Origin of the sequence: Pararhodobacter sp., assembly GCF_036802785.1 — a bacterium.
Lineage (GTDB): Bacteria > Pseudomonadota > Alphaproteobacteria > Rhodobacterales > Rhodobacteraceae > Pararhodobacter.
The window spans coordinates 1-40,678 of record NZ_DAIRVN010000040.1 but is presented as its reverse complement, the minus strand read 5'-3'; the positions used below and the strand labels follow the sequence as shown (position 1 = coordinate 40,678).

Genomic DNA, 40,678 nt, shown 5'->3' with positions numbered 1-40,678 from the left:
CCCGCACGCGCCCGTCAGGGCGCCAGAGGCAGGCTTCCAGAGGGCGGGCGCTTCCGTCAGTCCGCTTCAGCCAGCCCGCCCATTTTGCAGACCAATGCCCATTCCGAATCCGTCACCGGCTGCACCGACAACCGCATCGAGGTCACCAGCGACATCTCCGCCAGCTCCGGCGTCGCCTTGACCTCTTTCAGCGTCACCGGCCGTGGCAGCGGCCTGACCGCACGGATATCGACGCATTCCCAGCGCGGGTCATCGGTGGTGCTGTCCGGATGGGCCAGGGCGCAGACTTCGGCAATGCCCACGATCTCCAGCCCGATATTGGAATGGTAGAAAAACACCTCATCGCCAAGCTGCATCGCCCGCATGTTGTTGCGTGCCTGATAATTGCGCACGCCGTCCCATTGCTCGCCCTTCCTGCCCTTCGCCACCAGATCATCCCAGCCAAAGACATCGGGCTCTGATTTCATCAGCCAGCGGGCCATCAGCCGATCACCTTCTTCCATTCCTCGATGCGCACATCCGCGAACAGCCCGGCCTTGCCATAGGGGTCATTCGCCGCCCAGCTTTCGGCCATCGCGCGGTTGGGCATGTCGATGATCACCAGCGACCCCGTCATCCCGCCCTGCGCATTCAGAAACGGCCCGCCGTGCACCACGGCGCCGGTTTCCTCGATATAGGCCAGATGGGCCGCGCGGGTGGCCGCGCGCAGGTCTTCGTGGCCGGTCTTGTCGGTGCAGATGAGAGCATAGAGGGGCATGGATCTTTTCTCCGGTTGGTCAGGCCTTGGCGCCGCGTTTCCCTGATCCGATCAGCGCCGGAGCCTTGTTGTCAAGGGGCCAGCGCGGGCGGGCGGACAGCGTGAGGTCGTCGCGCGCGCCCTCCCGGAACCGCTCCATCCCGGCGAAGGCGATCATCGCGGCGTTGTCGGTGCACAATGCCAGCGGCGGCGCCAGAAACGCCACCCCGGCCTGCGCCGCGACATTTTCAAGTGCCGCGCGCAGGCTCTGGTTTGCGGCCACGCCGCCTGCCACTGCAAAGCCGCTGATCCCCGGGCAGGCCAGCAGCGCGCGGCGCGATTTCTCGGCAAGCACATCGCGCACCGCCACCTGAAACCCGGCGCAAAGATCGGCGCGGTCTGCACGTGTCAGCCCGCCCTTTTCAGCCACCACCCCATCGCGCGCCCGCATCAGCGCGGTTTTCAGCCCTGAAAACGACAGATCGCAACCGGGCCTGTCCAGCAAAGGGCGCGGAAAGGCAAAGCGCGCCGCATCGCCCCTGCGCGCCTCCGCCTCGACGGAGGGGCCGCCGGGCTGGGGCAGGCCCAGCAGTTTCGCGGTCTTGTCAAAGGCCTCGCCCGGCGCGTCGTCGATGGTGCCGCCCAGCCGGGAGAAGCTGTCCGCGCCCTCGACGCGGAGAAACTGGCAATGCCCGCCGGAAACCAGCAGCATCAGGTAGGGAAAGCACAGGGCATCGGTCAGGCGCGGGGTCAGGGCGTGGCCCGCCAGATGGTTGACCCCCACCAGTGGCAGGCCGGTCGCCGCCGCAAGCCCCTTGGCCGCCATCACCCCCGCCAGCACCCCGCCGATCAGCCCCGGCCCGGCGGTAACCGCGATACCGTCAACGTCGGCCAGCTGCAGCCCCGCCTGCATCAGCGCCGCCTCGATCATCAGATCCAGCTTTTCCACATGGGCGCGGGCGGCGATTTCGGGCACCACGCCGCCGAAAGCCGCATGCAGTTCGGTCTGGCTGGCCACGACATTGGACAGGATCTCGGCCGCTTTCCCGGGCTGGTGGCGCACGATCGCCGCGCCGGTATCGTCGCAGCTGGACTCGATACCCAGAAATGTCAGCTGCCCGTCCATGCCGCCCCGTATACCTTTACCTGGGCCTGCCCGCTGTTGCCCTTGCGCTCCGGTGTTGCCCTTGCACTCTGGCCGGAGGTATCATCCGGGCGCGTCGCAGACAATGGCGCCCTTCCCGCTTTGCCCTGCTCAAAGGCCCGCCGTGACGCCTCCGCTTCTTCTTCTCACCCGCCCGCGTGCCCAGTCCGGGCGTTTTGCGGAGCGCTGCCGCAGCGAATGCCCGCCGCACCGGGTGCTGATCGCGCCGCTGACCGAAATCGTACCGCTGACCTTTGATGCCTCGGTTTTTGAGGGGGCCGGGGCTGTGATCCTGACCTCGCCCAATGCCGTGGCGGCGGTCCGGGGGCTGGGGCTGCCCGCATGGTGCGTGGGGCCGGGCACGGCGGCGGCGGCGCGCGCGGCGGGGCTGGTGGTGCGCGAATCGGGCGGGGATGCCGCGCATCTGCTCGCCGATCTGCGCCGCGCCGGGCCGCAGGAGCGACTGGTCCATGCCTGTGGTCGTCATCTGGCGCGTGATCTGGTAGCCGCGCTGGCGCCCGAAGGGTTCGATATCCGCGCAGTGATGGTTTATGAGGCACGCGCGCTGCCATGGCCCGACGGAGTTCTGCCCGCACTGGAGAGCGCGGCGCATGTGCTCGCACCGCTGTTTTCGCCGCGCGCCGCTGAGGAATTTGCCCTGCGGCTGGGCGGTTTCGTGCCACAGGGCCTCAGAATTGTGGCGATCAGCGCGAATTGCGCCGACCGTCTGCCTGCTGCGCTGCGGGCGCGGTGCACCCTTGCCGCAAGCCCCGATGCAGCGGCGATGCGCCGGGAGATCAAAGAAGGATTGTCGCATTCCCCGCCCGAGCCTTGAGGCTGCGCGCCTGAGGCACTAAGTTACAGAGATTGAACAGGCATTATTGGCAGCGGAGATCCTCATGGCGAGAACCGGAGCAGGAACCAGGCGCCCGGGCGCCAAGACCGCCGGATCGGGCGCGAAGGCTGCCACAGAGGGGACGAAGCCAGCAGAGGGCCTTCAACCGCAAGAAGGCTTGCAACCGCCAGAGGGCACGGGCCAGCCTTCCCGGGCGCCAGCCCCGCAAGACAGCGCGCCCGCCCCGGAGGACGACACGCCCGCGCGCAATGTAGCCCCGGCGGCACCGGAAGGCGTGACGCCCTCAGCCGGGGAAGCCCCGGAAAAGGCGATGGACGGGGAAAAGCTGGACACCGCGACCGAGGCGCCTGCCACAGCACCCACAACCCCGGACACCGCACCACCGGACACCGCCGCGGCAGAGCCGCCGGTCGCCTCAATGACAATGCCGACCGAGCCCGCCTCCCTCGCGAGCGCACCGGCAGACAAACCCGCAACAGCCGCGCGGCGCGGCGGGTTCGTGCCGCTGGTTCTGGGCGGGGTGGTCGCAGCGGCGATCGGAGCGGGGGCCGCGCTCGCCCTGTTCCCGCAGGGCTGGCAGCCTGCCGACACCGGCGCATTGGAGGCCCGGCTAATTGCCCTTGAGGCGCGTGAGGCGCCCGATGCCGCACTGGCCCCGCTGGAGGAGCGCATCGCGGCGGTTGAGTCTTCCGTTCCGGACCTGCAACCGCTTGCAGACCGGCTTGCCGCGCTGGAAGCGAGCGATGACACCGACACCGGCGCGCTTCTGGCCCCGCTGGAGGAACGCCTTGCCCGGCTCGAAAGCGATCTGACCACCCGGATCGAGGCCGGGATTGCGGATGCGCTGGAAGGCGCACGCGACCGCCAGGAAGCGCAGGAACAGGCCATCGTCTCGGCCGAGCAGGATCTGGCCGCCGAGCGCGAAGCGCTGGAAGCCCGCACCGCGCTCGCCCAGCTGACCGCCGCCGCCGAAACCGGCCAGCCCGCCGCCGACGCCCTGCCCCCGCTGGCCGCCGTCACCGACCTGCCCCCGGCACTGAACGCCTTTCATCAGGGCCTGCCACTGCTGCGTGACCTTCAGGCCAGCTTCCCCGCCGCCGCGCGTGACGCGCTGGCCGCCGCGCCGCTGGACGAGGGCCGCTCAGCCGGGGACCGGGTGCTGAACTTCCTGCGCAGCCAGACCGGCGCGCGCTCGCTTGCCCCGCGCGAGGGCGGCGATACCGACGCCATCCTGTCGCGGGCCGAGGCGCATATCCGCGCCGCCGACCTGCCCGCCACCCTGACCGAACTGGACGCCCTGCCCGAAGGCCCCGCCGCCGCCATGGCCGAATGGCGCGCGCAGGCCGAGGCCCGGGTGGCTGCCCTTGCCGCGCTGGACGAAGTGCAGTCGCGCCTGAACAACCAATAGAAGGGAACACCATGTTCTGGATCATCCTGAAGATCGCGGTGTTCTTGCTGGTGGTGGCAGGGCTGACCATCACCGCCGACGCGCTTCTGGGCAGCGAAGCGGGCATCCGCATCGCCTTTGCCAATACCGAATTCACGCTAGGCCCGGTGCAGGCCGCGCTGGGGGCGCTGGCCTTGCTGGCCGCGCTGTGGCTGCTGCTGAAGCTGGCGGGCCTTTTCGTGGCCACGCTGCGCTTCATCAACGGCGATGAAACCGCGATCAGCCGGTATTTCGAAAGCTCGCGCAAGCGCCGCGGGCTGGAAGCGCTGACCGAGGGGTTTCTGGCGCTGGCCGCCGATGAGGGCGACAGGGCCGTGACCAAGGCGCGCAAGGCCGAAAAGCTGCTGGAAAACAAGACACTGACCAGCCTTCTGATGGCGCAGGCCGCCCGCAACAAGGGTAACAACGCGCTGGCAGAAGAATATTACAAGCGACTGCTGGAAGATGACCGCGCGCGTTTTGTGGGCGTGCAGGGGCTGCTGCGCCAGAAGCTTGAGGCGAACGATACCGACAAGGCGCGCAAGCTGGCGGAAAAGGCACTGGCGCTGCAACCCGCGCATGGCCCCACGCAGGACATATTGCTGCAGTTGCAGAACAAATCGGGCGACTGGCAGGGAGCGCGCCGCACGCTGAGCGAAGCCAAGCGCACCGGGCGCCTGCCCCGCGAGGTCTACTTCCGCCGCGATGCGGTTCTGGCGCTGCAACAGGCGGATGCCTATGCGCTTCAGGGCGATCTGGCGCTGGCGCAGGATCTGGCGATCGAGGCGAACGCCGCCGCCCCCGCCCTGATTCCGGCGGCAGTGATGGCGGCGCGGGCGCAGATCGCGCGCGGCAAGGGCTCGACTGCGGCGAAGGTGCTGAAGAAGGCGTGGAAGATGCAGCCGCACCCGGAACTGGCGCAAGCCTTTGCCGAGATTGAACCGGCTGAGCCTGCCGCGCAGCGTGTCCGCCGGTTTGAAAAGCTGCTCACCCAGAACGACGGTGACGAGGCGCGGATGATTCGCGCCGAGCTGCTGATCGCGGCAGAGGATTTCCCGGGCGCGCGCCGTGCCATCGGCGATCTGCATGAAACCGCGCCCAGCCAGCGGGTGATGACCATCATGGCGGCCATTGAGCGGGGCGAGGGCTCTGACGATGCGGTGGTGCGCGGCTGGCTGGCGCGGGCGCTGATCGCGCCGCGCGGGCCGCAGTGGATCTGCGACAAATGCCACCATATCCATGCGCGCTGGCAGGCCGTGTGCGAGAATTGTGGGAGTTTTGACACCTTGAGCTGGCGCAGCCCGCCGGACAGCTCCGGCGCCAGCGCGACCGGCACCGAGATGCTGCCGCTGATCGTCGGGGCGCTGGCAGCCCCCCGCCCTGCCCCGGCGCCGGTCTCAGACGCGCCACCTGAACCCGAGGTTGCCGCTGCGGCCCCGGAAACACCCACTGAAACGCCCGCCGCAGCCCCCGCGCAGCCCAAAGAGCGCCCCATCACCGAGGCCGAGGTCATCGATCTGGACGAGACGCGCCGTCAGGGCATGTGAGCGACAGACCGGCGCGCGGAAAAAGATGAAATTGGGTCTGGATACGGCCCTGCGCCGGTGCTAGACACCGCGCCACATCGCCGCGCCCGGCGCGGTGGTGGGGCAAGCGCCCGGACTGGAAGAAGTGCCGCTGTAGCTCAGCTGGTAGAGCACGTCATTCGTAATGATGGGGTCGGGGGTTCGAGTCCCTTCAGCGGCACCATATCCTTCGCCCAAGCGGCTGAGAGATATGATACTCTTCTTCCGGCGATCTTCTTTATTCACCTGATGGCCCGCCCTGACACACCGGGCAGGCCGCCTGCCCTTCCGCAGGGCGGATGACATCTGGCGCCAATGCCCGTGCTGTGAAGGCGGGTTTCGTGGCGCCCGATTCGTGGCTGCATCCATCGCCGCCCGGCAAAAGGCAGAGCGCGCCGCAGGCAGTCCCGGCGCGCGCGTGGCCGGTGGCCTCAGCCTCTTCCGGCGCGGAAACGGGATGCCGCAGCGGTGGCGGGCTGACAGGCCGTGCCGCCCGCGTCAGGCGGCGAAGCGGCCCCCTTCGGTCAGGCGGGCGTGGCCCAGCGCGGAGAGGCTTTCCAGCAGCGGTTGCACCGTGCCTGCGCGCCCGCGCTGGAACTGGCGGGCCACCTGTTCGGGCGTTGCCTCGCCCAGATCGTGCAGCGCGGCCTGAACCGCTGCGATCTGCTCGGGCAGGGATCTGGGCCAGGGGGTCTTGGTGGTGGAATCCCTCGGGCCAAGGTCCATCTTGCCCTGTTCGCCTTTCGCCACCGCCGCGCGGCCCTGCGCATTCTGGTAGTCGGGGCGCAGCCAGCGGATATGGCCGCGCGCTTCTTCCGCCGCGCGGGCAAGGTTGAGGTCCACCAGCCGGTGCAGGATGTCATCGTCGGTCAATGTGACGGGCCAGCCGTAAGCCTCGGCCACCGCCGCGTCGATCTGGTCATGCAGGTCGCGCAGGATGCCCACCAGCCCCTGATCATAGATCTCACGGTCCTTCCCCTCGATCCGCTCCTTCGCGCGGAGTTTTTCCAGCACGTTATACATCGCGGTCAGGGTCAGCTTGGGATGGGCCTTTTGCTGGGCCTTGCGATGCGCATCGAGCTGTTCCCCAAGGGAGCGCAGGCGGGTTTTCTGGGCTTCGGTGGGGTCAGGGAAGGGGAAGGGGTCGAAGCACTTGGATTTGTTGTAACGCGGGTCATTTCCAAAACCGAGCCGCCCGCCTGCAGTCAGTGCCCATGTCACATGAAAGCGCGACGACAGCACGGAAAGTGCGGCGGCATCGTCCAGTGCGATGGCGATCAGCATGTTATCGGGCAAGGTCGCACCGTCGAGAAACTGACAGGTGCGGTGTTTGGTGGTTTCAACTGTGGCGATGTAGCGCCGCAGACCCTTTAGCGCAGGGCGAAGTTGCGGCCTCGGTTTTCCGTGCAACCACCAGAATTTCGCATACTGGGCGCTATCGGGCGAAGATGAGGCCTTTGCCTCTCGTTCGGGCCTGATACGGTCTGTCAGCCTTTGATATACTTCCGGGAAGCGGCTTCGCACCTCGGCTTCGGCGAGCCCAAAAAGATCAATGACCATGACGTCGCGCGAGGTGGAAGTCAGATCGCGCCCGTTGCGATAGTCGCGGATATGGTTTTCAAGCCCCGGAACCGTGCCAAGCCCCAGCGCGCGGGCCTCATTTGGCGTGACGATAAACCCCGCGCCGTGAAGCTTCACGCCGGGGGATGAAATGCCATCATTTGCCTTCAAGGGCACCGCCCCCGCCACATCTGCCCCGATGCGCAAATTGGCGAAAATCTTGCCCTTTTGGATATCGAAGCGCACCACACGGCCTTCGGCCTCGGTCTGGCCTTTCACTTCCTCGGTCACGCTCAGCAGCCGCCCCATGGCCTTGCCGCGTTCGGCCACGGTCATGGCAATGCGCACCGCCGCCCCCTCGCCCGCATCCACCCAAGGGTGGTCAGGAATGGCAAAGGTCAGCGACAGCCCGGTCTTCGGGTCAGCCAGATGCGGTTCCAGCACCTTGCGGTTGAAGGTCTGGCGCAGGGAATTGGTAGTGATCAGGCCAAAGCGCCGCGTGCCCTTTGCCCGCGCCTTGGCGGTCGCAGGTTTCCAGCCCCGCGCCGCCAGCGCTGCCTTGTCCCACCAGAACATGACGAAATCCGCGCTTTGCGGCATTTTCGGATAGGCGTGCCAAAGCGCCTCGGCATAGCCATCGCCCAAGGCGTCGCGCATCCGGCTGGCCCCGATGAACGGCGGGTTGCCGACGATGAATTCTGCCTCGGGCCATGTGGCGGGTCTGGGTTTCAGGTAATCCAGCACCACGGTTCTGGCCTGTGCATCGGGCACCTGCTCACCCGTCACGGGGTGGGTGGTGAAACTGACGCCATCCCAGCGGGTGACGGGCGCGCCCGCGTCATCCAGCCGGGGTTGCGTGCCCGCATAGGTCAGCACCGCATCGCGGTTCTCGATATTGCGGAAATCGCGCAGCACGGGTTCGGCGGGGCTGGCCTTGCCATGGGTGCGGAAGTGCCATTGCAGAAAGCCGATCCACAGCACCAGTTCAGCCACCGCCGCCGCCCATGGGTTCACCTCAAGCCCCAGAAACTGGTGCGGGTCCACCGTGTGCCCGGCCAGCGACAGCGCCGCCTGTTCCTCGCCCAGTTCGGCCAGAAGGGCGGTCACCTCGCCTTCCAGCCGTTTCATCAGTTCCAGCGCGACGTAAAGAAAGTTGCCCGAGCCGCAGGCCGGGTCCAGCACGCGGATTTCACAAAGCCCCGCGTGAAAGGCGCGCACCGTGGCGCGGGCCTGTTCCATCTGCCCCTGATTGGCCAGCGTCAGCGCCGCCGCCTGCACATTGCGCCAGTCAGCGCGCAGGGGCTCCATGATGGTGGGTACCACCAGCCGTTCGACATAGGCGCGCGGCGTGTAATGCGCGCCCAGCTTGTGGCGCTGGCGCTTGTCCAGCGCGCGCTCCAGCAGGGTGCCGAAAATGGCCGGTTCCACCTCGCGCCAGTCCTTTGAGGCGGCGTCGATCAGCAGCGACAGCTGCACTTCGGACAGGGGCAGCGCAGAGGCGTCCTTGAACAAGCCGCCGTTGAATTTCATCAGATCGGTCATCAGGACGGGTGAAAAGCCGCCGGTATTCATGGTTTCCCACAGCCTGCTCAGCGCCGGGGCTGCATGTTCGGGATGCCCGCGCAGCCGCTTGAGAAGGTCGGAAAAGCTGGCGCGCGGGATAAGGTCCACATCTTCGGCGAACATGGTGAACAGGCAGCGCATCAGGAAATTCGCCACCGCCTGCGGCTCATGGCCCTGCCCCTCGAATGACTTGCCCAGCGCCGCCAGCCGGTCAGCCACCTCGCGGGTGACGCGGGCCGCGATCTTTGACGGGTCAAGCGCGTGCGGCTCGGTCCAGATCTGGCGCAGCCGGTCGCGCGTGGCCTCATTGCGCAGGTCATCCATGGTGATGCGGTAGCGGTTGCCGTCAGGGAACTGCGTGTAGCCCTGCCCCTGACCCGAGAAATCCGCGTAAACCTCGATTACATGGCCCACATCGACCACCAGCAGGAAGGGTGGCCAGCCGTCTTTGCGCGATACAGCGCGGGCGTATCCGTCCGCCTGATTCCGGGCGCGCATCATGGTGTCATCCCAGCCCCGCGAGCCGCGCGTGCCGTGCCCCTTGCGCGTGGCTTTGGGCAGATCGGCCAGCAGAGCGGGTTGCGCGGCGTCCTGGGGGGTGGTGCCGCTGATGCCTTGTTTCGCCTCCATGACGAAATGCCCCGCGCGATACAGATCAACAAAACCGCGCGTCTGGCTGCCGGTGTGAATGAAGGTCACCGGGTGTTCAAAGTGGTAGGCATCGGCTGTGGCGGTTTCCGAGGCGGGGGCGGGCCGGGCCACGCCCAGCAGGTCGCAGAGTTCATTGGCAAAGGTCTGGAAATTGGCCCGTTCGCTGCCCCCGGATTGCTTCCAGCGGGTGAGGAAATCTTCAACTTGCAAAACGCCACCATTTCTTGATGCGCGGGAAAACCGGCGCAACCTGTCCGCCTACAGGGATAGCGGCCAAAGGCGCGAGGGTTCAAGGATTTACTTTGCGGGCCTCTGGCACCCGGCCGTCACGGGCATGCACCGGCATCGCCGGACCGCCCCGCCGTGTTTTCCCTGAAAGCGCCTTTGCCCTGTCGGACGCGCGCGAAAGGCCTCCCCCGGTCAGAGATATTTGGTGGGGATCGCCGTGGTGAATTTCAGCTCTTCCATCGAGATCATCGAGTTGATCTGGCTGAAATCCAGCTTTTCGATCATCCGCTTGTAAACCCCGTCATAGGCCGTGATGTCAGGCACCACGACCTTGAGGATGTAATCCACCGTTCCGGTCAGGCGGTAGGCCTCCACCACCTCGGGGATTTCCTCGACCAGTTCACGAAACTGCGTCGTCCAGCCGATTTCATGGCGCGGCGCGGTGATGCCGATGAACACGGTCATCGGCACATTGGCCTGCACCTGATTGACCAGCGCCACCCGGCCCTTGATGATGCCCGCATCCTCCATCCGCTTGATGCGCCGCCAGCAGGGCGTGGCCGACAGCCCCACCGCGTCGGAGATCGCGGCGATGGGGGTATCGCTGTCATGTTGCAGAATATCGAGAATCTGCTGGTCGATCGCGTCGAATGACAGGCTTTCCGCAGGCTTTCCCTTTGGTTTGCGCGGCGGTTTCTGGCTCATCCGGGCACGAACTCCAGGATCATGCCGCAGGCTTCCTGCGGAGCGACCGCCAGCCCCAGCGTGGTGGCGACCGGAACGATCCCGGCGGCATCGAGGCAGGCGCGGGCGGCGTTCATGTCGCGGACGCGGATGCGCAGAGCGGTAAAGGCGCCTTTGGGCGTCTGATCAAGGTCGAAGCCCGGATAAAGCCCTTCCAGCGCCGCGCGGGTCAGAAGTGACAGCGGCGCGGAATCCGGCCCGGTATCGACCGTGGCACCACCCGCGCTCATCATCACCTTTCCATCGGCCCAGAGGCGGGCGAAGCGCGTGGCATCGGCCTGCGGATCATCTGACAGGGCGAGCACCGCATCAAGGCCGCAGGCGGTGTTGGGATGGGTCAGCAGCTCCGCCAGCCAGACGGTTTCGCGCGTGCGGTGCTGGCACATGAAGACGGTGCCGAAGGGCAGTTCCTCCGGCGCAAAGGAGACGGTGGTAAAGGCCGCAACCCCGGTGCTACCGTCTGGCAGCGGCACCGGGCGCTCAAAGGCACCAAGGCCCGTTGTCTTGATGCCCAGACCGGCCAGCGCATCCGCGCCCGCTGTCGCATCCTCGATCCGGCAGGCGATGGCATGCAGCCCCTCGCCCATCGCCTCAATCGACTGGCGGCGCGCAAGGTTGCCCTCGGTCGGGGTCAGAATGCCCAGAAGCTCAAAATAATCATTCGGGAACATGATGGTATGATTGGCGCTGCCCTTCGCGGCGGAATGAACACCGCGCGGCGAAAGGGTGAAACCAAGCGCCTGATAGCGCCGGGCGGCCTCGTCCAGATCGTTCACAAGAAGGAAGACATGGTCAATGCCGGTCACGGGATGGGTCATGGTGGCTTTCCTTATGATTTTCAGAGATCAGCGCCGCACAGGCGCAAGAACAATTTCATGGACAGCAACACCGGGGTTCATCCGGGCAACGAACAGCGCCGCCTGCGCCATGTCTTCGGGCTGGATCATGGCAGCGGCGGTTTCGGGGTCATAGCCGGGGCGGCGCTCCATCAGCGGTGTCGCCACCTCGGCCGGGCACAGCGCGCAGGAGCGGATGCCGTTCGCCCCCTCTTCGCTGTTCAGGCTGGCGGAGATGTCTGAAAGCGCGTGTTTTGAAGCGCCGTAGGGCACGCCCGATGCCGCGCTGTGAAAGCGGCCCGCCCAGCTTGAGGTGTGGATCATCACGCCGCCGCGCTGCGCGCGCATCACCGGCAGGCAGGACGCAATGACATTCAGCGCGCCGGTGATGTTGACGCGCAGCACCTCATCCCAGCTTTCCCAGTCCAGATCGCGCCAGCGGCGGTTCGGAATGTTGAGGCCTGCATTGTTGCACAGCACATCAATGCCTCCGGCAGCCGCCGCGATCCGCTGCGCCATGGCGGCCATGCCCGCACGGTCCGTCACATCCCCCGGTTCGATCAGAACAGGGGTGTCCGCGGGCAGCGTTGCGACTAGATCATGCAAAGTCGCCTCGCGTCGCGCTGTCAGGGCAAGGCTGTAGCCCGCCTGCGCAAAGCACCGCGCCATCGCCGCCCCGATTCCGGAACCCGCGCCCGTTATCCACACAGTCTGAGGCATATTGTCCTCCTGAGCCTGGCTGTATGACGAAAAAATATGCTAACCCAGAACGATTTGCTAGAACATAAATCTGCATTAATGAAAAAATGTAGATAGTATATTGACAGACCAATACCATCACAGGATGGTTTGTGCGTGAACCATAACCTTGATAAGGCTGCAATCCACACCCATCCGACAAGGAGGAGCGACATGCATTTGCAACTGAAAAACCTAGGCCGCGCAACCGCTTGCGCCACTGCACTTGCGCTGGTCGCCGGTGCGGCGGCGGCACAGGAACCGCAGCGCGGCGGCACAGCCATCATTCACATGAACTCGGAACAGCGCGTGCTGAACCCGGGCCTGCGGGCATCGACCGGCGTTTACAACATCTCCGGCAAGATTCTGGAGCCGCTGATCGACCTGTCCTATGACGGCTATGTGCCGGTCCTGGCGACTGACTGGTCCTCGTCCGAGGATGGCCTGACCATCACCGTCAACCTGCGCGAAGGCGTCAACTGGCATGACGGTGAGCCCTTCACCTGCGATGACGTCTCGTTCAGCGCGATGGAGATGTGGAAAGAGCTGCTCAACTATTCCTCGACGTTGCAGCGCAGCCTTGAATCGGTCGATTGCCCCGATCCGCATACCGCCGTCTTCAACTATTCCTCGCCGATGCCGCTGGATCTGTTCGTGGCGGCCATGCCTGACCTTGGCCACCCGCTGCCCCGCCACCTTTTTGAGGGCACCGACATTCTGCGCAACGAGCTGAACGCCGCACCCGTCGGCACCGGCCCGTTCCGCTTCGTGGAGTATCAGCGCGGCCAGTATGTCATGGCTGAGCGCAACCCGGATTACTGGCGCGGTGAGGAATTTCCTTATCTGGACCGGATTGTCTGGCGCTTCATGACCGACCGTTCCGCCGCCGCCGCCGCGCTTGAAGCCGGTGAAGTGCATGAAAGCGGCTTCAACGGCGTCTCGATGGCCGATATCGAGCGGCTGTCAGCAGATGAGCGCTTTGACGTCGGCACCGAGGGTTACGAAAATAACGTCGCCCATTCGACGATCGAGTTTAATCACCGCAACCCGATCCTTGCGGATGTGCGGGTCCGTCAGGCCATCCACCACGGCCTTGATATCGACTATGCGATTGAAACCATCATGCGCGGCTTCGCGCGCCCGGGCCGCGGCCCCATCCCTTCGGCGGGTGGTGCGAATTACACAGACGATGTGCGCGTCTATGAATACGATACCGCACGGGCCATGGAGCTGCTGGACGAAGCGGGCTATCCCGCCGGTGCAGGCGGCGTACGTTTCCGCCTGCGCCACCGTCCGGCACCCTGGGGTGAATATACCCAGCTGTGGTCGGAGTATTTCGCGCAGGCCATGCGTGAGATCGGCATCGAGGTGGAGCTGCTGACCAATGACGCGCCGGGCTTCCTGAACGGCGTTTACCGCGATCATGACTTTGACACCGCCAATGGCTGGCACCAGTTCCGGGCTGACCCGGCGGTTTCCACCATGGTCTGGCTGCGTTCGGGCCAGCCGGTGGGCACGCCCTGGTCCAACCAGTTCGGCTGGCAGTCGGATGAGATGGACGCGATGATCGACGAGGCAGGCAGCGAGCTTGACCCCGCCGCGCGCGCCGAGATGTATCACGAAATCCAGCGCCGTGCGGTGGAAGAGCTGCCGATGATCTTTGCGATCGAGCATCCGTTCATCTCGGTCACGTCGACACGGCTGATGAACCACCACAACAACCCGCGCTGGAACAGCTCCAGCTGGTACGACCTGTGGCTGGCTGACTGACCCTGCCGGGGTCCGGGCCTTGCGCCCGGGCCCCGAGCCCCCCTGCCCTTTCCGCCTGCCGGTGCAGGCATGACACGCCGCACCCGACTCTGACGCATATACCGTCCTGCACAATGGCAGGCCGGACCAGACCCAGGACAAGCACACGATGTCGCTTCCCATCCCCCCGATACTGGTCTACGCGCTGCGCCGCCTGCTTCAGGCGGTGCCCGTCGTCATCCTGATCATGATCTGCACCTTCGTGCTGCTGAAACTGGCGCCCGGCGACACGGTCGATGCGCTGGTGGGCGACATGGGCGGGGCAGATGCCGCGTTCATCGCGCGCCTGCGCCAGGAATACGGGCTGGATCAGCCGGTCTGGGTGCAGTTGTGGCTGTATATGTCGAAGCTGGCGACCTTTGATTTCGGCTGGTCCTTTGTGCATGAACAGCCCGTCTCGCGCATTCTGCTGGACCGCCTGGGCACAACGCTGATGCTGATGGCAACCTCGCTGTCGCTGGCGTTCTTCATCGGCTGCACGCTGGGCGCCTTCGCCGCCCGCCGCGCCTATTCGCTGACCGACAACGCCATCTCGACACTGGGGCTGGTCTTTTACGCGACGCCCAGCTTTTTCCTGTCGCTGATGATGATCCTGCTGTTCTCGGTCAAGCTGGGCTGGCTGCCGGTGGGTGGCATCCAGACGATTGCCGCCTTTTACACCGGCTGGGACCATGTCTGGGATGTGGCCCGCCATCTGATCATGCCGACCGCCGCGCTGTCGCTGATCTATCTCAGCTTCTATCTGCGGCTGATGCGCGCCTCGGTGCTTGAGGTGGCTGACCTTGACTATGTGCGCACCGCGCGGGCCAAGGGCGCGGGCGAGGCGCGGCTGATGATCCATCACATCATGCGCAACGCGCTTTTGCCGGTGGTGACGCTGGTGGGGCTTCAGTTTTCGGCCGTGCTGGGCGGCGCCGTGGTGGTTGAGACAATCTTCAGCCTGCCGGGCCTTGGGCAGCTTGCCTATCAGGCGGTTATCCAGCGCGACCTCAACACCCTGATGGGGATCATCTTTCTGAGCTCGCTGATCGTGGTGCTGGTCAACTTCCTGACCGACCTTCTTTACGCGCGACTTGACAGCAGGATCGAACTGAAATGACCACGCTCGACACCAACCTTCGCCCGCCCGAGCCTGCGCGCGCCCTTGTCTTCTGGCGCCGGTTCCGCCGCAACCGTGCTGCCCTTCTGGGACTGGCGCTGTTCACGGTGGTTGTGCTGATGGCGCTGACCGCCGGGCTGATCGAACCGAGTGACCCGTTGCGCCGCGCCGGCCCGCCGCTGACCGCGCCCTTCACCAACTGGTCGGTCCCGCTGGGCACGGATCAGCTGGGCCGCGATATTCTGGCGGGCATCTTCCACGGGGCGCGCATCTCGCTGCTGATCGGGGTGGTAGCAACGCTTGTCTCTATCGCCATCGGTGTGCTGATCGGTGCCATTTCGGGCTATTTCGGCGGCTGGGTCGATGACCTTTTGATGCGCGTCACCGAGGCGTTTCAGACGATCCCCAACTTCGTGCTGCTGCTGACGCTGGTGGCGATCCTCGGCTCCTCCATCGAATGGATCGCGCTGGCCATCGGCATCGTCAGCTGGACCGCGCCTGCACGCATGGTCCGGGCAGAGTTCATGTCGCTGCGTGGGCGCGAATTTGTCGATGCAGCGCGCAATCTGGGGGTATCGAACACCTCGATCATCTTCCGCGAGATTCTGCCGAACGCTCTGCCGCCGATCATCGTCTATGCCTCGGTGATCATGGCGCTGGCGATCCTCTTGGAAAGCGCGCTGGCCTTTCTGGGGCTGGGCGACCCGAACTATGCAAGCTGGGGCAACATGATCGGACAGGGCCGCGCGGTGCTGCGCACGGCATGGTATTGCGCGGCCATTCCCGGCATCGCCATCGTCCTGACCGTGCTTTCCTTTTCGCTGGTCGGAGAAGGCCTGAACGACGCGCTGAACCCGAGGCAGAAGAAATGAACCATCCCGTTTCTGACCAACCCGTTCTTGAGATGACCGACCTGCGCATCGCCCTTCCCAAAGGCGCGGACCGGCCTTTCGCGCTGGACGGCCTCAGCCTGAAGGTGATGCCCGGCGAGATTGTCTGTCTGGTGGGTGAAAGCGGCTCGGGCAAGTCGCTGTCGGCCGGGGCGATCATGCGGCTGCTGCCGGAGCCGCATGTCCATGTCGCCGGGGGCAGCCTGCAGTTTGAGGGTGAGGATATCCTCGCCAAGTCCGAGGCTGAGATGCGGCGCATCCGCGGCAACCGGATCGCCATGATCTTTCAGGAGCCGATGACCGCGCTCAACCCGCAGAAAACCGTGGGCTGGCAGATTGACGAGGTGCTGCGCCTGCACACCAAGGACGGCCACAAGGCGCGCAAGGCCCGGGCGATTGAGATGCTGGAGCGGGTGCATATCCCTGACCCTGCCTCGGCCTATAACGCCTATCCGCATCAGGTGTCGGGCGGGCAGCGGCAGCGGGTGATGATCGCCATGGCGCTGGCGCTCTCGCCCCGCCTGATCATTGCGGACGAGCCGACAACGGCGCTGGACGTGACAACCCAGCTTCAGATCCTCAAGCTGATCCGCGAATTGCAGCGCGATGAGGGGGCGGGTGTGCTGTTCATCACCCATGACTTTGGCGTGGTGGCCGAGATTGCCGACCGGGTTGTCGTGCTGCGCTATGGCGAGATGGTCGAGCAGGGGACGGTGGATGAAATTCTGAACCGCCCCCAGCACCCCTATACCAAGGCACTGATCGCCTCGGTCCCGGCGCTGACGCCGCCCGCACCGCAGGATTTCACCGATGCGCCCGTGGTGTTGCGCGCCACCGGGCTGAGCAAGACCTTCGCTGCGCGCGGCGGCCTTCTGACCGGCAAGCGCAAGGCGGTGACGGCGGTGAAAGACCTCAGCTTTGCGCTGCGACGCGGTGAGACGCTGGGGGTGGTGGGCGAGTCCGGCTCAGGCAAGACCACCGTTTCGCGGATCGTCACCCGCCTGCTGGAGGCCGATACCGGCGCGGTTGAGCTGGACGGCAAAGACCTGCTGGCCTGCACCCCGCGCGAACTGCGCCGCATGCGCCAGCATATCCAGATGGTGTTTCAGGACCCGATGGCATCGCTCAATCCGCGCAAGCGGGTGGTGGATATCATCGCGCAGGGCCCGATCGTGCATGGCGCCAACCCTGAACAGGCCCGCGAGAAAGCGCGCGCGCTGCTGGAGCTGGTGGAGCTGTCACCCGCCGCCGCCAACCGCTTCCCGCACGAGTTTTCCGGCGGGCAGCGCCAGCGGATCGGCATTGCCCGCGCCCTGGCGCTGGAGCCCAAGGTGATCGTGGCCGATGAGCCGGTTTCAGCGCTGGATGTGTCCGTGCAGGCGCAGGTGCTGCGGCTGCTGGCCGATCTGCGCGAACGCCTTGAGCTTTCGCTGCTGTTCGTCACCCATGACCTGCGCGTTGCCGCCCAGCTTTGTGACCGGATCATCGTCATGCAGCACGGCGAGATTGTCGAAAGCGGCGTCACCGCCGAAATCTTCGCCGATCCGAAACATGCCTATACACGCAATCTTCTGTCATCGATCCCGGGGCGCGACTGGACACCGCCCAGCTTTCGGACAGATGCGGCCTGAGGACGAAAATGCCCCTGACTTTCAATGACATCCGCAGCGCGATCATCGGCGAAGGCACCGCCATCCCCGGCCCTTTCGGGCCGCGCGCGCTGATTTACGCTGATTATGTGGCCTCGGGCCGCTCGCTTTCCCATATCGAGGATGCGATCCGCGCCCATGTGCTGCCCTATTACGGCAACACTCATACCGAAACCTCGTTCACCGGCCGCCGCACCACGCAGTTGCGCGAAATGGCGCGCGAGGCGGTGCGCACGGCGGTTCACGCTGACCCTGACCATGCGGTGATCTTTGTGGGCTCGGGCGCCACCGGCGCGTCAGACAAGCTGACCCGCGCGCTGGCGATGCGCGGGCTTGATGCGCGCTCGGTCATTTTTGTCGGCCCCTATGAGCATCACTCAAACGATCTGCCATGGCGCGAAAGCGGCGCGCAGATTGAGCGTATTCCGCTGAATGACCGGGGCCAGATCTGTCTGGAAACCCTGCGCGCGCGCCTTCTGGCCCATACCGGTGCGCCATTCAAACTGGGGGCGTTTTCGGCGGCGTCGAATGTCACCGGCGTGCTGTCGGATATGCGCGCCATTGCCCGCCTGCTGCATGCGCATGACGCCTGGTGCGTGGCCGATTACGCCGCCGCCGCGCCTTATGTGTCGGTGCAACTGGCTGAAAGCGCGCCCGGCGCGGGTGACAGGATTGATGCAGCGCTCCTGTCGCCGCACAAGTTTCCGGGCGGGCCCGGCGCCTCAGGCGTGCTGGTCTGCGACCGCCGGTTTCTGGATCTGCCCCGCCCCACGGTGACGGGTGGCGGCACGGTTTCCTATGTCACGGCCAGCGACCACCACTATGTCACCGACCCCGAACGCCGCGAAGAGGCCGGAACACCCGGCATCGTCGACAATATCCGCGCGGGCATGGTGCTGGCGCTGAAAAGCGCGATGGGCGAGGAGGCGGTGGAAGCCGCTGAAAAACGCCTCACCGCCCGGATGGAAACGGCGCTGCGCTCGGTGCCGGGGCTGGAGCTGCTGGGGCCTGTCGATGCACCGCGGATCGGCATTTTCTCGTTCAACATCACGGTGCGGGGCAAGCTGTTGCACCACAATTATGTCGTGGCGCTGCTCAATGACCTGTTCGGCATTCAGGCGCGCGGTGGCTGTTCCTGCGCCGGTCCCTATGGCCATGCGCTGCTCAACCTCGATGACGCGCGCACCCGCCGGCATGAGGCGGCGGTGGCGCTGGGTCATTCGGCCTTCCGCCCCGGCTGGGCGCGGCTGGGGGTGAACTGGTTCTTCAGTGACGAGGATGTTGACCGTATCGCTGCGGCGCTCAGTTTCATTGCACAGCATGGCCTGTCACTGCTGCCGCTTTACCGGCTTGATATCGGCTCGGGCGTGTGGCGGGCGCAGCGGTTTGTCGATGACCGCCCGCCTGAAAGCCTGATGGCGCTGCTGGAAAACCCCGCCGCCAGCGCCTTGGTGGCGCCTGATTTCGCCGCCTGCCTGAGCGCCGCGCACGCACTGGCCCAGCAGGCCCGCCTGCTGCCCGCCACCCCGCCGCCGCCGCTTTTGCCCGATGAAGAGGCGTTGCGCTGGTTCTGGCTGCCGCATGAGGCATCAGAAGCATTGATATCGGAGGATGCTGCATGAGCGTTACCTTCCCCCCCTCTCTCTGGGCGGCAACCGCGCCGGAACGCGCCCTTGCCCCCGCGCTGACGGGCAATGCCGAGACCGATGTGGCGATCATCGGCGGCGGTTTCACCGGGCTGTCGGCGGCCATCGAGGTGGCACGCCGGGGGCATGCGGTGACGGTGCTTGAGGGGCAGGCGGTTGGCTGGGGCGCATCGGGGCGCAACAATGGGCAGGTCATTCCGATCCTGACGGCGGCGGAACCCGATGCATGGGTGGCCCGCTTCGGCGCTACGGGTGAGCGTTTCGCCCGGCTGATCGGTAATTCCGCCTCGATCCTGTTTGACCTTGAACGCGAATTCGACATGAAGGCCGAGGCCGAGCAGAGCGGCTGGTTCCAGCCCGCCCACAGCCCCGGCCGCGTGAAGCTGTCGCAGATTCGGGTGGAGGCCTGGAAACGCTTCGGCTTCCCGGCCGAGTTCAAGGATGCCGCCCAGACGCGCGACATTCTGGGCACCGATTTCTGGTATGGCGGCATGTATAACCCCACCGGCGGCCACATAAACCCGCTGGCCCTTGCGCGCGGCATGGCGAAAGCCGCCGAGGGGCTGGGCGCGGTGATCCATGAACAAAGCCGCGTCACCCGCTATGCCCGCGAGGGTGCGCATTGGGTGATTGAAACCGATGGCGGCACGCTGAAGGCCCGCGCGCTGATCCTTGCCACCAATGCCTATACCGGCGAGCTCAGCCCCGGGCTGGCCCCGCGCATCGCCCGCTCGGTCATTCCGGTTTACGCCTGGCAGATGTCCACCCAGCCCATCGGCGACAACCTGCGCGCGACAATCCTGCCGGGGCGGCAGGCGGTGTCTGACACGCGCGGCGATCTGCGCTTCTTCCGTTATGACGCGCGTAACCGTCTGATCACCGGCGGCGCGGTGATGGGCAGCCATGACGTGGAGGCCCGCGTGCGCGCCAAGGCCGCCCAAAGCCTTGCCGAGGCCTATCCGGAACTTGGCACGCCCGAGATGACGCATGTGTGGTCCGGCTTCATCGGCATGAACTGGGACCGCTTCCCGCGCGTGCACCGTCTTGGCCCCGATGGCTGGGCCTGGGTGGCCTGCAACGGGCGCGGCGTGGCACTGGGTACGGCACTGGGCCGCGAACTGGCGCGCGCGGTGACCGGCGTGCCGGAAGAGGAACTGGCGCTGCCGGTGACCGAGCCAAAACCCTTCCCGATGCACGGCATCGCCCGCCGCATCGCCCCATCCTATCTTGCATGGCTCCGCCGCAAGGATCTCGTCGAACCAAAGCTGTGAGGAATGAACCCATGAGCCGCATCAACGACCTTCCCATCCTCGACCGTCGCCGCATCGAGGCAATGATCCTCAAGCATGTGTATGACGTGATTTCCGCCCGCTCCGGTCAGGACGAGGCCGAAGCAGTGATCGGCGAGGCCTGCTCGCGCTCAGCCATCGAGCAGGGCAAGGATCTGGCCGCGCAGCTGGACCATGCGCCTGATCTGACCGATTTCAAGGCGATCATGCCGAACTGGACGAAGGAAGACGCGCTTCAGATCGAACCGCTGGAAATGACCGCCGAGAAGATGGATTTCAACGTGGTCCGCTGCCGCTATTCCGAGATGTACCGCGAGATGGGGCTGGGCGATATCGGCCACCTTCTCAGCTGCAACCGCGATGGCGATTTCTGCATCGGCTACAACCCGGATATCGAGCTGACCCGCACACAGACCATCATGAAGGGCGCCAGCCATTGTGACTTCCGCTACCGCATGAAGGCCACGCCCGAAACATCGAAACAGGAGGGCTGAATCATGGCCGTCGAAAACTGGGTCTCGCGCGAGATCGCGCTGCTGACCGAATTCCGCCGCGACCTGCATATGAACCCTGAGCTGCTCTATGATGTCGAGCGCACGGCGGCCAATGTCGCCGAGGCCCTGCGCGCCGCCGGGGTGGATGAGGTTGTCGAGGGGATTGGCCGCACCGGCGTTGTCGGCGTGATCCGCGGGCAAAGCAACACCTCCGGCCGCACCATCGGGCTGCGCGCCGATATGGATGCGCTGCCGATTGATGAGGCGACGGGCAAGCCCTGGGCCTCCCTCGTGCCGGGCAAGATGCATGCCTGCGGCCATGACGGGCATACCACGATGCTGCTGGGCGCCGCGCGCCATCTGGCGGAATCGCGCGCTTTCGACGGCACGGTGCTGGTGATCTTCCAGCCCGCCGAAGAAGGCGGCGCCGGTGCCCGGGCCATGATCGAAGATGGCCTCTTCCGGCGCTGGCCCTGCGATGAAGTTTACGGCATGCACAACCGCCCCAACCTGCCCGTGGGCCAGTTCACCATCGCCCCCGGCCCCATCATGGCCTCGGTCGATGAGGTGCGCATCACGGTTGAGGGGCGCGGCGGCCATGCGGCGAAACCCCATACGGCGATTGACCCGCTGCCGGTGACGGCGGCGCTGATTCAGGCGCTGCAGACCGTGACCTCGCGCAGCATCGACCCGATGGATTCCGCGGTGGTGTCACTGACGACCGTGCATGCGGGCAACGCTTTCAACGTCATCCCGCAATCGGTGGCGCTGACCGGCACGGTGCGCGCCCTGCGCGAAGAGGTCCGCAACCATATCGAGGCGCAACTGGCGCAGATGGTCCACCATATCGCCGCCGGTTTCGGGGCGGAGGGGCGGCTGGAATACATCCGCCACTACCCCGTCACCGTGAACCATGACCATGAGACCACGCTTGCCGCTGCCGCCGCACAAGAAGTGGCCGGGGTGGAAAACGTGCATCTGGATATGGCACCAATGCTGGGCGGCGAGGATTTCTCGTTCATGCTCAACGAGGTGCCGGGCGCGATGATCAATGTGGGCAACGGGCCTTCAGCCGATCTGCACAACCCGGGCTATGATTTCAACGACGAGGTGATCGCCTGGGGCTGTTCGTTCTGGACAACGCTTGTCCGCCAGCGCCTGCCGCTCTGACGCATCCCCTTCCGCCGCGCGGCCTGTGCGTGGCGGAAGACAAGGTTTATGGCCGCGCCCTTCACCGGGGTCCGGGTTGCAGCGCAAGCGCCGCTTCATCCGCCTGATGCAATGCCGCGGTGCGGACCGTCTCGGCCAGGTGGCGCAACTGACCGGAAAGCGGGTTCGTGCGACGCCAGACCATACCGATGGTCCGGCTGGGGCGCGGCGTGGCAAGGCGGGCGATGGAAACCCGGGCTGAGCGGGTTTCAACGGGCACCGCCATCTGCGGTATCAAGGTCACCCCGATCCCGGCACCGACCATCTGCACCAGCGTCGCCAGCGTGCTTCCCTCCATCAGGTCGCGCGGCGGCGCCGAGGTCAGTTTGCAGAACGACAGGGCCTGATCGCGGAAACAATGCCCCTCCTCCAGCAGCAGCAGCCGCATTTCGCGCAGCTTCTCGGAACTGGGAACGGGTTTGCCCGCGTCATCAAAGGGGCGCACCAGCACAAATTCCTCGTCGAACAGCGGCTGTTCGGCCAGCGCAGGCTCCGAGACCGGCAGCGCGACAATCGCTGTGTCAAGCCGCCCCTCAAGCAGATCCTCGATCAGCTTTTTTGTCACCGCCTCGCGCGGGCGCAGATCAATACCGGGGAAGCGGGCGGTCAGTTCCTTGATCACCCGTGGCAACAGATAGGGCGCGATCGTCGGGATCACCCCGATCCGCAGGCGCCCCGATATCGGCCCGTCCGAAGCGCGGCCCAGATCCGCCAGCTCATCGACGGATTGCAGAATGGCACGGGCGCGCGCGGCGAAATCTTCCCCCAGCCCGGTAAGCCGGATCTGGCGCGCGCCCCGTTCCACAAGGGGCGCGCCGATGATTCCCTCCAGCTCCTTGATCTGCAAGGACAGTGCCGGTTGCGAGATGGCACAGGCATCGGCGGCGCGGCCGAAATGGCGGTGCTGGGCCAGCGACTCAAAGTAACGAAGGTGGCGGATGGATATGCTGTTCATAAGCTGAGCATATCGCTGGGATTGGAAAAAGCAAATTCCAATTATATTAGAACCATGCTAAATGCCGTTCAGGAGAGAAGGATATGCTGCCGTGATGCCGCTTCGTGCTGTCGGCTGCCCTTTTTTGACGCGCGAATGAACATAGCCAGATCCGGAGAATGACATGGATGGAAATGATAACAACATGGCCGGCAAATGCCCGGTCATGCATGGTGCCAACACAGCGACCGGCGCCACGGTGATGGACTGGTGGCCAAACGCGCTGAACCTGGACATTCTGCATCAGCATGACAGCAAGACGAACCCGCTGAAGGGCCTCAACTACCGCGAAGAGGTCAGGAAACTTGATTTTGACGCGCTGAAAAAAGACCTGACCGCCCTTCTGACCGACAGCCAGGACTGGTGGCCCGCGGACTGGGGCCACTACGGCGGCCTGATGATCCGCATGTCGTGGCACTCGGCAGGCAGCTACCGTCTGGCCGATGGCCGGGGCGGCGCGGCGACCGGCAACCTGCGTTTCGCGCCGCTCAACAGCTGGCCGGACAACGCCAATCTGGACAAGGCCAAGCGCCTGCTCTGGCCAATCAAGAAGAAATACGGCAACAAACTGAGCTGGGCCGACCTGATCGCGCTGGCGGGCACCATCGCCTATGAATCGATGGGACTGAAAACCTATGGCTTCGCCTTTGGCCGCGAGGATATCTGGCACCCTGAGAAGGATGTGTATTGGGGCGCCGAGAAAGAATGGCTGGCGCCGTCGGATTCGCGCTATGAAAACGTCGAAGACCCTTCGACCATGGAAAACCCGCTGGCCGCTGTGCAGATGGGCCTCATCTATGTCAATCCCGAAGGCGTCAACGGCAAGCCTGACCCGCTGAAGACCGCCGCGCAGGTCCGCGAAACCTTCGCCCGGATGGCCATGAACGACGAGGAAACGGCGGCCCTGACAGCGGGCGGCCACACCGTCGGCAAGACCCATGGCAATGGCCGCGCCGAGAACCTGGGCGCCGCACCCGAAGGGGCCGATGTCGAGGAACAGGGGCTTGGCTGGAACAACCGCACCGGCCGCGGCATTGGGCGCAACACCGTCACCTCGGGCATCGAGGGGGCCTGGACGACCCATCCGACCAAGTGGGACGGCGGCTATTTCGACCTGCTCTTCGGCTATGAGTGGGAGCTGAAGAAGTCGCCCGCCGGTGCGTCGCAGTGGATGCCCGTCAACATCCGCGAAGAGGACATGCCGGTGGATGTGGAGGATCCTTCGATCCGCGTCATGCCGATCATGACCGATGCCGACATGGCCATGAAGATGGACCCGGTCTATCGCGAGATCTGCGAACGCTTCCGCGCCGACCACGCCTATTTCTCGGACACTTTCGCGCGCGCCTGGTTCAAGCTGACTCACCGCGACATGGGCCCGAAAGAGCGCTACATCGGTCCCTGGGCGCCCCGCGAAGACCTGATCTGGCAAGATCCCGTCCCTGCGGGCAACAAGGGCTATGATGTGTCGGCGCTCAAGACCAGAATCGCGGCTTCGGGGCTGACGGTGTCCGAGATGGTCGCCACCGCCTGGGACAGTGCCCGAACCTTCCGTGGTTCGGACCTTCGGGGCGGCGCCAATGGCGCGCGCATCCGGCTGGCCCCGCAAAAGGACTGGGAAGGCAACGAGCCCGCACGCCTGCAAAAAGTGCTTGCGGTGCTTGAACCGATCGCCGCCGAGAGCGGCGCCAGCATCGCGGATGTGATCGTTCTGGCCGGGAATCTGGGTGTCGAACAGGCGGCCAAGGCCGCTGGCTTCGATATTGTGGTGCCCTTCACGCCGGGCCGGGGCGATGCCACCGATGCGATGACTGATGCCGAATCCTTTGACGTGCTGGAACCGCTGGCCGATGGCTTCCGGAACTGGCTGAAAAAGGACTATGTCGTCCGGCCGGAAGAGCTGCTGCTGGATCGCGCGCAGTTGATGGGCCTGACCGCGCATGAGATGACCTGCCTTCTGGGTGGCATGCGCGCGATTGGCGCAAATTACGGCGGCGCCCCGCATGGGGTTTTCACCGACCGCGAAGGCGCACTGACGACCGACTTCTTCGTCAACCTGACCGACATGGCGTTCAAATGGGTGCCCAAGGGCCGCAATCTCTATGAGATCGTCGAACGCAAGACTGGCCATGCCCGGTGGACGGCTACCCGGGTTGATCTGGTGTTTGGCTCGAACGCCGTGCTGCGCGCCTATGCCGAGGTCTATGCCCAGGACGACAACGCAGGGAAGTTCGTGCAGGACTTCGTCGCCGCCTGGACCAAGGTGATGAACGCCGACCGCTTCTGAGGCGGGTGCGATTCTGAAAAACCGGGCCGCCCGTGCATATCGCACGGGCGGCTTTTCCTTGCGCGCCGCGCAACACCAGAGGGCAAAGAAACGGGCGATACCTCTCATCCCGGTTGTGGCGTCCTCGTCTGCATCTTCGGCGACACGGAGTTCATTGCTGAAGGGCACACGCGGCGCGGCGATCACGCGCTATTCCGGGGCAAGGGCACGCAAGGCGTCAGACCTCAGACCAGCCACCGCGTGCTCCCCCTGCGGCAATCCTGCGCGCGGGTTTCGCCGCCATCTGAGAATAAACGCCTGCTCGCGGTGATACAAAAGCGTTGCTGCGCTCAAGCCGGAATTCGCTCAATGCCCGGTGCAATTCTTCCGCTTTTTGCGTCAGGGATATGGTGGCAGCGGTCGTTTCCTCGGCCACCGCGGCATTTTGTTGTGTCACCGAATCCAGTTCGCTCACCCCGGTGTTGATCTGATCCAGCCCCGAGGCCTGTTCGCTCGCTGCGGTCGCGATCTCGCCGATCAGGCCTGCCACCTCGGTCGCGCGTGCCAGAAGTTCTTGAAAGCTGATGCCGGATTTGTGAACCAGCGCAGAGCCGCTTTCCACCTGTGTCGCGCTTTCCTGAATGAGCGTGTTGATCTCGCGCGCCGAGTCCGAAGCGCGAAGCGCCAGCCCCCTCACCTCGGAGGCGACGACGGCAAAGCCGCGGCCCGCCTCACCCGCGCGCGCAGCCTCGACCCCGGCGTTCAGCGCCAGAAGGTTGGTCTGAAAAGCGATATCGTCAATTACACTGATGATGCGTGTGATCTGTTCCGAGCTGGCCTCGATGCGGCGCATGGCCTCGACAGCGTTCTTGACCACCTCAACGCCAGTTCTGGCCCCCTCGCGCGCCTCGCGGCTGGCGGCTTCGGCAGCCTGCGAACGTGCGGCAGTGGAGCGCACCGATTCTGTAAGTTCATTGAGCGCCGCTGCCGATTGCTCCAGCGTGGCTGCCTGGCTTTCGGCCCGCCCGGAAATCCCGGATGCGGCGGCGTTGATCTCGTCCGAGTCCGAGCGCACGGCATTGGCGACACCGGCGATGCGGGCCATGACGCCGGACAGACGCTCCAACGCCCGGTTATAGCTCAGGCGCAGCGCCTCGGATTCTTGCGGGAAGGGATCGCGCTCAGGGCTGTCGATAGGCTCGGACAGATTGCCATCGGCCAGCCGCTCCAGTCCGGCGCCGATCTCATGTACCACGCGCGCCTGTCGCGCGGCCCCGGCGCTGGCCTGTGCCTCGCGCTCAGCGCGGATCGCGGCGGTTTCGGCCTCCAGCCGCCGTGCCTCGGCGGTGTTGTCCCGAAAGACGGCGACCGCCGCCGACATCGCACCGATTTCGTCACCGCGCCCGGCATAGGGAATTTCCGCGTCCAGATCACCCTTGGAAAGCACCTCCATAACCTGAGTCATCCGCAGGATGGGGTGCGAGACCATCCGCGCCCCAAGCCAGACAACCAGCAGCGTGACCGCCATCAATACAGCAGCAGCAACGGCTGCATTGTTACGTGTAGCGGTGACATTGGCGAACACCGTCGCGCGGGGCACCGTCATCACCAGCCTCCAGGTTTCCTCGATCCCCGGAAAGCGCACGATGTCGGTCAGCACCATGTTCTCGACACCACCCAGCTCAGCATAATAGACCTGCCCGGTCGCAGCCCCCGCCAAAAACGCTTGTTCGGCGGATACCACCGCCTGCCCCAGCCGCGCCGGATCATGATGCGCGACCCAGAGGTTTCCGCCACCCACCAGATAAACCCGGCCCTGGCCAAAGGGTCTCAACTCGGCGATGCGCGCAGCGATCCGGTCCAGCCCCATGTCACCCGTCAGTACGCCGACCGCCTGCCCGCCACTGCGCACGACGCCGCTGATGGTGGTCAGCAGCACGTCAACGCCCAGAACGGGATAGAGATAGGGCGGCGTGATCAGCGTGCGGTTTTCGCGGATCGGCCGGTCATACCATTCCCCGGTCCCGGCCTCCGGGCTCATGTTCAGCAGTTCCATGGCGATATCGCCGTCATTCCCATAGAAGAAATAGGGTACGAACCGGCCGGTTTCATCGCCGTAAGGATGGCCCAGATACAACTCGTCATCGCCGCCCAGCGCATCGGGTTCAAAGGCAAGCGTCATTCCCACCAGATCAGGGCGGGTGCGCAGCATCTGCATCACCATCTCACCCAGCGCGTCACGACTGGGCACGCGGTTGCTGATCGCGCCCTCGATCGCGGCGACACCGGTGTTGACCATCATGGTGATCGCGTTAAGTTCTTGCGACACTGTGGCGGCGTATTCACCCAGAAGCGCCCGCCCGCGCGCCTCCGCCTCCTGCGCCGAGGCGCGGTACATGAGCGTGGTTGTCAGAATGATTACCGCAAAGACCGCGCCGGCGACCAGCAGGGCCGCTGCCATGGCCATCTTGGTGCGCAAGGAAAAGGAACTGATCCGCATTCTCGCCTCTCGCCGCTTCCGTGGCAAACGCCACTGCATGGCTTGAGCTAGCAGGCGAGGCTTTCGATTCGGTTACCATCGACTTGCAAATGGCGGACAATCATGTCGCGGGCGGAAATGTTGAAGAATATGCTGTGGATCGGTTCGCCTGGAAAACCCGGGGCGCTGGGTGCCCGCTGGCCAGGACCAGAGAATGCGCTGAAAGATCAGCGCCCGTGAATAACGGATACCCTGAAATGCCGTTTCGGCGGTGGCCAGCGGAAATCTGGGTTGAAGATCGGCCCTCTTCCGGATGAGGGCAGCAACCTGCGGATCGCTCAGGCCGCTTTCGCAGGCGACTCGGGCATATGTTGCGTTGGAGCCTCTCTGCCGCCGTCACGGCTGTCGCACTGAGAATGTGCGTGCCTGAAGCGGGGAGTGCTGTATCCTCCTGCTCAAGAAGGGGCCAGCATTTGAAACGCCGGCGTGCTGATGCCCGGCAATGAGCTTGCCATCCTGCGCCATTGCGAGCGGAACCAATACATAAACAGCCGCGCAAACCAACAGGAAGCATCTCCCGTCTCCGTGGAGAATTTCTGAATTTGGATTGCGTCTTGACCTGCAGCGCTCGCCTGCTGCCTGAGGGCCCGCGCAAAAGCGCGGGCCAAGTCATTTAACGAACAGCCGCCGCACTCGACCGGGCCTTGCCCGGCTCGCGCCGTGTCTGACGACATTTCCGTTTCTTTGGACCGCCCAACATCCCTGCGGATGCCGGTCAATCGGCAAGCGCCGCCAGAGGGCGGTGTGATCGGGGGCCCCGTGTCCTCGGCTGCGCCTGCGTACCGCGCCAAGGCCCCCGATCACCATTGACAGTCATACCCAGGGCCGTGGGTCGGGCTTCGCCCTCCGCCCACTCTGTTCCGCCGGAAACTGTGTTTCCGGTCAAACCAGATCGCCGGAGGCGCTGCCCGAGAGGCGGTGAAGGCGCAATCGCGAGCCGTCAGATTGAAACCCAGAAAGCCCACAACCTGTATGCGGCTGAACCGAAGGCCAGACATGCCAGAACACGCCACGAGGCAATTTCGTGACGCAAAAGGCAGTTTTGCCTGGAGTTTACATTCACAGTTCTGAAATGGTGCACCCGGAGCGATTCGAACGCCCGACCCCCAGATTCGTAGTCTGGTGCTCTATCCAGCTGAGCTACGGGTGCACTGTGGGGGGTCATCTATCGCCAGCGCCGGGGCAATGCAAGAGGGTATCGGCGAAATTCTTCGCCCGGTACTGGCCGCGCTGTAATCAGCTGCCCTGCGGCAGCGAAAGGCGGAACTCGGTGCCCTCGTCGTCGCTGCGTATCAGCTCCAGCGTGCCGCCATGGCCGCGCACCAGCTCCGATGCAATCACCAGCCCAAGCCCCACACCGCCCTTGCGCGCCCCGCCCTGAAACGCGGCAAACAGGTTTTCGCGGGCGCGCGGCGGCAGGCCCGGCCCGGTGTCGATCACCCGGATGATGCAGGAGGCACCCTGTTCATGCGCGCTCAGCTCAACACTGCCCGACGCGCCCGTCGCTTCGATCGCCTGACGGGCGTTGCGGGCAAGGTTCGACAGCACACGGAAAAGCTGCTCGGAATCCGCGCGCAGGGTCAGGGCGGCGGGCACGTCGATCAGAAATTCGACCGGGCTGTCCTCTTTGGCGGACAACCGCTCGGAATCGACAACCTCCTGAATCAACGGGCGCAGCGCGACCTTCGTCAGCTTTGGCGGCGGCTCTTCGGCCTTGCCGAAGGCCAGTGTGCTTTCGCACAGGTTCACCGCCCGCGACAGCGCACCCACCAGCTTGGGGGCAGCGCGTGTCACCGCAGGGTCGCTGGATGATTCGATCCTGTCAGCCACCAGCGTGGCCGTGGACAGGATATTGCGCAGATCATGGCTGATGCGTGCCACCGCGCCGCCAAGCTGCGCCAGCCGCTCTTTCTGGCGCAGCGCGTGGGTCAGATCGGTCTGCATCTGGGCCAGCACCTCCTCGGCCTCACGCAGCTCGGTGACATTCGCGGTGGGAGCAATGATGCGCCGCGCATCCTCGGGCGCTTTGCCGTATTCGGCCATGGATACCACCACCCGGCGCATCGGCGTGACAATCAGGCGCTGCACTGCCAGAAACAGCAGCGCCGCCATGGCCAGCGACAGCGCCAGAGACATGAGAAGGATGCGCAGCGCGTATTCAATCAGCTCCTGTCGCATCGGCACCGAATCCATCGTGACTTCGATCAGCAGACCGGCCTCACGCACAGGATCACCGAAAACCCGGATCACGCGGGCCTCGCCATCGAACAGCGCCTGCATCCCGTCGCGCATCAGTTCAAAAGGCGAGGGGTTGCGCATGTCATAGGTGGCACTGATCGGCCCCGGAACCGGCGACGACAGCACCAGTTCGCGCAGTGCATCGCGGCGCAGCACCACGTTATAGACACCGGCATTGACCAGAAGCTCTTCAGCCAGCTTGTCGCTGATCGCCCCGTCCGAGGCCAGCAGCGCCAATGAGGCAATCTGCGCACGCTCCAGCCGGGTCAGCAGATATTCCTCACGGAAACGCGCAACGGACGGGACGAAGATAAGCACTTCGGCCAGCATGACGAAAATGATCGTCAGAAGCAGGAAACGACCGCTCAGCGTGCGAAAGAACATGGCCCACCCGAAAAGGGGACGGTCAAGGCACCAGCCTCTGAACCAACCCGACCACCCGTCTGACAACGGGATTATCAAAGAGCTTCGGCGAAAAATAGGCACCTGCGGCACGTTTCGACAACTCATTCAACGTTGGATAGGGCAATATGGTTCCCGCCAGCGCGCCAAGCTTCGTCCGATTGGCGACCATAAACGCCCAGATCGCGATCAGCTCACCGGCGCCGGGGCCCGCCAGTGTCACCCCCACCGGGCGGCCCTTGAGCACCATCAGTTTGATGAACCCTCCGGTGCGGCCCTCGGCCTGCGCGCGGTCGGTTGCGTCATAGCCAAGGCGGATGACCTGCAACCGCTCCCCATGCGCGGCGCGGGCCTCGGCCTCGGTCAGGCCCACCTGCGCCAGTTCGGGCTCGGTATAGGTGACGTGGGGGATGTGACCGGCGCGCGCGCGGGCGGGCAGGGCAAACAGCATCGAGCGGATCACCACCCCGGCGTGGTAGCCCGCCAGATGTGTGAACTGCCCCTGCCCCGCCACATCGCCGATGGCATAGACGCGCCGGTTGCTGCTGCGCAGCCGGTCATCCACCGTGATCCCGGCCTTGGTATGCGCAATGCCCGCCGCCTTCAGGTTCAGCCGTTCCAGATTGGGTTTGCGCCCCACCGCGACCAGCAGATGCGAGCCATTGATCTGTGCGCCATCCGCCAGCGTGAGGGAGAGCGCCCCGGCCTGCCCGCCGACCCTCACCACTTCGGCCCCCTCAAGCACCCTCACCCCCTCGGCGCGCAGCTGCGCCAGCACCAGCGCCGCGGCCTCAGGGTCTTCGCGGCCCAGCGCGGTTGCGCCCTCGACCACACTCACCGCGCAGCCCAGCCGCCGGTGGGCCTGCGCCATCTCCATACCGATCGGGCCGCCGCCGATGATCAGCAGATGCTCAGGCCTTGTGCGCAGATCAAAGAGGGTTTCGTTCGTAAGACAGGGCACGCCCTCCAGCCCCGGTATCGGCGGGACAAGCGGCGATGACCCTGTGGCAATGACAAACCGGCGCGCCGTGATGCGGTGCTGCCCGGTGATCACGCTGGTGGGCGAATCGAACTGCCCGTAAGCGCTGATCACGCGTACACCCAGCCCCTCAAAGCGCTCCACAGAGTCATGCGGCGCAATGGCGGCGATGGTACGGCTGACATGCTCCATGGCCGCGCCATAGTCGATCTGCGGCTCCTGCGGGGGAATGCCAAAGGGGGTGCCGCTGCGATGGGCCTGCGCCACCTTCCCGGCCGCCAGAAGCGCCTTTGACGGCACACAGCCATAGTTGAGGCAGTCACCGCCCATGCGATGCCCCTCCAGCAGCACCACGCGCGCACCCATCTGCACCGCCCCGGCAGCCACCGACAACCCGCCGGAGCCCGCGCCGATCACACAGATGTCGGTCCTGATCTCTTCCATGTTCAAACCTTCACAAAGCGGCGCAGAAACAGCGGCAGCAGCGCCAGCAAGGCCAGCCCCAGCAAGGGGCCCAGCACATGCGGCTCAAAGATGATCCCCAGATTGGGGCTTTCACCGCGCGCAAAGACCTCACCCAGTCCGGCGCCAACCCATGTATAGACCACGCCGCCGGGGATGATGCCGACAAAGGTTGTCCAGACAAACCGCACCAGCCCGACACCCAGAATCGCCGCTATCAGGTTGGCCAGAAAGAACGGCACTACCGGAATCAGCCGCATGGACAGCAGCACCGGCACCTCATTGCGGCTGATCCCCTCGCTGAGGCGCTTCACCGCGCCGTCGCTGGCATCAATCCGCGCCTTCAGCCCCTCGGCCAGCCCCGCGCGCACCACTGCAAAGACGATGACCGCACCCATGGTTGCCGCCGCGACGTTGAACAAGGCACCCGGGAACAGCCCGAACAGAAAACCCCCGGTCAGCGAGGCCACCGCCGCACCCGGCAGCGAGAACGCCACAATGGCTGTATAGGCCAGAATGAACAGCGCCGCGCTGGCCACCAGATGCGAGTCGCGGAAGGCCAGAAGCGCCTGCCGGTTCTCTTGCAGCGCGTCGAAAGTCAGGTAATCGCGCAGATAGACCGCGCCCAGCACGGCGACGGCCAGAAGCGCAGCCAGCGGGAACAGCCTTCTGGCGGAAAACTGGCTTCGGTTCATCGGCGAACACCCCTTTTCGCGGTCCGTGTAAGCGGGATATGGTGCTGGTGTCGCAAAGTTACAGGCCCTGCGCACCCCCTTTACCCTTTTTCTGCTGAATCCCGTGCGCGATGAATTGACTTGGCGCCCCGGGTTGGCTATTGGCCAGCCTTCAGGAATATCGGCCTTCGAATCCGATTTGTCGGGTTTGGGCTACAGTTTGAAGGAACGGAGCGATGAAGCGCACCTATCAGCCCTCTAACCTGGTCCGCAAGCGGCGCCACGGTTTCCGCGCCCGCATGGCCACCAAGGCCGGCGCCAAGATCATCAATGCCCGCCGCGCCCGCGGCCGCAAGAAGCTGTCGGCCTGAGGGGCGACCCTTCGGCGATTGACGCGATGACGCCGCCAGACGTGCCAGTGGAGGGCCAGCAGGCCGAAGCCACGCCCACGTCGGCGGCGCAGTCGTGTCTGAGCGTTCTCAAGAAGCGTGCCGATTTCCTCAGTGCCTCCCGCGCCCGCCGTCAGGGAACGGCGGGTTTTCTGTTGCAGGCCCGCCAGCGCGCCCCGGACGAAAATGGCACCGGCATCCGCGTGGGTTTCACCTGCTCGAAAAAGGTGGGCAACGCCGTCACCCGCAACCGCGCCAAGCGCCGTCTGCGTGCGATCGCGGCGGCGCTTCTGCCCCGGCTGGGGCATACGGGCTGGGATTATGTGCTCGTCGGTCGCCCGGGCGTGACGGTTGACCGGCCGTTTGATGCCCTTCTTTCCGACCTTGAGCAGGCTGTCAGCGCCATTCACAATCAACGCGGGCGCAAACCATGAGCCCGCTCGCCTGGCTCTTTTCGCTACCCGTGCGCTTCTACCGGCTGGTATTCAGCCCCTGGGTAGGCCACGGTTGCCGCTATCAGCCCACCTGCTCGGCCTATTCGCTGGAGGCCTTTGAACGCCACGGCGCTTTCAAGGGCCTTTACCTGACCATCCACCGGATTCTGCGCTGCCACCCATGGGGCGGCCACGGCTATGACCCGGTGCCGGGCGCTGACCCGGAACATGACTGCAGCAGACACAATCGCTGACCCCTCACGAGGCCACGCCGATGCTTGACGAGTCCGACGACATCCACCCGCTGTTTCACGGCGCGCCCAAAAGCACCGAGTTCCGCAAGCTGCGCAAACGCATCGTCTCGAGCGTGCGCGAGGCGCTGGAAACCTACGGCATGATCGAACCCGGCGCGCGCTGGCTGGTCTGCCTGTCCGGCGGCAAGGACAGCTACACGCTGCTGGCCGTGCTGCATGAGCTGAAATGGCGCGGGCTGCTGCCGGTTGATCTGCTGGCCTGCAACCTTGATCAGGGGCAACCGGGCTTTCCCACAACCGTCCTGCCCGAGTTTCTGACCCGGATGGGCGTGGAGCACCGGATCGAATATCAGGACACCTATTCCATCGTCGTCGACAAGGTGCCGCAGGGCCGCACCTATTGCGCGCTCTGCTCACGCCTGCGGCGTGGCAACCTCTACCGTGTTGCGCGCGAAGAGGGGTGTTCGGCCGTGGTGCTGGGCCATCACCGCGACGATATTCTGGAAACCTTTTTCATGAATCTTTTTCACGGCGGGCGGCTGGCGACCATGCCGCCCAAGCTGCTCAATGAAGAAGGCGATCTGTTCGTCTATCGCCCGCTGGCCTTCGTCGCCGAGGACGATTGTGAGCGATTCGCCCGCGCGATGCATTACCCGATCATCCCCTGCGATCTGTGCGGCAGTCAGGACGGGCTGCAACGCATGCAGGTCAAGGCGCTGCTCAGCGAATGGGAACGCCGCACGCCGGGGCGGCGGAATATCATGTTCCGCGCCCTGATGAACGCGCGCCCCTCGCACCTGCCGGACCCCGCACTGTTTGATTTTGCCGGGCTGATGCGCTCCGTCGATACGAACAATTTGAGCGATTAAGCGCGGCCCGGTTAAGGCTTCGGTCAGCCGGATAAGGCAACCCTGTGCAAAGACGCGCAACCACAGGGAGAGACCTAATGCGCAACCTACGCGCACCGGTCAGCATGGCCTCTGTAAAATGGACATTCCGCCAGCCCCTTGCGCTGGCCCCCGTACCGCTGCTTACGCTGGTGGTGTTCTGGGCAGGGCAGCACCTCTGGGTGGTCGCGGGCGTGGTGCTGGTACAGGCGGGCTGGCTCGTAATGGGCCTGAGGGCGCCACAGCCAGAGGCCCCGCTCAGACCGGGCTATCCGCGCCTCACCGATATCGAAACAGTGCAACGCCTGTTGCCCTCGGGCGACGCGGTTGAGGGTGATGGCCTGCGCGGCGCGGCGCTCGCGCTTCTCCTCGATGAGGCCGAAACCATCCGCGGCAGGCACGGCTCGCGCTATACCGAGGCGCTGATGCATGAGCTTGGCCACAGGCTTGGGCAGGCGCTGCGCGAACAGGATGCCTATTGCCGGGTGGGGCCTGCCGGCTTCGGCATCGCCCTCTTTCCGCAGCGCCACCTCGAACTCAGCGCCGTGCTGGCCGTCGCGCACCGCATTCAGGCACAACTGGGGCAATCCTTTACCTACGAATCGGTCACCGTCTGGCCCAGTATCTCAGTCGGCTTCTGCCTCAGCCCGCGTGCGGCGCAACTGAACGGCATCGGCATGCTGGACGCCGCCGCCCAGGCCGCCGAACGTGCGCAACGCGCCGGGCCGGGCGGGCTCTACAGCTACAGCGCGGTGGACTTGCCCTCAAGGCTGTCGGGCGAACAGCAGGCAGCGCTGCGTCACGCGCTGGAAACCGGCGAGATCTGCGCTCATTTCCAGCCCCAGCTTTGCACCCGCACCGGGCAGGTCAGCGGCCTTGAGGCGCTTGCGCGGTGGGAACACCCCGATGACGGCCTCATCCCGCCTGCCCGCTTCATCCCGACGATCGAGGCCGCGGGGCTGTCGGCCAGACTGGCCGAGCGGATGCTGCGTGATGCACTGGCCATGCTCAAACGCCTTGATACGCTGGGAATTGTTGTGCCGAACGTGGCGATCAATCTTTCCGGACCGGAACTGCGCAACCCCCAGCTTGCCGACGAAATCACCTGGGAACTCGACCGCCATGACCTGCCCGCATCGCGGCTGGTGATCGAGATCCTTGAAACGGTGGTAGCCGACAGCGACGATGACATCATGGTGCGCAACATCGCCCGCCTCTCGGGGATGGGTTGCGGCATTGATCTGGATGATTTCGGCACGGGCCATGCGGCCATCGCCAATATCCGCCGCTTCGCCGTGGGCAGGCTGAAGATCGACCGCTCGTTCATCACCAACCTTCATCAGGACAAGGAGCGCCAGCGCATGGTCTCAGCGATCCTGTCCATGGCCGGGCAGCTGGAACTGGGCACCGTCGCCGAAGGGGTAGAAAGCGAAGCGGAACTTGCCCTTGTGGCGCAACTCGGTTGCGGCCACGCGCAGGGCTTTGCCATCGCCCGGCCCATGCCCGGCGCCGAACTGCCGCGCTGGTTGCGCGAGAACGCAAGAGCGGCCGGGCAGACAGCCGTCCCCCTCGGCGCGCCTGCGTCCTAGCCGGAAGCGCTGGTGTCAATCCCGTCCCGCGCCGCACGAAAGAGTGAAAAAGCGGTCGCTGTCGCGACAATCGGGGGAATCCGCTTGACCTTTGCTGGCGCAGTCTGTTGAACCGGCCCAGCAATTCAATCGACCCGTGGACCTCCCCCCAATGGACGATCAAAACAAGAATCTCATCCTCGCTTTCGCGCTCAGCCTCCTGGTTATCATCGGGTGGTTTGCGTTGTTCCCGCCGCCTGAGCCCGCCCCGCGCGAGACGGTGGCGCAGGAGGAACTTCTGCCACCTCCCGGCCAGACCACCGGCGACGGTGTCGCCGATGCGTCGATGGCTGAAGAAACAGCAACCGGCACAGTGCGCATCAGCATTGACTCCCCCCGGCTGGCCGGCACCATCGCCCTGACCGGCGGGCGGATCGACGATCTGCAACTGCGCGACTACCGTGAAACCACGCAGCCCGGCTCGGATATCGTCCATCTGCTCAACCCGGTGGGCGGCAACCGCGAGCCCTTCTACGCCCTCTACGGCTGGAGCCCGCGCGGCACCCTCGGCTCTGAGCAGGTCCCCGGCCCCAACACGGTGTGGGAACAGGTCGGCGGCAACGCCCTGTCCACTGATGCCCCGGTAACCCTGCGCTGGGCCAACGGTGAGGGACTGGTTTTCAGCCGGACCATCAGCATCGACGAAAACTATCTTTTCACGATCGATCAATCGGTTGAAAATCAGACCGATGCGCCTGTCGCGCTTGACCCTTACGGCATTCTGGCCCAGCACGGCCTGCCCGCGAACCTGGAAAATTTCTTCATCTCGCATGAAGGCATGATCCAGATGGCAGACGGCAGCCTAACCGAGGACAGCTACAAGAACATGCGCGGCTACCGGCAGAGCGACACCGAGCGCACGCCCGCCAGCGTCACCCATGTAGCAGAAAACGGCTGGGTCGGCCTCACCGGCAAGTATTTCATGGCCGCCCTCATCGGCGCACCGGGTCAGAGCTTCACCGCCGTGTCGCAATATGTCCCCGGCGCCGACATCTATCAGACCTCAATCCGCCAGCCCACGCTGACCGTTGCCCCCGGCGAAACGGCGCAAGCCAGCTCAAGGCTGTTCGCCGGTGCCAAGGAATGGTCGGTGATCCGCGCCTATGAACGTGAGACCGGCATCGACCGCTTCATCGACGCCATTGACTGGGGCTGGTTCTTCTTCCTGACCAAGCCGATCTTCGCGATGCTCTATTTCATCAACGGGATCATCGGGAACATGGGCTGGTCGATTCTGGTGCTGACGCTTCTCATCAAGGCCGTTCTGCTGCCACTGGCGTGGAAATCCTACGTCTCGATGGCCCGCATGAAGGAACTCCAGCCAGAGATGGTCGCCATCAAGGAGCGCGCGGGCGACGATCGCCAGAAGCTTCAGCAGGAAATGATGAAGCTTTACAAGGAAAAGAAGGTAAACCCCGCTGCGGGCTGCCTGCCGATCCTGCTGCAGATCCCCATCTTTTTCTCGCTCTACAAGGTGATCTTCGTCACCATCGAACTGCGCCATGCTCCCTGGCTATGGGTCTTCAACGACCTTTCCGCGCCGGACCCCACCTCGCTTGTTAACCTCTTCGGCCTTCTGCCCTGGGATGCTCCCTATCCCGGCAGCTTCATGGCGCTGATCTTGATCGGTATCCTGCCGCTCATGTTCGGCTTCACGATGTGGCTGCAGATGCGCCTCAACCCGGCACCCACCGATCCGATGCAGGCGACGATCTTCAACTGGATGCCCTGGGTCTTCATGTTCGTGATGGGCGGCTTCGCCTCGGGCCTTCTGATCTACTGGATCGGCAACAACATCATCACCTTCTCGCAGCAATATCTGATCATGCGCCTGAACGGGACAAAGCCAAACCTGTTCGGCAACATCCGCGAGACACTCCGCCGCAAGAAGGGCGGCGAGGCGAAGTGAGCGGGCTGCGGCTGGCATATATCTGTCGGCATCCGGTCAAATCGGTCGGATACGAGGAAATCGAACGGGTGGCCCTGACGGCGGGCCACCCTTTGCCGTTTGATCGCAACTGGGCCGTCTCACACGAGGCTGCGGGTTTTGACCAGCCCGACGGATGGCAACCCAAGCTGAAATTCGTGCGCGGCTGGGCGGAAGGGTCCTTGCAGGCGATCCGCGCTGAATTTGACGATGCCACGCGCCGGATCACCCTCAGCCACCCCGCCCGCCCTGATCTGACCGCCCTGCTGCCGGAGGACGGCCCCGCGCTGGTGGACTGGCTGCGCCCCCTCTGGCCAGAGCGCCGCCCCGCCCCCGCTGCGCTGGTTGCCCGGCGCGACGGCGGCGCGCTGACCGATGTGCCTGAACCCTATCTGTCCATCCTCAGCCTCAGCTCGAACCGCGCCCTCGGCCAGCGGCTGGGGCAGGATCTGTCGATCCACCGCTGGCGCGGCAACCTCTGGCTTGACGGGCTTGCCCCTTGGGAAGAATTCGATCTGATCGGGCGCACCCTCGCCATCGGCACCGCGCGGCTGACCATCGAACAGCGCATCACCCGCTGCCGCGCCACCTGCGCCAACCCCGAAACCGGCCGCACGGATGCCGATACGCTGGGCGCACTCGAAGAGGGCTATGGCCATATCGATTTCGGCGTCTATGCCCGCGTCATTCAGGCCGGTGACATCACCCGCGGTGACCCTGTGGAGATTGTCACATGAACACCCTTCCCTTCCCGCATGCCGCCTCCCCCACCCCTGAGGCCGCGGAGCGCGGGCGCAAGCTCTTTGCCGGGCCGGTCGATTTCGTCAAGGGTGTCGTCAGCATGGAGGGGCTGCCCCCCGCTGACCGCCTTGAGGTCTGCTTTGCCGGACGCTCGAACGTGGGGAAATCCAGCCTGATCAACGCCTTGACCGGGCGCAAGGCGCTGGCGCGCACCTCGAACACGCCGGGCCGGACGCAGGAGATCAACTATTTCGATGTCGGCGGCCATTTCTATCTGGTCGATCTTCCCGGCTACGGCTTTGCCGAGGCGCCGGTGGCTGTGGTCGCCAAATGGCAGGCACTGCTCAAATCCTATCTGGCAGGCCGCGCCACCCTGCGCCGGGCTTTCGTGCTCATCGACATGCGCCACGGCGTGAAAAAGGTCGACGAAGAGATCATGACGCTTCTGAACCGCGCCGCCGTGACCTTTCAGGTGGTGCTGACGAAATCCGACAAGATCAGCCTGGAAGCGCAGGAAAAGACGCTGGCGCAGGTGCGCGCCGCGCTGGCCCGCCACCCCGCAGCCTATCCCGAACTGCTTGTCACCTCGTCGGAAAAGGGCGAGGGTATCGCGGACCTTCGCGCCATCATCGCGCTGATGGAATAATCGGAACGACCATGAAGAAGCAGACCATGAACCGAGACTGGATCGCCACCGCCCGCACCCTCTCCGAAGCGCTGCCCTATCTGCAGCGCTATACCGGCGCCATCGTGGTGATCAAGTTTGGCGGCAACGCCATGGGCGACGAAGCCGCGATGGCTGATTTCGCGCGCGATATCGTCCTGATGAAGCAGGTGGGCGTGAACCCGGTGGTGGTCCATGGCGGCGGGCCGATGATCAACGAGCTGCTGGGCAAGCTGGGCATCGAATCGCGCTTCGTGCGTGGCAAGCGGGTCACCGATGCCGCCACGGTCGAGGTGGTCGAAATGGTACTTTCAGGCCTGGTCAACAAGCGCATCGTGCAGGCGATCAACGATCAGGGCGGGCGCGCTGTGGGGATTTCCGGCAAGGACGATGACCTGATGGTCTGCGAAGCCGATGATCCGGAACTGGGTTTCGTGGGCAAACCCGTCGAGATGAATGTCCAGATCCTGCGCGATCTGTTCACGGCCGGCATGATCCCCGTGGTGGCGCCCGTCGGCACCGGCAGGCTGGAGAACGAAACCTTCAATGTGAACGGCGACACCGCCGCCGGGGCAATCGCCGGGGCACTCACCGCCGACCGCCTGATCCTGCTGACCGATGTCTCGGGCGTGAAGGATGAATCCGGCGCTGTGGTCACCCAGCTGCACCCCGATCAGGTCCGCGAACTGACCGAAAAGGGTGTGATCGCAGGCGGCATGATCCCCAAAACCGAAACCGCGCTTGCCGCGATCGAGGCCGGGGTGCGCGCTGTGGTCATCCTTGACGGGCGGGTGCCCAATGCCTGCCTGCTGGAGCTGTTCACCGAACATGGCGCGGGCAGTATGATCCGCTCCACCCCGCCGCGCGTGACTCCCCGTGGCGAAGAGCTCTGAGCGCAGCGAACCACCGACCACCCCGGGCACCGCTTCATCTTGCCCGAAATACGCCGGGGGGAGCGCGCAAAGCGCGCGGGGGGCAGCGCCCCCCGACCCGGCCAGCCTCCTGCTTGAAACGCTGGCGCAGCATGCCCTCACCCCGCGCGGCACCCTCCCCGCCGCCCCCGCTGTC

General features: G+C 65.0%; 33 protein-coding genes and 2 tRNA genes. 22 read left to right on the top strand and 13 right to left on the bottom strand.

The window, feature by feature from the left end:
- Positions 1-56: 56 nt before the first annotated feature.
- From V7Q53_RS14015 to tsaD, 3 genes are read right to left on the bottom strand one after another with little or no spacing between them, the layout of a single operon-like run.
- Positions 57-482: an EVE domain-containing protein gene (locus V7Q53_RS14015; protein ID WP_333829233.1), complete on the bottom strand. Its 426-nt coding sequence runs from the start codon at positions 480-482 to the stop codon at positions 57-59.
- A complete protein-coding gene (locus V7Q53_RS14010) occupies positions 482-757 on the bottom strand; it encodes a YciI family protein (RefSeq protein ID WP_333829230.1) in 276 nt (91 codons plus the stop codon). The genes V7Q53_RS14015 and V7Q53_RS14010 overlap by 1 nt, the downstream gene beginning before the upstream one ends.
- A 19-nt stretch (positions 758-776) precedes the next feature.
- Complete coding sequence (gene tsaD / locus V7Q53_RS14005) at positions 777-1,862, bottom strand: tRNA (adenosine(37)-N6)-threonylcarbamoyltransferase complex transferase subunit TsaD (protein WP_333829229.1); 1,086 nt, start codon at positions 1,860-1,862, stop codon at positions 777-779.
- Positions 1,863-2,004: 142 nt separating this feature from the next.
- On the opposite strand from tsaD, the gene V7Q53_RS14000 reads away from it, so the two are divergent.
- The 4 genes from V7Q53_RS14000 (at position 2,005) to V7Q53_RS13985 (ending at position 5,911) form a co-directional block, all read left to right on the top strand.
- Positions 2,005-2,715 carry a uroporphyrinogen-III synthase gene (locus V7Q53_RS14000; RefSeq protein WP_333829227.1) on the top strand — a complete coding sequence of 237 codons (711 nt, stop codon included), beginning with the start codon at positions 2,005-2,007 and terminating at the stop codon, positions 2,713-2,715.
- Between the two features lie 331 nt (positions 2,716-3,046).
- Positions 3,047-4,144, top strand: a complete 1,098-nt coding sequence (locus V7Q53_RS13995; protein WP_333829225.1) for a COG4223 family protein — start codon at positions 3,047-3,049, stop codon at positions 4,142-4,144.
- Positions 4,145-4,155: 11 nt separating this feature from the next.
- Positions 4,156-5,709 (top strand): heme biosynthesis protein HemY, encoded by a 1,554-nt coding sequence (locus V7Q53_RS13990; protein WP_333829223.1) that lies wholly within the window; start codon positions 4,156-4,158, stop codon positions 5,707-5,709.
- Positions 5,710-5,835: 126 nt separating this feature from the next.
- Positions 5,836-5,911 (top strand) — tRNA-Thr (locus V7Q53_RS13985).
- Between the two features lie 314 nt (positions 5,912-6,225).
- Here the strand turns inward: V7Q53_RS13985 and V7Q53_RS13980 are convergent.
- The 4 genes from V7Q53_RS13980 to V7Q53_RS13965 form a co-directional block, all read right to left on the bottom strand.
- Positions 6,226-9,711, bottom strand: coding sequence for a class I SAM-dependent DNA methyltransferase (locus V7Q53_RS13980; RefSeq protein WP_333829221.1), 3,486 nt, complete (start codon positions 9,709-9,711; stop codon positions 6,226-6,228).
- A gap of 210 nt (positions 9,712-9,921) precedes the next feature.
- Positions 9,922-10,434 carry an Lrp/AsnC family transcriptional regulator gene (locus V7Q53_RS13975; protein WP_333829220.1) on the bottom strand — a complete coding sequence of 171 codons (513 nt, stop codon included), beginning with the start codon at positions 10,432-10,434 and terminating at the stop codon, positions 9,922-9,924.
- Positions 10,431-11,291 (bottom strand): VOC family protein, encoded by an 861-nt coding sequence (locus tag V7Q53_RS13970; protein ID WP_333829219.1) that lies wholly within the window; start codon positions 11,289-11,291, stop codon positions 10,431-10,433. Before V7Q53_RS13970 ends, V7Q53_RS13975 begins: the two co-directional genes overlap by 4 nt.
- Before the next feature lie 27 nt (positions 11,292-11,318).
- Positions 11,319-12,029, bottom strand: coding sequence for an SDR family oxidoreductase (locus V7Q53_RS13965; RefSeq protein WP_333829217.1), 711 nt, complete (start codon positions 12,027-12,029; stop codon positions 11,319-11,321).
- Between the two features lie 192 nt (positions 12,030-12,221).
- Here V7Q53_RS13965 and V7Q53_RS13960 point away from each other — a divergent pair, with 192 nt between their 5' ends.
- The 8 genes from V7Q53_RS13960 to V7Q53_RS13925 all read left to right on the top strand — a co-directional run bounded on the left by V7Q53_RS13960 (position 12,222) and on the right by V7Q53_RS13925 (position 22,093).
- Positions 12,222-13,817, top strand: a complete 1,596-nt coding sequence (locus V7Q53_RS13960) for an ABC transporter substrate-binding protein (protein WP_333829216.1) — start codon at positions 12,222-12,224, stop codon at positions 13,815-13,817.
- Between the two features lie 148 nt (positions 13,818-13,965).
- Positions 13,966-14,955, top strand: a complete 990-nt coding sequence (locus V7Q53_RS13955) for an ABC transporter permease (RefSeq protein ID WP_333829215.1) — start codon at positions 13,966-13,968, stop codon at positions 14,953-14,955.
- Positions 14,952-15,827, top strand: coding sequence for an ABC transporter permease (locus V7Q53_RS13950; protein ID WP_333829214.1), 876 nt, complete (start codon positions 14,952-14,954; stop codon positions 15,825-15,827). The genes V7Q53_RS13955 and V7Q53_RS13950 overlap by 4 nt, the downstream gene beginning before the upstream one ends.
- Positions 15,824-17,476: an ABC transporter ATP-binding protein gene (locus V7Q53_RS13945; protein WP_333829213.1), complete on the top strand. Its 1,653-nt coding sequence runs from the start codon at positions 15,824-15,826 to the stop codon at positions 17,474-17,476. The genes V7Q53_RS13950 and V7Q53_RS13945 overlap by 4 nt, the downstream gene beginning before the upstream one ends.
- A gap of 8 nt (positions 17,477-17,484) precedes the next feature.
- Positions 17,485-19,116 (top strand): aminotransferase class V-fold PLP-dependent enzyme, encoded by a 1,632-nt coding sequence (locus V7Q53_RS13940; protein ID WP_333829212.1) that lies wholly within the window; start codon positions 17,485-17,487, stop codon positions 19,114-19,116.
- Positions 19,113-20,411: an NAD(P)/FAD-dependent oxidoreductase gene (locus V7Q53_RS13935; RefSeq protein ID WP_333829211.1), complete on the top strand. Its 1,299-nt coding sequence runs from the start codon at positions 19,113-19,115 to the stop codon at positions 20,409-20,411. Before V7Q53_RS13940 ends, V7Q53_RS13935 begins: the two co-directional genes overlap by 4 nt.
- An 11-nt stretch (positions 20,412-20,422) precedes the next feature.
- Positions 20,423-20,923 (top strand): L-2-amino-thiazoline-4-carboxylic acid hydrolase, encoded by a 501-nt coding sequence (locus tag V7Q53_RS13930; protein ID WP_333829210.1) that lies wholly within the window; start codon positions 20,423-20,425, stop codon positions 20,921-20,923.
- Between the two features lie 3 nt (positions 20,924-20,926).
- Positions 20,927-22,093, top strand: coding sequence for a M20 aminoacylase family protein (locus V7Q53_RS13925; protein WP_333829209.1), 1,167 nt, complete (start codon positions 20,927-20,929; stop codon positions 22,091-22,093).
- A gap of 61 nt (positions 22,094-22,154) precedes the next feature.
- On the opposite strand, the gene V7Q53_RS13920 is transcribed toward V7Q53_RS13925, so the two are convergent.
- Positions 22,155-23,087: a hydrogen peroxide-inducible genes activator gene (locus tag V7Q53_RS13920; RefSeq protein WP_333829208.1), complete on the bottom strand. Its 933-nt coding sequence runs from the start codon at positions 23,085-23,087 to the stop codon at positions 22,155-22,157.
- A 163-nt stretch (positions 23,088-23,250) separates the two neighbouring features.
- Between V7Q53_RS13920 and katG the strand changes: the two genes are divergently transcribed.
- Positions 23,251-25,413 carry a catalase/peroxidase HPI gene (gene katG, locus V7Q53_RS13915; RefSeq protein WP_333829206.1) on the top strand — a complete coding sequence of 721 codons (2,163 nt, stop codon included), beginning with the start codon at positions 23,251-23,253 and terminating at the stop codon, positions 25,411-25,413.
- Positions 25,414-25,630: 217 nt separating this feature from the next.
- Here katG and V7Q53_RS13910 read toward each other — a convergent pair whose 3' ends face one another.
- The 5 genes from V7Q53_RS13910 to V7Q53_RS13890 form a co-directional block, all read right to left on the bottom strand.
- The gene (locus V7Q53_RS13910) at positions 25,631-27,892 is read right to left on the bottom strand and encodes a methyl-accepting chemotaxis protein (RefSeq protein WP_333829205.1); all 2,262 of its coding nucleotides are present in this window, start codon (positions 27,890-27,892) and stop codon (positions 25,631-25,633) included.
- A 1,112-nt stretch (positions 27,893-29,004) separates the two neighbouring features.
- Positions 29,005-29,081 (bottom strand) — tRNA-Arg (locus V7Q53_RS13905).
- 86 nt (positions 29,082-29,167) lie between these two features.
- Positions 29,168-30,553, bottom strand: a complete 1,386-nt coding sequence (locus V7Q53_RS13900; protein ID WP_333829204.1) for a sensor histidine kinase — start codon at positions 30,551-30,553, stop codon at positions 29,168-29,170.
- 22 nt (positions 30,554-30,575) lie between these two features.
- Positions 30,576-31,994, bottom strand: coding sequence for a dihydrolipoyl dehydrogenase family protein (locus tag V7Q53_RS13895; protein WP_333829203.1), 1,419 nt, complete (start codon positions 31,992-31,994; stop codon positions 30,576-30,578).
- Between the two features lie 2 nt (positions 31,995-31,996).
- Positions 31,997-32,707 (bottom strand): TVP38/TMEM64 family protein, encoded by a 711-nt coding sequence (locus tag V7Q53_RS13890; RefSeq protein WP_333829202.1) that lies wholly within the window; start codon positions 32,705-32,707, stop codon positions 31,997-31,999.
- A 215-nt stretch (positions 32,708-32,922) separates the two neighbouring features.
- Between V7Q53_RS13890 and rpmH the strand changes: the two genes are divergently transcribed.
- The 9 genes from rpmH to argB all read left to right on the top strand — a co-directional run bounded on the left by rpmH (position 32,923) and on the right by argB (position 40,503).
- Positions 32,923-33,057, top strand: coding sequence for a 50S ribosomal protein L34 (gene rpmH / locus V7Q53_RS13885; protein WP_333829201.1), 135 nt, complete (start codon positions 32,923-32,925; stop codon positions 33,055-33,057).
- A gap of 26 nt (positions 33,058-33,083) precedes the next feature.
- Entirely contained in the window at positions 33,084-33,509 is a 426-nt protein-coding gene (gene rnpA / locus V7Q53_RS13880) for a ribonuclease P protein component (RefSeq protein ID WP_333829200.1), read from the top strand.
- The gene (yidD, locus tag V7Q53_RS13875) at positions 33,506-33,763 is read left to right on the top strand and encodes a membrane protein insertion efficiency factor YidD (protein ID WP_333829199.1); all 258 of its coding nucleotides are present in this window, start codon (positions 33,506-33,508) and stop codon (positions 33,761-33,763) included. The genes rnpA and yidD overlap by 4 nt, the downstream gene beginning before the upstream one ends.
- A gap of 20 nt (positions 33,764-33,783) precedes the next feature.
- Positions 33,784-34,632, top strand: a complete 849-nt coding sequence (ttcA, locus tag V7Q53_RS13870; protein ID WP_333829198.1) for a tRNA 2-thiocytidine(32) synthetase TtcA — start codon at positions 33,784-33,786, stop codon at positions 34,630-34,632.
- 77 nt (positions 34,633-34,709) lie between these two features.
- Positions 34,710-36,239 (top strand): GGDEF domain-containing phosphodiesterase, encoded by a 1,530-nt coding sequence (locus tag V7Q53_RS13865; RefSeq protein WP_333829197.1) that lies wholly within the window; start codon positions 34,710-34,712, stop codon positions 36,237-36,239.
- A 151-nt stretch (positions 36,240-36,390) separates the two neighbouring features.
- Positions 36,391-38,187 carry a membrane protein insertase YidC gene (gene yidC, locus V7Q53_RS13860; RefSeq protein WP_333829195.1) on the top strand — a complete coding sequence of 599 codons (1,797 nt, stop codon included), beginning with the start codon at positions 36,391-36,393 and terminating at the stop codon, positions 38,185-38,187.
- Positions 38,184-38,942, top strand: coding sequence for an MOSC domain-containing protein (locus V7Q53_RS13855; protein ID WP_333829194.1), 759 nt, complete (start codon positions 38,184-38,186; stop codon positions 38,940-38,942). The genes yidC and V7Q53_RS13855 overlap by 4 nt, the downstream gene beginning before the upstream one ends.
- Entirely contained in the window at positions 38,939-39,592 is a 654-nt protein-coding gene (yihA, locus tag V7Q53_RS13850) for a ribosome biogenesis GTP-binding protein YihA/YsxC (protein WP_333829192.1), read from the top strand. Before V7Q53_RS13855 ends, yihA begins: the two co-directional genes overlap by 4 nt.
- A 26-nt stretch (positions 39,593-39,618) precedes the next feature.
- A complete protein-coding gene (gene argB / locus V7Q53_RS13845) occupies positions 39,619-40,503 on the top strand; it encodes an acetylglutamate kinase (protein ID WP_333829231.1) in 885 nt (294 codons plus the stop codon).
- Positions 40,504-40,678: the final 175 nt, after the last annotated feature.

Coding starts and splice junctions, on each gene's coding strand:
- V7Q53_RS13990 (WP_333829223.1), top strand. CDS start 4,156: ATGTTCTGGATCATCCTGAAGATCGCGGTGTTCTTGCTGGTGGTGGCA.
- V7Q53_RS13970 (WP_333829219.1), bottom strand. CDS start 11,291: ATGACCCATCCCGTGACCGGCATTGACCATGTCTTCCTTCTTGTGAAC.
- V7Q53_RS13900 (WP_333829204.1), bottom strand. CDS start 30,553: ATGTTCTTTCGCACGCTGAGCGGTCGTTTCCTGCTTCTGACGATCATT.
- V7Q53_RS13975 (WP_333829220.1), bottom strand. CDS start 10,434: ATGAGCCAGAAACCGCCGCGCAAACCAAAGGGAAAGCCTGCGGAAAGC.
- V7Q53_RS13950 (WP_333829214.1), top strand. CDS start 14,952: ATGACCACGCTCGACACCAACCTTCGCCCGCCCGAGCCTGCGCGCGCC.
- ttcA (WP_333829198.1), top strand. CDS start 33,784: ATGCTTGACGAGTCCGACGACATCCACCCGCTGTTTCACGGCGCGCCC.
- tsaD (WP_333829229.1), bottom strand. CDS start 1,862: ATGGACGGGCAGCTGACATTTCTGGGTATCGAGTCCAGCTGCGACGAT.
- V7Q53_RS13925 (WP_333829209.1), top strand. CDS start 20,927: ATGGCCGTCGAAAACTGGGTCTCGCGCGAGATCGCGCTGCTGACCGAA.
- V7Q53_RS13920 (WP_333829208.1), bottom strand. CDS start 23,087: ATGAACAGCATATCCATCCGCCACCTTCGTTACTTTGAGTCGCTGGCC.
- V7Q53_RS13995 (WP_333829225.1), top strand. CDS start 3,047: ATGGACGGGGAAAAGCTGGACACCGCGACCGAGGCGCCTGCCACAGCA.
- rnpA (WP_333829200.1), top strand. CDS start 33,084: ATGACGCCGCCAGACGTGCCAGTGGAGGGCCAGCAGGCCGAAGCCACG.
- V7Q53_RS14010 (WP_333829230.1), bottom strand. CDS start 757: ATGCCCCTCTATGCTCTCATCTGCACCGACAAGACCGGCCACGAAGAC.
- katG (WP_333829206.1), top strand. CDS start 23,251: ATGGATGGAAATGATAACAACATGGCCGGCAAATGCCCGGTCATGCAT.
- V7Q53_RS13930 (WP_333829210.1), top strand. CDS start 20,423: ATGAGCCGCATCAACGACCTTCCCATCCTCGACCGTCGCCGCATCGAG.
- V7Q53_RS13935 (WP_333829211.1), top strand. CDS start 19,113: ATGAGCGTTACCTTCCCCCCCTCTCTCTGGGCGGCAACCGCGCCGGAA.
- yidD (WP_333829199.1), top strand. CDS start 33,506: ATGAGCCCGCTCGCCTGGCTCTTTTCGCTACCCGTGCGCTTCTACCGG.
- V7Q53_RS13945 (WP_333829213.1), top strand. CDS start 15,824: ATGAACCATCCCGTTTCTGACCAACCCGTTCTTGAGATGACCGACCTG.
- V7Q53_RS13940 (WP_333829212.1), top strand. CDS start 17,485: ATGCCCCTGACTTTCAATGACATCCGCAGCGCGATCATCGGCGAAGGC.
- V7Q53_RS13890 (WP_333829202.1), bottom strand. CDS start 32,707: ATGAACCGAAGCCAGTTTTCCGCCAGAAGGCTGTTCCCGCTGGCTGCG.
- V7Q53_RS13895 (WP_333829203.1), bottom strand. CDS start 31,994: ATGGAAGAGATCAGGACCGACATCTGTGTGATCGGCGCGGGCTCCGGC.
- V7Q53_RS13955 (WP_333829215.1), top strand. CDS start 13,966: ATGTCGCTTCCCATCCCCCCGATACTGGTCTACGCGCTGCGCCGCCTG.
- V7Q53_RS13960 (WP_333829216.1), top strand. CDS start 12,222: ATGCATTTGCAACTGAAAAACCTAGGCCGCGCAACCGCTTGCGCCACT.
- V7Q53_RS13910 (WP_333829205.1), bottom strand. CDS start 27,892: ATGCGGATCAGTTCCTTTTCCTTGCGCACCAAGATGGCCATGGCAGCG.
- V7Q53_RS13865 (WP_333829197.1), top strand. CDS start 34,710: ATGCGCAACCTACGCGCACCGGTCAGCATGGCCTCTGTAAAATGGACA.
- yidC (WP_333829195.1), top strand. CDS start 36,391: ATGGACGATCAAAACAAGAATCTCATCCTCGCTTTCGCGCTCAGCCTC.
- argB (WP_333829231.1), top strand. CDS start 39,619: ATGAACCGAGACTGGATCGCCACCGCCCGCACCCTCTCCGAAGCGCTG.
- yihA (WP_333829192.1), top strand. CDS start 38,939: ATGAACACCCTTCCCTTCCCGCATGCCGCCTCCCCCACCCCTGAGGCC.
- V7Q53_RS13965 (WP_333829217.1), bottom strand. CDS start 12,029: ATGCCTCAGACTGTGTGGATAACGGGCGCGGGTTCCGGAATCGGGGCG.
- rpmH (WP_333829201.1), top strand. CDS start 32,923: ATGAAGCGCACCTATCAGCCCTCTAACCTGGTCCGCAAGCGGCGCCAC.
- V7Q53_RS14015 (WP_333829233.1), bottom strand. CDS start 482: ATGGCCCGCTGGCTGATGAAATCAGAGCCCGATGTCTTTGGCTGGGAT.